Source organism: Sulfitobacter sp. 1A13421, from assembly GCF_043557285.1.
GTDB classification, from domain to species: Bacteria; Pseudomonadota; Alphaproteobacteria; order Rhodobacterales; family Rhodobacteraceae; genus Sulfitobacter; species Sulfitobacter faviae.
Genome location: NZ_JBIFFQ010000006.1, coordinates 56,409 through 112,155, shown reverse-complemented (window position 1 = coordinate 112,155; position 55,747 = coordinate 56,409). Strand labels below are relative to the sequence as shown.

56 protein-coding genes (2 of these 56 only partly in view) are annotated in these 55,747 nt (G+C 64.1%); 31 read left to right on the top strand and 25 right to left on the bottom strand.

What is annotated here, in order from left to right; genetic code table 11:
• The 8 genes from ACGYLI_RS12485 to xylB form a co-directional block, all read left to right on the top strand.
• On the top strand, positions 1-389 hold the end of the coding sequence (locus ACGYLI_RS12485) for a LacI family DNA-binding transcriptional regulator (protein WP_394419433.1). 673 nt of this gene lie to the left of the window's left edge; 389 of the gene's 1,062 nt are visible here — the last part of the coding sequence; its start codon lies beyond the left edge, outside the window; its stop codon occupies positions 387-389.
• Complete coding sequence (gene xylA / locus ACGYLI_RS12480; protein WP_394419432.1) at positions 382-1,677, top strand: xylose isomerase; 1,296 nt, start codon at positions 382-384, stop codon at positions 1,675-1,677. Before ACGYLI_RS12485 ends, xylA begins: the two co-directional genes overlap by 8 nt.
• 22 nt (positions 1,678-1,699) lie before the next feature.
• A complete protein-coding gene (locus ACGYLI_RS12475) occupies positions 1,700-2,755 on the top strand; it encodes a sugar phosphate isomerase/epimerase (protein ID WP_322329830.1) in 1,056 nt (351 codons plus the stop codon).
• Positions 2,755-3,891 (top strand): Gfo/Idh/MocA family protein, encoded by a 1,137-nt coding sequence (locus ACGYLI_RS12470; protein ID WP_394419431.1) that lies wholly within the window; start codon positions 2,755-2,757, stop codon positions 3,889-3,891. Before ACGYLI_RS12475 ends, ACGYLI_RS12470 begins: the two co-directional genes overlap by 1 nt.
• The gene (locus ACGYLI_RS12465; RefSeq protein WP_394419430.1) at positions 3,888-5,405 is read left to right on the top strand and encodes a sugar ABC transporter ATP-binding protein; all 1,518 of its coding nucleotides are present in this window, start codon (positions 3,888-3,890) and stop codon (positions 5,403-5,405) included. The genes ACGYLI_RS12470 and ACGYLI_RS12465 overlap by 4 nt, the downstream gene beginning before the upstream one ends.
• An 11-nt stretch (positions 5,406-5,416) precedes the next feature.
• Positions 5,417-6,415 (top strand): ABC transporter permease, encoded by a 999-nt coding sequence (locus tag ACGYLI_RS12460; protein ID WP_067263827.1) that lies wholly within the window; start codon positions 5,417-5,419, stop codon positions 6,413-6,415.
• Positions 6,416-6,448: 33 nt separating this feature from the next.
• Complete coding sequence (locus tag ACGYLI_RS12455; RefSeq protein WP_209219132.1) at positions 6,449-7,396, top strand: ABC transporter substrate-binding protein; 948 nt, start codon at positions 6,449-6,451, stop codon at positions 7,394-7,396.
• Between the two features lie 62 nt (positions 7,397-7,458).
• Entirely contained in the window at positions 7,459-8,901 is a 1,443-nt protein-coding gene (gene xylB, locus ACGYLI_RS12450; protein WP_394419429.1) for a xylulokinase, read from the top strand.
• A 56-nt stretch (positions 8,902-8,957) separates the two neighbouring features.
• Here xylB and ACGYLI_RS12445 read toward each other — a convergent pair whose 3' ends face one another.
• Genes ACGYLI_RS12445 through ACGYLI_RS12435 form a run of 3 tightly spaced genes read right to left on the bottom strand, consistent with a single transcriptional unit; the run spans position 8,958 to position 12,633 of the window.
• Positions 8,958-11,147, bottom strand: a complete 2,190-nt coding sequence (locus ACGYLI_RS12445) for a molybdopterin cofactor-binding domain-containing protein (protein WP_394419428.1) — start codon at positions 11,145-11,147, stop codon at positions 8,958-8,960.
• On the bottom strand, positions 11,144-12,130 hold the full coding sequence (locus tag ACGYLI_RS12440; protein WP_394419427.1) for an FAD binding domain-containing protein: 987 nt from the start codon (positions 12,128-12,130) through the stop codon (positions 11,144-11,146). Before ACGYLI_RS12440 ends, ACGYLI_RS12445 begins: the two co-directional genes overlap by 4 nt.
• A complete protein-coding gene (locus ACGYLI_RS12435) occupies positions 12,127-12,633 on the bottom strand; it encodes a 2Fe-2S iron-sulfur cluster-binding protein (RefSeq protein WP_394419426.1) in 507 nt (168 codons plus the stop codon). Before ACGYLI_RS12435 ends, ACGYLI_RS12440 begins: the two co-directional genes overlap by 4 nt.
• Positions 12,634-12,878: 245 nt before the next feature.
• Here ACGYLI_RS12435 and ACGYLI_RS12430 point away from each other — a divergent pair, with 245 nt between their 5' ends.
• Complete coding sequence (locus tag ACGYLI_RS12430) at positions 12,879-14,105, top strand: glutathionylspermidine synthase family protein (protein WP_394419425.1); 1,227 nt, start codon at positions 12,879-12,881, stop codon at positions 14,103-14,105.
• Positions 14,106-14,144: 39 nt separating this feature from the next.
• Positions 14,145-14,723, top strand: coding sequence for a DUF1190 domain-containing protein (locus tag ACGYLI_RS12425; RefSeq protein WP_394419424.1), 579 nt, complete (start codon positions 14,145-14,147; stop codon positions 14,721-14,723).
• Positions 14,724-14,737: 14 nt separating this feature from the next.
• On the opposite strand, the gene ACGYLI_RS12420 is transcribed toward ACGYLI_RS12425, so the two are convergent.
• The 3 genes from ACGYLI_RS12420 to ACGYLI_RS12410 are packed head-to-tail and all read right to left on the bottom strand — an operon-like array spanning position 14,738 to position 16,650.
• Positions 14,738-14,896, bottom strand: coding sequence for a peptidase M23 (locus ACGYLI_RS12420; RefSeq protein ID WP_394419423.1), 159 nt, complete (start codon positions 14,894-14,896; stop codon positions 14,738-14,740).
• Positions 14,897-14,934: 38 nt separating this feature from the next.
• Positions 14,935-15,762, bottom strand: a complete 828-nt coding sequence (locus tag ACGYLI_RS12415) for a 3-keto-5-aminohexanoate cleavage protein (RefSeq protein WP_394419422.1) — start codon at positions 15,760-15,762, stop codon at positions 14,935-14,937.
• 24 nt (positions 15,763-15,786) lie between these two features.
• Entirely contained in the window at positions 15,787-16,650 is an 864-nt protein-coding gene (locus ACGYLI_RS12410) for a 3-hydroxyacyl-CoA dehydrogenase NAD-binding domain-containing protein (RefSeq protein WP_394419421.1), read from the bottom strand.
• An 87-nt stretch (positions 16,651-16,737) separates the two neighbouring features.
• On the opposite strand from ACGYLI_RS12410, the gene ACGYLI_RS12405 reads away from it, so the two are divergent.
• Positions 16,738-17,463, top strand: a complete 726-nt coding sequence (locus tag ACGYLI_RS12405) for an SDR family NAD(P)-dependent oxidoreductase (protein WP_394419420.1) — start codon at positions 16,738-16,740, stop codon at positions 17,461-17,463.
• Here ACGYLI_RS12405 and ACGYLI_RS12400 read toward each other — a convergent pair whose 3' ends face one another.
• The 4 genes from ACGYLI_RS12400 to ACGYLI_RS12385 all read right to left on the bottom strand — a co-directional run bounded on the left by ACGYLI_RS12400 (position 17,464) and on the right by ACGYLI_RS12385 (position 22,510).
• Positions 17,464-18,372 (bottom strand): LysR family transcriptional regulator, encoded by a 909-nt coding sequence (locus ACGYLI_RS12400; RefSeq protein ID WP_394419418.1) that lies wholly within the window; start codon positions 18,370-18,372, stop codon positions 17,464-17,466.
• A gap of 71 nt (positions 18,373-18,443) precedes the next feature.
• A complete protein-coding gene (locus ACGYLI_RS12395; protein ID WP_394419416.1) occupies positions 18,444-19,625 on the bottom strand; it encodes a LarC family nickel insertion protein in 1,182 nt (393 codons plus the stop codon).
• Entirely contained in the window at positions 19,625-20,938 is a 1,314-nt protein-coding gene (locus ACGYLI_RS12390) for a lactate racemase domain-containing protein (protein ID WP_394419415.1), read from the bottom strand. The genes ACGYLI_RS12395 and ACGYLI_RS12390 overlap by 1 nt, the downstream gene beginning before the upstream one ends.
• A 24-nt stretch (positions 20,939-20,962) precedes the next feature.
• The gene (locus ACGYLI_RS12385) at positions 20,963-22,510 is read right to left on the bottom strand and encodes a UxaA family hydrolase (RefSeq protein ID WP_394419414.1); all 1,548 of its coding nucleotides are present in this window, start codon (positions 22,508-22,510) and stop codon (positions 20,963-20,965) included.
• A gap of 93 nt (positions 22,511-22,603) precedes the next feature.
• On the opposite strand from ACGYLI_RS12385, the gene ACGYLI_RS12380 reads away from it, so the two are divergent.
• A complete protein-coding gene (locus ACGYLI_RS12380) occupies positions 22,604-23,380 on the top strand; it encodes a GntR family transcriptional regulator (protein WP_084729401.1) in 777 nt (258 codons plus the stop codon).
• Between the two features lies 1 nt (position 23,381).
• On the opposite strand, the gene ACGYLI_RS12375 is transcribed toward ACGYLI_RS12380, so the two are convergent.
• Genes ACGYLI_RS12375 through araD form a run of 3 tightly spaced genes read right to left on the bottom strand, consistent with a single transcriptional unit; the run spans position 23,382 to position 26,755 of the window.
• Complete coding sequence (locus ACGYLI_RS12375; protein WP_394419412.1) at positions 23,382-24,092, bottom strand: ribonuclease activity regulator RraA; 711 nt, start codon at positions 24,090-24,092, stop codon at positions 23,382-23,384.
• Complete coding sequence (locus ACGYLI_RS12370) at positions 24,089-25,000, bottom strand: dihydrodipicolinate synthase family protein (protein ID WP_394419410.1); 912 nt, start codon at positions 24,998-25,000, stop codon at positions 24,089-24,091. Before ACGYLI_RS12370 ends, ACGYLI_RS12375 begins: the two co-directional genes overlap by 4 nt.
• A 12-nt stretch (positions 25,001-25,012) precedes the next feature.
• Positions 25,013-26,755, bottom strand: a complete 1,743-nt coding sequence (gene araD, locus ACGYLI_RS12365) for an L-arabinonate dehydratase (RefSeq protein WP_394419408.1) — start codon at positions 26,753-26,755, stop codon at positions 25,013-25,015.
• A 117-nt stretch (positions 26,756-26,872) separates the two neighbouring features.
• On the opposite strand from araD, the gene ACGYLI_RS12360 reads away from it, so the two are divergent.
• From ACGYLI_RS12360 to ACGYLI_RS12350, 3 genes are read left to right on the top strand one after another with little or no spacing between them, the layout of a single operon-like run.
• Positions 26,873-27,673 (top strand): HpcH/HpaI aldolase/citrate lyase family protein, encoded by an 801-nt coding sequence (locus ACGYLI_RS12360; protein ID WP_394419407.1) that lies wholly within the window; start codon positions 26,873-26,875, stop codon positions 27,671-27,673.
• Positions 27,674-27,675: 2 nt separating this feature from the next.
• Positions 27,676-29,217 carry an aldehyde dehydrogenase (NADP(+)) gene (locus ACGYLI_RS12355; RefSeq protein WP_394419405.1) on the top strand — a complete coding sequence of 514 codons (1,542 nt, stop codon included), beginning with the start codon at positions 27,676-27,678 and terminating at the stop codon, positions 29,215-29,217.
• The gene (locus ACGYLI_RS12350; RefSeq protein ID WP_394419404.1) at positions 29,214-30,176 is read left to right on the top strand and encodes a 2-hydroxyacid dehydrogenase; all 963 of its coding nucleotides are present in this window, start codon (positions 29,214-29,216) and stop codon (positions 30,174-30,176) included. The genes ACGYLI_RS12355 and ACGYLI_RS12350 overlap by 4 nt, the downstream gene beginning before the upstream one ends.
• Positions 30,177-30,215: 39 nt before the next feature.
• Here the strand turns inward: ACGYLI_RS12350 and ACGYLI_RS12345 are convergent, their stop codons facing one another.
• The 5 genes from ACGYLI_RS12345 to ACGYLI_RS12325 are packed head-to-tail and all read right to left on the bottom strand — an operon-like array spanning position 30,216 to position 33,501.
• Positions 30,216-30,530: an NIPSNAP family protein gene (locus tag ACGYLI_RS12345; RefSeq protein WP_394413171.1), complete on the bottom strand. Its 315-nt coding sequence runs from the start codon at positions 30,528-30,530 to the stop codon at positions 30,216-30,218.
• Positions 30,531-30,555: 25 nt separating this feature from the next.
• Positions 30,556-31,272: a FadR/GntR family transcriptional regulator gene (locus ACGYLI_RS12340; protein ID WP_394419403.1), complete on the bottom strand. Its 717-nt coding sequence runs from the start codon at positions 31,270-31,272 to the stop codon at positions 30,556-30,558.
• A gap of 3 nt (positions 31,273-31,275) precedes the next feature.
• Positions 31,276-31,977, bottom strand: coding sequence for a nickel pincer cofactor biosynthesis protein LarB (gene larB, locus ACGYLI_RS12335; RefSeq protein WP_394419402.1), 702 nt, complete (start codon positions 31,975-31,977; stop codon positions 31,276-31,278).
• Complete coding sequence (locus tag ACGYLI_RS12330; RefSeq protein ID WP_394419401.1) at positions 31,964-32,749, bottom strand: adenine nucleotide alpha hydrolase; 786 nt, start codon at positions 32,747-32,749, stop codon at positions 31,964-31,966. Before ACGYLI_RS12330 ends, larB begins: the two co-directional genes overlap by 14 nt.
• Positions 32,746-33,501 (bottom strand): FadR/GntR family transcriptional regulator, encoded by a 756-nt coding sequence (locus ACGYLI_RS12325; RefSeq protein WP_394419399.1) that lies wholly within the window; start codon positions 33,499-33,501, stop codon positions 32,746-32,748. The genes ACGYLI_RS12330 and ACGYLI_RS12325 overlap by 4 nt, the downstream gene beginning before the upstream one ends.
• Before the next feature lie 253 nt (positions 33,502-33,754).
• On the opposite strand from ACGYLI_RS12325, the gene ACGYLI_RS12320 reads away from it, so the two are divergent.
• From ACGYLI_RS12320 to ACGYLI_RS12305, 4 genes are all read left to right on the top strand, one after another.
• Positions 33,755-34,714: a TAXI family TRAP transporter solute-binding subunit gene (locus ACGYLI_RS12320; protein WP_394419397.1), complete on the top strand. Its 960-nt coding sequence runs from the start codon at positions 33,755-33,757 to the stop codon at positions 34,712-34,714.
• Positions 34,715-34,848: 134 nt separating this feature from the next.
• Complete coding sequence (locus tag ACGYLI_RS12315; RefSeq protein WP_394411421.1) at positions 34,849-36,723, top strand: TRAP transporter permease; 1,875 nt, start codon at positions 34,849-34,851, stop codon at positions 36,721-36,723.
• 31 nt (positions 36,724-36,754) lie between these two features.
• A complete protein-coding gene (locus ACGYLI_RS12310) occupies positions 36,755-38,461 on the top strand; it encodes a thiamine pyrophosphate-binding protein (protein ID WP_394419395.1) in 1,707 nt (568 codons plus the stop codon).
• Between the two features lie 12 nt (positions 38,462-38,473).
• Positions 38,474-39,922: an FAD-binding oxidoreductase gene (locus tag ACGYLI_RS12305; RefSeq protein WP_394419392.1), complete on the top strand. Its 1,449-nt coding sequence runs from the start codon at positions 38,474-38,476 to the stop codon at positions 39,920-39,922.
• 4 nt (positions 39,923-39,926) lie between these two features.
• Here ACGYLI_RS12305 and ACGYLI_RS12300 read toward each other — a convergent pair whose 3' ends face one another.
• Positions 39,927-40,673: an SDR family oxidoreductase gene (locus tag ACGYLI_RS12300; protein WP_394419391.1), complete on the bottom strand. Its 747-nt coding sequence runs from the start codon at positions 40,671-40,673 to the stop codon at positions 39,927-39,929.
• A gap of 177 nt (positions 40,674-40,850) precedes the next feature.
• On the opposite strand from ACGYLI_RS12300, the gene ACGYLI_RS12295 reads away from it, so the two are divergent.
• The 10 genes from ACGYLI_RS12295 (at position 40,851) to ureG (ending at position 47,837) form a co-directional block, all read left to right on the top strand.
• A complete protein-coding gene (locus ACGYLI_RS12295; protein ID WP_209219259.1) occupies positions 40,851-41,462 on the top strand; it encodes a TetR/AcrR family transcriptional regulator in 612 nt (203 codons plus the stop codon).
• A gap of 11 nt (positions 41,463-41,473) precedes the next feature.
• On the top strand, positions 41,474-42,454 hold the full coding sequence (locus tag ACGYLI_RS12290) for a zinc-binding dehydrogenase (RefSeq protein WP_394419390.1): 981 nt from the start codon (positions 41,474-41,476) through the stop codon (positions 42,452-42,454).
• A gap of 340 nt (positions 42,455-42,794) precedes the next feature.
• Positions 42,795-43,502, top strand: coding sequence for an urease accessory protein UreD (locus ACGYLI_RS12285; protein ID WP_394419389.1), 708 nt, complete (start codon positions 42,795-42,797; stop codon positions 43,500-43,502).
• A gap of 1 nt (position 43,503) precedes the next feature.
• Complete coding sequence (locus ACGYLI_RS12280) at positions 43,504-43,806, top strand: urease subunit gamma (protein WP_067263701.1); 303 nt, start codon at positions 43,504-43,506, stop codon at positions 43,804-43,806.
• A 9-nt stretch (positions 43,807-43,815) separates the two neighbouring features.
• Positions 43,816-44,013: a hypothetical protein gene (locus tag ACGYLI_RS12275; RefSeq protein WP_394419388.1), complete on the top strand. Its 198-nt coding sequence runs from the start codon at positions 43,816-43,818 to the stop codon at positions 44,011-44,013.
• Positions 44,010-44,315: an urease subunit beta gene (locus ACGYLI_RS12270; RefSeq protein WP_394419387.1), complete on the top strand. Its 306-nt coding sequence runs from the start codon at positions 44,010-44,012 to the stop codon at positions 44,313-44,315. Before ACGYLI_RS12275 ends, ACGYLI_RS12270 begins: the two co-directional genes overlap by 4 nt.
• Entirely contained in the window at positions 44,315-46,039 is a 1,725-nt protein-coding gene (ureC, locus tag ACGYLI_RS12265; RefSeq protein WP_394419386.1) for an urease subunit alpha, read from the top strand. Before ACGYLI_RS12270 ends, ureC begins: the two co-directional genes overlap by 1 nt.
• A 10-nt stretch (positions 46,040-46,049) precedes the next feature.
• Positions 46,050-46,556, top strand: a complete 507-nt coding sequence (gene ureE / locus ACGYLI_RS12260; RefSeq protein ID WP_394419385.1) for an urease accessory protein UreE — start codon at positions 46,050-46,052, stop codon at positions 46,554-46,556.
• Positions 46,549-47,196 (top strand): urease accessory protein UreF, encoded by a 648-nt coding sequence (locus tag ACGYLI_RS12255; RefSeq protein ID WP_394419494.1) that lies wholly within the window; start codon positions 46,549-46,551, stop codon positions 47,194-47,196. The genes ureE and ACGYLI_RS12255 overlap by 8 nt, the downstream gene beginning before the upstream one ends.
• Positions 47,193-47,837: an urease accessory protein UreG gene (gene ureG, locus ACGYLI_RS12250; RefSeq protein ID WP_394419384.1), complete on the top strand. Its 645-nt coding sequence runs from the start codon at positions 47,193-47,195 to the stop codon at positions 47,835-47,837. The genes ACGYLI_RS12255 and ureG overlap by 4 nt, the downstream gene beginning before the upstream one ends.
• Here ureG and ACGYLI_RS12245 read toward each other — a convergent pair.
• Both ACGYLI_RS12245 and ACGYLI_RS12240 read right to left on the bottom strand, forming a co-directional pair.
• On the bottom strand, positions 47,834-48,862 hold the full coding sequence (locus tag ACGYLI_RS12245) for a P1 family peptidase (RefSeq protein ID WP_394419383.1): 1,029 nt from the start codon (positions 48,860-48,862) through the stop codon (positions 47,834-47,836). The two genes, ureG and ACGYLI_RS12245, sit on opposite strands and share 4 nt — an antisense overlap.
• Positions 48,863-48,895: 33 nt before the next feature.
• Entirely contained in the window at positions 48,896-50,071 is a 1,176-nt protein-coding gene (locus ACGYLI_RS12240; RefSeq protein WP_394419382.1) for a nucleotide sugar dehydrogenase, read from the bottom strand.
• A 244-nt stretch (positions 50,072-50,315) separates the two neighbouring features.
• Here ACGYLI_RS12240 and ACGYLI_RS12235 point away from each other — a divergent pair, with 244 nt between their 5' ends.
• Entirely contained in the window at positions 50,316-51,644 is a 1,329-nt protein-coding gene (locus ACGYLI_RS12235; protein ID WP_394419381.1) for a DUF2793 domain-containing protein, read from the top strand.
• A gap of 21 nt (positions 51,645-51,665) precedes the next feature.
• On the opposite strand, the gene ACGYLI_RS12230 is transcribed toward ACGYLI_RS12235, so the two are convergent.
• The 4 genes from ACGYLI_RS12230 to ACGYLI_RS12215 form a co-directional block, all read right to left on the bottom strand.
• Positions 51,666-52,628: a pyridoxal-phosphate dependent enzyme gene (locus ACGYLI_RS12230; protein ID WP_394419380.1), complete on the bottom strand. Its 963-nt coding sequence runs from the start codon at positions 52,626-52,628 to the stop codon at positions 51,666-51,668.
• A 12-nt stretch (positions 52,629-52,640) separates the two neighbouring features.
• Positions 52,641-53,777 carry an aminotransferase gene (locus tag ACGYLI_RS12225; protein WP_394419379.1) on the bottom strand — a complete coding sequence of 379 codons (1,137 nt, stop codon included), beginning with the start codon at positions 53,775-53,777 and terminating at the stop codon, positions 52,641-52,643.
• A 17-nt stretch (positions 53,778-53,794) separates the two neighbouring features.
• The gene (locus ACGYLI_RS12220) at positions 53,795-54,868 is read right to left on the bottom strand and encodes a serine hydrolase domain-containing protein (RefSeq protein ID WP_394419378.1); all 1,074 of its coding nucleotides are present in this window, start codon (positions 54,866-54,868) and stop codon (positions 53,795-53,797) included.
• Between the two features lie 76 nt (positions 54,869-54,944).
• Positions 54,945-55,424, bottom strand: a complete 480-nt coding sequence (locus tag ACGYLI_RS12215; protein WP_394419377.1) for an Lrp/AsnC family transcriptional regulator — start codon at positions 55,422-55,424, stop codon at positions 54,945-54,947.
• Between the two features lie 94 nt (positions 55,425-55,518).
• Here ACGYLI_RS12215 and ACGYLI_RS12210 point away from each other — a divergent pair, with 94 nt between their 5' ends.
• Positions 55,519-55,747 carry the start of a methionine gamma-lyase gene (locus ACGYLI_RS12210; RefSeq protein WP_394419376.1) on the top strand. It continues 974 nt past the right edge of the window, so 229 of the gene's 1,203 nt are visible here — the first part of the coding sequence; the start codon lies at positions 55,519-55,521; the stop codon falls past the right edge of the window.

The window sequence follows — 55,747 nt, the reverse complement described above, 5'->3', positions numbered from 1 at the left end:
ATCCGATCATGACGAAGGACGACGCGCAGGTGCTGAACGCGCAGACGCGTCAGGCGCTCGGCCAGACGGAGCTGACAGCACTTTACAACGTGGGCGCGGGCAACAGCGGGTTGATCGCCGCCCTGCAAGAGGGGCGGGGCACACGGCCTTTCTGCGTGGTGCATGAACTGGTCGCGCATTCGCGTCAGGCGCTGCTTGATCGGCATATCGATCTGGTGATCGACCAACGCCCGGATGTCGAGATCAACCGCGCCTTCACCGTCTTGCGGGCGCTGATCGACCAAAAGGAATTGCCGCCGATGCCGGACCTCGTGCCGACGATTTACGTGCGGGACAATCTGCCCGCCGACACATTGACCGATAAGATGAAGGCCAAGATAGATGACTGATTTCTTTAAAGATATAAAGCCCCTCACCTATGATCCCGAGGGAGCCGATCTGGCCTTTCGCCACTACAACCCTGACGAGATCGTCATGGGCAAACGGATGGAAGATCACCTGCGTTTCGCCGTGGCCTATTGGCATTCCTTCGCATGGCCGGGCGGCGATCCCTTTGGCGGGCAGACCTTCGATCGCCCGTGGTTCGGTGACACGATGGATTTGGCAAAGCTCAAGGCCGATGTGGCCTTCGAGATGTTCGATCTGCTGAACGCGCCCTTCTTCTGCTGGCACGATGCCGACATCCGCCCCGAGGGGGATACATTCGCCGAAAGCCTGCGCAATTTCGAAGAGATCGTTGATTATCTCGGCACCAAGATGGAAGGCTCCAAAACCAAGCTGCTTTGGGGCACGGCGAACCTCTTTGGTCACCGGCGCTTTATGTCGGGCGCGGCCACCAATCCCGACCCTGAGATTTTCGCTTGGTCCGCCGCCACGGTCAAAGCCTGCATGGATGCGACCCATAAGTTGGGCGGTCAGAACTACGTCCTCTGGGGCGGGCGCGAGGGCTATGAGACGCTGCTCAACACCGACCTGAAACGCGAACGCCAGCAGGCCGGGCGCTTCTTGCAGATGGCGGTGGAGTACAAACACAAGATCGGCTTCGAAGGCGCCATTCTGGTGGAACCCAAGCCGCAGGAGCCGACTAAACATCAGTATGATTTCGATGTCGCCACGGTCTATGGTTTCCTCAAGGAATTCGGGCTGGAGAACGAAGTTCAGATGAACATCGAACAGGGCCATGCGATCCTTGCAGGCCATTCGTTCGAACATGAGCTGGCGCTGGCCGCGTCCTTGGGGATATTCGGCTCGATCGACATGAACCGCAACGACTATCAATCGGGCTGGGACACGGATCAATTCCCCAACAACGTGCCCGAAGTGGCGCTGGCCTATTACGAGGTGCTGAAGGCGGGTGGTTTCACCACCGGCGGCACCAATTTCGACGCCAAGCTGCGTCGGCAATCGCTCGATCCGGTCGATCTGGTTGCGGCCCATGCGGGCGCGATGGATGTCTGCGCGCGGGGCTTCAAAGCCGCCGCCGCCATGCTGGAGGATGGCACGATTGAGGCCATGCGCGCCGAGCGCTACGCGGGGTGGGAGACGCCCAAGGCCAAGGCGATGCTGGAGGGGGATCTGGCCTCGATCGCCGCGCAGGTCGTCCAAGACGGCATTAACCCGCAGCCCCGCTCGGGCCGGCAGGAAATTCTGGAGAACATCGTGAACCGGTTCGTTTGAGCCGGGGAAAGGGAGGAACATTATGAAGACGATCAAGGGACCGGCGCTGTTTCTGGCGCAATTCGCGGGCGATGACGCGCCCTTCAACTCTTGGGACAGCATCACCAAATGGGCTGCCGATTGTGGCTACAAAGGTGTGCAAGTGCCCAGTTGGGACGCGCGGCTGATCGATTTGGCCAAGGCGGCGTCGAGCAAGGATTACTGCGATGAGTTCAAGGGCAAGGCGGTCGAAAACGGCGTGGAGGTGACCGAGCTTTCGACCCACCTTCAGGGCCAGTTGGTCGCCGTGCATCCGGCCTATGACACGGCCTTTGACGGATTCGCCGTCGAAGAAGTGCGCGGCAATCCCAAGGCGCGGCAGGAATGGGCGGTCGAGCAGGTCAAACTGGCGCTTTCGGCCTCCAAGAACATGGGGATCGGGGCGCATGCGACCTTCTCGGGCGCTTTGGCTTGGCCCTATGTCTACCCTTGGCCGCAGCGCCCGGCGGGGCTGATTGAGACGGCCTTTGACGAACTCGCCGCGCGTTGGCTGCCGATCTTGAACCATGCCGAGGATTGCGGCGTCGACGTCTGCTATGAGATCCACCCCGGCGAAGACCTGCATGACGGCATCACCTATGAGATGTTTTTGGAGCGTACGGGCAATCACGCGCGGGCCAACATGCTCTATGATCCCAGCCACTACGTCCTGCAATGTCTTGATTACATTGATAACATCGACATCTACAAAGACCGGATCAAGATGTTCCACGTCAAGGATGCGGAGTTCAATCCGACGGGCCGTCAGGGGGTCTATTCGGGCTATCAAAGCTGGACAGACCGCGCCGGGCGGTTCCGGTCGCTGGGTGACGGGCAGGTTGATTTCGGCGCTGTCTTTTCCAAAATGGCGGCGAATGATTTCGATGGCTGGGCCGTGGTGGAATGGGAATGCTGCCTCAAACATCCCGAAGACGGGGCGCGTGAGGGGGCGCAATTCGTTTCCGATCACATCATTCGCGTGACCGACAAAGCCTTTGACGACTTCGCCGATGGCGGCACCGATGAGGCGGCAAACCGCAAGATGCTGGGGATCGACTGATGGCACGTATTCGACTTGGCATGGTGGGCGGCGGCAATGACGCCTTTATCGGCGGGGTGCACCGCATCGCCTCGCGCATTGACGACCGGTTTGATCTGGTGGCAGGCGCGCTGTCTTCGACCCCCGAGAAATCCGCCGCCAGTGCGGAGGCATTGGGCATTCCGCGCTCCTACGGCAGTTTCGAAGAGATGGCCGAGGCAGAAGCCGCCCGCGAGGACGGGATCGAGGCGGTCTCAATCGTCACGCCCAACCACGTCCATGCTGCTGCCGCGAAGGCGTTCTTGGCCAAGGGCATCCATGTGATCTGCGACAAGCCCCTGACCTCCACGCTGGAGGATGCGGAGGCGTTGGCGGCCAGCGTCGCGGAGGCCGAGGCACTTTTCATCCTCACCCATAACTACACCGGCTATCCGATGATCCGCCAAGCCCGCGAAATGGTCGCGGCAGGCGATCTGGGCGAGATCCGCATCGTGCAGGCGGAATATCCGCAGGACTGGCTGACTGCCCCAGCGGAGAACGAAGGCGTCAAACAGGCCGAGTGGCGCACCGATCCCGCACGCTCGGGCGCGGGCGGCTCGGTGGGCGATATCGGCACCCATGCCCATAACCTCGCCTGTTTTGTCAGCGGTCTGGAGGTCGAAAGCCTTGCCGCCGATCTGCAATGCTGGGGCGCGGGGCGCAAGCTGGATGACAACGCCCATATGATGCTGCGGTTCGCCGGTGGCGCGCGCGGCATGCTGTGGTCAAGCCAAGTTGCCCCCGGCAATGAGAACGCGCTGAAGCTGCGTATCTATGGCGACAAGGGCGGTTTGGAATGGTCGCAAGAGGATCCCAATTACCTGTGGTTCACGCCTTTGGGAGAGCCGAAGCGTCTGATCACCCGCAACGGGGCAGGGGCGTCTGAGGCGTCGCAATCGGTAAGCCGCATTCCCGGTGGCCACCCCGAAGGGTACCTCGAAGGGTTTGCCACGATCTATAACGAGGCCGCCGATGCGATCCGCGCGGTGCAGGGCGGGGCGAGCCGCGAAAGCGCCATGGGCGTGCTGCCGGACATCACGGCGGGCATGGCGGGGATGCGTTTCATCAACGCCTGCGTCACCTCCTCGGCCAATGATGCGGCGTGGACCAAGCTATGAGTGCCACCCCCGTTCTTGCCCTGCGCGACGTGAGCAAGAGCTTCGGCTCGATCGAAGTGCTGCACGGCGTGACCCTCGCACTAGAGCCGGGGACCGTTCATGCGCTGATCGGTGAGAACGGGGCGGGCAAATCGACGACGATGAAGATCATGGCGGGCTATCAACTGCCCTCGAAAGGTGCTGTCGAACTTGACGGTGCAGCGGTCCGTTTCGACAGTCTGCACGAGGGCGAGATGGCCGGGATCGTGATGATCCACCAAGAGTTCAACTTGGCGGAGCAGTTGACCGTTGAGCAGAACATCTTTCTGGGCCGCGAGTTGAAACGCGGGCCGCTGCTCGACAAGGCCGAGATGCGGCGGCGCACGCGGGACTATCTTGATCGGGTGGCCTGCAACGTCTCTCCGGATGCGCTGGTCTCGCGCCTGTCGAATTCCGACAAACAGATGGTCGAGATCGCCAAGGCCCTGTCGCGCGATGCGCGGGTGTTGATCATGGATGAGCCGACGGCGGTGTTGACCAAACGCGAGACCGATGTGCTGTTCAAACAGGTCGCGGCCCTGCGCGCGGCGGGAACGGCGGTCTTGTTCACCTCCCATAAATTGGACGAAGTGGCCGAGATCTCGGACCATGTCACCATCATGCGCGATGGCGCGGTGGTGCAATCCAGCCCGACCTCTGAGATCACCGAAGACGAAATGGCCACCGCCATGGTGGGCCGCGATGTCTCTGACCTCTACCCCGCCAAACCCGGTGTGGAGGAGGACGCGCCAGAGATGCTCTCGGTCGAAAACCTCAGCGTGCCGGGCTTTGCCAGCAATGTGTCCTTTTCGCTGCGACAGGGGGAGATCCTTGGGCTGGGTGGGCTGATCGGCTCTGGCCGGACCGAGGTGATGGAAGGCCTGGCCGCGCTGCGCCCGGCAAATGCCGAGCGTGTCACGCTCTTTGGGGAGCCGGTGCAGTTCAAGCGGCCAAGCGACGCGCAACAGGCCGGGCTGTGCTATCTGACCGAAGATCGCAAGCTGCGCGGTCTGCTGCTGGAACGCGGCATGCGTGAGAACCTAACCCTTCAAAACCTGCATAAATTCGGCGGCTTCCTGATCGACCGCAACGCAGAGGAAACCGCCCTGACAGAGGCCATTGGCGATTTCGACATTCGCGCGGGCAGCCGTGATGTGCGGGTCGGCAATATGTCGGGCGGCAACCAGCAGAAACTGCTGCTGGCCAAGATCATGCTCTCCGAGCCGCGCATCCTGATCGTCGATGAACCCACCCGCGGCATCGACATCGGCACCAAGCAGCAAATCTATGCCTTCCTGCGCAAACTAGCCGATCAGGGCCACGCCATTATCGTGATCACCTCCGAGATGCCCGAACTCATCGGCCTTGCCGACCGCGTGATGGTTATGCGTTTGGGCGAGGTCAGCGGCACGCTGAACGCGGGCGAGATCACAGAAGACGCGATTGTCCGCCTCTCCATGGGGCTGAGCGCCGAACAAATGCCGATGACGGCCTAAGGAAACCGAAGATGACAGATGTAACCACACCTCAAACCAAAAGCTTCCGGATGCCGTCGATGTCTGTCCTCGGGCCGATCATCGCGCTGATCGTTCTGCTGCTGATCGGCACGGCACTGAATTCCAACTTCCTGAGTGCGGCGAATATCACCAACGTCCTCGCCCGCTCGGCCTTTATCGGGATCATCGCGGTGGGCATGACCTTTGTCATCACGGCGGGCGGGCTTGACCTGTCGGTGGGGTCGATGGCGGCCTTTATCGCGGGGTTGATGATCTTGGTGATGAACGCCGCTTTACCGAGCCTCGGTGTCGGCGTGCCGATCATCCTCTTGGGCATGTTCACGGCCATCGTCGCGGGGCTGCTGGCGGGGCTGTTGAACGGCTTTTTGATCACCGCCCTCGGCATCGAAGCCTTCATCGTCACGCTCGGTTCAATGGGCATCTACCGCTCGCTGGTGACTTGGCTGGCGGATGGCGGCACCCTGTCGCTCGATTTCGGTCTGCGCAGCTTTTACCGGCCCGTCTATTTCGATGGCATCCTTGGGATCAGCTGGCCGATCATCGTCTTCGCGCTGGTGGTCATCATTGGTGAGATCATCATGTCGCGCAGCGTCTATGGCCGCCACTGCGCCGCCACCGGGTCGAACGAACATGTGGCGCATTATTCCAACGTGAACGTCAATCGCACCCGTCTGATCTCCTATGCCGCATTGGGCATATTGGTGGGCATTGCGACGATCATGTATGTGCCGCGCCTCGGCTCGGCCTCGGCCTCCACCGGGGTGCTGTGGGAGTTGGAGGCGATTGCCGCCGTGATCATCGGCGGCACCGTGCTCAAGGGTGGTTTCGGTCGGGTCTGGGGCACCGTCATCGGCGTGCTGATCCTCAGCCTGATCGGCAATATCCTGAACCTCACCGATTTCGTGTCGCCCTATCTGAACGGTGCGATCCAAGGGATTATCATCATTCTCGCTGTGATCCTACAGCGCGAAAGGAAGACGGCGCTTTAAGCCGTAGTTGAACGCTTCATGGGAGGAGCAAATATGACATTTACCAAGACATTCATTGCCACCGCGCTGGCCACGGCTGTTGGCACCGCCGCCTTTGCCCAAGACACCAAAGTCATCGGCGTGTCGATCCCGGCGGCGACCCACGGTTGGGCGGGGGGCATGAACTTCCACGCCAAGGAAACCGTCGAACGTCTGGAAGAGGTTTATTCCGATCTCGACTTCGTTCTCGCCACCGCGTCGGACCCCGGCAAACAGGTGAACGACATCGAAGACATGGTCGCCACGCGCAACATCGACGCGCTGGTGGTGCTGCCCTTTGAATCCGACCCGCTGACTCCGCCGGTGCAAGCCGTTGCCGACAGCGGTGCATGGGTTACCGTGGTGGACCGTGGCCTTTCCGTTGAGGGAATCCAAGACCTTTACGTTGCGGGCGACAACAGCGGCTTTGGCAAGGTGTCGGGTGAATTCATGGCCCAGCAAATGCCCGATGGCGGCGACATCGTCGTGCTGCGCGGCATCCCCACCACCATCGACAACGAGCGTGTCGAGGGCTTCAACGCGGCGATCGAAGGCTCCGGCATCAATGTGCTCGACATGGAGCATGGCAACTGGAACCGCGACGACAGCTTTACCGTGATGCAGGATTTCCTGTCGAAATACCCCAATATCGACGCGGTTTGGGCCTCAGACGACGATATGGCGATTGGCGTGCTGGCCGCGATCGAAGCGGCGGGGCGTGACGATGTGAAATTCGTGCTCGGCGGGGCCGGTATGAAAGAGATGATCAAGCGCACCGCCGATGGCGATGAGATGATCCCGGCCAATGTGACCTACCCGCCGTCGATGATCGCCACCGCGATTGAACTGACCGCCGTGGGCCTCACCTCCAACGCGCCGGTCTCGGGCACTTTCGTGATCGGCTCGGTGCTGGTGACGCAAGAGAACGCGATGGATTTCTACTATCCCGACAGCCCGTTCTAATGGCCAAGGCCACCGGCAGCCTGCCGGTGGCTCCCTCTCATTTGTGAAGTAACGAGTACCGCATGACCTATCTCGGCTTGGACCTTGGCACCTCCGGCGTCAAAGCGCTTTTGATCGACGAAGGCCAACGGCCCTCGGCCGAGGGTCATGCCCCATTGGAGGTTCAGCGCCCGCACCCGATGTGGAGCGAGCAAGACCCCCATTCATGGATCACCGCCTGCGAGAGCGCCATCGCCGAGGTCCGCGCCGCGGCCCCGGAGGCATTTGCGGCGCTGCGCGGCATTGCCGTCTCGGGCCAGATGCACGGCGCCACGCTGCTGGATGCCAACGATCAGCCCCTGCGCCCGGCGATCCTGTGGAACGATGGCCGCGCCCATGCCGAATGCGCGGAACTGGAAGAACGCGCCGATTTTCGCGTGCTGGGTGGCAATATCGTCATGGCGGGCTTCACCGCGCCCAAGCTGCGGTGGGTGCAGAAACATGAGCCGGAGATTTTCGCGCAGGTCCGCAAGGTCCTGCTGCCCAAGGACTATGTCGGTCTTTGGCTGACGGGGGAGCATGTCTCGGAAATGTCCGACGCGGCGGGGACGCTCTGGCTCGACGTGGAAAAACGCGATTGGTCGGATGAACTGCTCGCCGCCACGGAGCTTAGCCGCGATCACATGCCGCGATTGGTCGAAGGCAGCGCGCGGGCGGGCGGGCTTCGGGCCGAACTTGCCGCTGAGTGGGGTGTCGGCAACGTCACTGTCGCGGGCGGCGCGGGGGACAATGCCGCCACCGCCGTGGGGCTGGGGCTGGTGCAGCCGGGGCAGGGGTTTCTGTCGCTCGGCACCTCTGGCGTGCTTTTCACCGTGACCGACCGTTTCGCCAGCAACACCGCAAGCGCGGTGCATAGTTTCTGCCACGCGGTGCCGAAAACCTGGCACCAGATGGGGGTGATCCTATCGGCCACCGACGCTTTGGCATGGCTTGGCCAGATCACGGGGCAAAGCCCGGCGACCTTGGCGGGCATGGTTCAGGACCTGCAACAGCCTTCCGCGATCACCTTCCTTCCATACCTCTCAGGCGAGCGGACGCCGCATAACGCCCCCGATGCCGCCGGGGCCTTTCACGGGCTGCGCCGCGCGCATGGGTTGCCGGATATGGTGCAGGCGGTGATGGAGGGCGTGGGCTTCGCCTTTGCCGACTGCTGTCGCGCCCTCGACCACTGTGGTTCCTTGCCCGAACGGGTCTGCGTGGCGGGCGGCGGCAGCCAGTCGGAGACATGGTTGCAGATGATCGCCAACATCACCGGGCTGACCCTCGACGTGCCCGAAAGCGGCGCGCAGGGCGCGGCGCTCGGCGCGGCGCGACTGGCGATGTTGGGCTGTGGCGAGGCGGAGGGCAAAGTGATCCGCCCCCCGAAGATACGCAAAAGCATTGCGCCCAACCCCGCGCTTACGGCAGCCTATGCGGAACGCTATGCCGCATACCGCGCGGCTTGGGAAAAGCGGCTGACGCCGTAAGCATCAAGCGCAAGACAGGCATTAAGGGGCGGCCCATCACGCCGCCCCTTTGCCATTCACATCCCAGCAATTACCTTGTCCAAGGTCGCAGGGTAGTCGCGCACCCGCACGCCGGTGGCGTTGTAGATCGCATTGGTGATCGCCGCAGCCGCGCCGCAGATACCCAATTCGCCGATCCCTTTCGCCTGTAGCGGATTGGCCCAATCGTCCCGTTCCTCCAGCAGATCGACGGTCAGTTGCGGCACATCCGCGTTCACCGGAATGTGGTATTCCGCGAGGTTGTGGTTGGCCACATGGCCGTCGCGCGGGTCAAAGGCCAACTCCTCGGTCAGTGCGATGCCGATGCCAAAGGTCATGCCCCCCAGACATTGCGACCGCGCCGTTTTGGCGTTCAGGATCCGACCGGCGGCAAAGGTGCCATGCATCCGCCGCACCCGCGTCTCGCCCGAGGCGGCATGCACCGCGACCTCGGCGAAATAGGCCCCGAAGGTGGCCTGCCGCACCGCCTCAGAAGTATCGCCGGGCTGGACGTGACCCACTTTGGCAATCTCATCCCCGTTCAGGATATCGCTCAGGCTGCGGGTCTGGTTGTCAAAGGTCGCCATGCCGTCCTTGAGCATGAGGTCACCTTCTTCCACCTCCAGCCGCGCGGCGAGCTGTCTGCGGATCGCCTCGCAGGCCAGATAGACCGAGGTGCCGCTCGACGACGCGCCCCATGACCCGCCGGAACCGGAAGCCGGGGGCAGGGAGGTATCGCCCAAGACCACATCGACAGCATCGCGCGGCAGACCCATCATATCGCCCGCGATTTGGCCCAAGATCGCATAGGTGCCGGTGCCGATATCGGTCATATCCGTTTCGACCCGCAGGCGGCCATCGGGCATCAGCGTCACGCGGGCTTGGCTCTCCATCAACACGTTCACCCGCGCGGCAGAGGCCATGCCATAGCCGATCAGCCATTCCCCCTCGCGCCGCTCCTTGACGCCCGGGCGATCGGCCCAGCCGAATGTCTCGGCCCCGCTGTCGAGCGCCTCTCGGAAACGGCGAGAGGAGAATTCCTTGCCGCTTTCGGGGTCTTTCTCGGGGATGTTGCGGCGGCGCAATTCGACCGGGTCCATCCCGATCTTATCGGCCAGCTCATCCATCGCGCCTTCGAAAACGGTGACGCCCACCGCCTCGCCCGGCGCGCGGACGGAGCCTGCGCAAAGCCGGTGCACCCGCGCCAAATCCATCGACATCTTGCGGTTCGCCCCGGCATAGAGGAAATGCGACGCCTGCAAGACCGGCTCGGCAAAGCTCTCTCCGGGCAGGTTGGACACCCGCGCGTCATGGCCCAGCCCGGTCAGCCGACCTTCGGCATCAGCGGCAAGGCGCACCCGCTGCGTGGTCTCGGACCGGCGCATCGTCGCCTCATAGACCTGCTGGCGATGCAGCGCGACAGAGACCGGGCGGCCCACCTCTTTCGCGGCAATCGCCGCCGCGACGGCCTCGGGCGCGATGCCGAGTTTCGACCCGAAGCCGCCGCCGACATAGGGCGACAGGATGCGCAGCCGGTCGGGGTGGATGCCCAAGGCATCGGACAGTTCATTGCGGTTGTATTTCAGCATCTGATAGCTGCCGCGCAGGGTCAGGTCTTCCCCGTCCCATGAGGCGATTGAGGCATGCGGCTCCATTGGCGTGCTGGAATGTGAGGGGGTGGTATAGGTCACATCGACCGAGAAAGCGGCCTGCGCCATAGCACCCTCCAGATCGCCCTGATCCAGCGTCTTCGCCTCCTGCGGCTCGACCGCCGCCGTGGCGGGATCGACCGGCATGACCTCGCCGTTTTCCAATTCCACCTTCAGCGATTGTGCCGCATGGCGGGCTTGTTCGAACTCTTCCGCGACCACCACCGCGATCAATTGCCCGAGGTAGGCGGCCTCTCCCGGCCCTTGAATCGGCGCTTGGTTCGCGGTGCCTTGGGCCGGATTGCGCAGCAGGCGCGCGTCTTGGATCACGGCCAGCACGCCCGGCATATTCGCCACGGCATCGCGGTTGGCCAAGACCACGCGGCCACTATTGCCCGGCGCGCGGACCATGACGCCATGCACCATGCCTTCGACCTGCCATTCGTTGGCATAGGTCGCCGTGCCGGTCACTTTCAGCGGACCCTCGGGGCGGTCTAGCGGCGCACCGACAAGACCCTGCGCCATATCATCGAGCCTGCGGGCGGTGGCGGGGGCGTCCATCTTGAATTGCTCGGTCATTGCTGGGCCTCCGCAGTAAGTTCGTTCAGCACCGACACCAGCGTGCGGCGGGCGAGGGGGATTTTGAAATCATTCGCGCCATAGCCCTTGGCCTCGGCCAGCAGCAGATCGGCGGCTTTGTTGAAAAGGTCTTCGGAAGGCGCGTTGCCGGTCAGCAGATCCTCCACCTCGGCATTGCGCCAAGGTTTCGGCGCCAGCCCGCCAAAGGCCAGATCGGCACGGGTGATCCGCCCGCCTTTCATCTCGACGATCCCGGCGACCGAGACGAGGGCAAAGGCATAAGAAGCCCGGTCCCGCACCTTGCGATAGGTCTGGTTGCCCGTCACCGGCGCAGGCAGCACCACGGCGGTGATCAATTCGCCCGGCTCAAGAACGGTCTCTTGGTCTGGCCGCTCTCCGGGCAGCAGGTAAAGTTCATCCAGCGTCAGCCGGCGCGTGCTGCCGTCTTCTTTCAGCGTCTCCACCTCGGCCCCGAGCGCCCGCATGGCCACGGCCATGTCGCTGGGATGGGTGGCGATGCAATGCTCCGAGGTGCCCAAGACGGCAAGGATGCGGTTGAACCCCTCCTTCGCCGAACAGCCCGTGCCCGGCTCGCGTTTGTTGCAGGGCATGGCGCGGTCGTAAAAATACAGGCACCGCGTGCGTTGCAGCAAATTGCCGCCCGTTGTCGCCTTGTTGCGCAACTGTCCGCTGGCCCCGGCCAGCAACGCACGGCTCAGCACGGGCCAGCCCTTGCGCAGACGGGCGTCATTGGCCAGATCGCTGTTGGTCACCAAGGCCCCGATGCGCAGCCCGCCATCTTCGGTCTTTTCGATCTCGCCAAGGTCGAGCCGGTTGATGTCGATCAGCGCCTCGGGGGTCATGACCTCCAGCTTCATCAGATCGAGAAGGTTGGTGCCCCCGGCGATGAAGGTGCCACCGCTGGCTGCTTGCCGCGCGGCGGCTTCGGTATTTTCGGCGCGGGTATAGTCGAATGGTCTCATGCGCTTTCTCCCGCCGCTTTTCGGATCGCCTCGACGATGTTGGGATAGGCCGAACACCGGCAGAGGTTGCCGCTCATCCGTTCCGAGATCTCTTCCGTCGTCAGCGCAGGCTTGCCGCTCAGGTCATCGGTCACATGGCTAGGCCAGCCCTCTGCGATCTCTTTCAGCATCGCGGTGGCCGAGCAGATTTGCCCCGGCGTGCAATAGCCGCATTGGAACCCGTCTTCGCTGACAAAGGCTTCTTGCAGCGGGCTAAGGTTGCCGGGCGCTCCGATGCCTTCGATGGTGGTCACCTCATCGCCGTCATGCATACAGGCCAATGTCAGACAGGCGTTGATCCGGCGACCGTTCACCATGACCGTGCAGGCGCCGCATTGCCCGTGATCGCAGCCCTTCTTGCTGCCGGTCAGTCCAAGATGGTGGCGCAGCGCATCCAGCAGCGTCGTGCGGGGATCGAGATCCAGCCGCTGCTTCGTGCCATTGATGGTCAGATTCGTTTCCACGGCAATTTCCTTTGGCTAAATGGGGGCGGAGGGGCAGACCCCTCCGGCTATCGGCTTCCTCGGGACGTAGGGCGGCGCGGATGAGCGGCAAGCGGGTGTGGCCGGTGGAGCTGGGGCAGCGTACTTTAGTTACATAACCATGATTACGGGGCTTTAAGCAGCACAGCCGCGTCCATCCGCCGCCCCCTCTGGCCGCTTGGCCCAAAGCCGATTAGAAGCGACGGTGAAACCGGGGGAGCGAACCGTTGCAAAAGATCACATTGCCCGAAAGACCCGACTGGCGCGCCCATGCGCAAGAGGTGGGCTTTACCTTTGCCGATATGCATGGCGAACCCTATTGGGACGAAACCTCGGCCTATGAATTCACCCTCACCCAGATCGAGAATGACATCGAAGACCCCTCGACCGAGCTTCACGCCATGTGCCGCGAGGCCGTGGCCAAGATCATCGCCAGCGAAGAGTTGATGACCCGCCTCGCCATTCCAGATGCCCACCGCGACCTTGTGGCCGACAGCTGGCGCCGGGGCGATCCTGAGATCTATGGCCGTTTCGATCTGGCCTATGACGGCACGCGCCCGGCCAAACTGTTGGAATATAACGCCGACACGCCGACCTCGCTTTACGAAAGCGCGGCCTTTCAGTGGCAGTGGCTTGAGGACCAGTTGAAAGCGGGCGCATTGTCCGAGGGCACGGATCAGTTCAACGGGATCCATGAGGCGCTGGTCGCCCGCTTTGGCGATGTCTTCGCGCCGGACAGCGATCTGCATTTCACCGCCGTGGCCGACAACCCCGAAGACTACGGCACTGTCGAAGCCATGGGCTGGGCCGCACGGGAGGCGGGGCTGGGCGCGCATTACTGCGATCTCGACAAGATCGGGCTGAGCGACGATGGCCACTTCCTTGATGATCAAGACCGCCGCATTGCCGTTCTGTTCAAACTCTACCCTTGGGAAGACCTGCTGCGCGACGACTACGCCGCCCATATCCAAGGGTCGGGCTGTCTGTTTCTGGAGCCTGCGTGGAAAGCGCTTTTGTCCAACAAGGGCCTTCTGCCGGTGCTATGGCAGATGTTCGAAGGCCACCCCAATCTGCTGCCCGCGTTTTTCGAGGCCGATGTGGCCGATGCGCTCGCCGGACGCGGCCCCGCCGCCCCCGCCTGCGCCGACGCCTTTGACCGTGCCGCGGCGGAACTGGCCGAGGCGCATGTGCGCAAGCCGATCCTTTCGCGCGAGGGGGCGTCGGTCACGATCCACCAATCTGGCAAGGTGATCGAACAGTCGCAAAACGCCGACTACGCCGAACATCCGCGCATCGTGCAGGCCTATGCCCCGCTGCCCACCTTCGACGGCTTCCGCCCGGTGATCGGCTCGTGGATCGTGGGCGAGACCTGCGCGGGCATCGGCATCCGCGAAGACCGATCGCGCATCACGCAGGATTTGTCACGCTTCAAACCGCACTACATTCTGGCATAGCCCACCGCTCCGCCGCCCCTTGGCAGAAAGACGACCATCATGACCAAACGCTCGAAACGGGTTTCCATCGCCATCGTCGGCGCCGCCGCCTTCACCCTTGCCGGCTGTGAGGAGGAAAAGGTCGACGCCGCCGCCTTCCCCGACCTGCAAAGCTGTCTTGCCGACGCCGCCCGTGGCGGCATGTACAGCGAACAGGAATGCCAAACCGCCTTTGACGCGGCCCAGACCCTTCATGTGGAATCCGCACCGCGCTACGACAGTCTTGAGGTCTGCGAAGAACAGCATGGCGCAGGCGCCTGCGGCTCGGAAGAGACAGCGACCCAAGGCGGATCGGGCGGCATATTCATGCCCCTGCTGGCGGGCTATCTGATCGGCAATATGATGAGCAACCGCGCCGGCATGGCGGCGGCGCAGCCGCTTTACAAAACCTCCGATGGGCGCTTTACCAATGCCGCGCGCTCCAGCACCTATTCGACAAATCGCGGTGCGGCCAAGCTCAGCACCTCGCAATTTACCCGCCCCAGCACCACCATCGGCAAAACACCGATGACCCGCGCCACCGCCGCATCGCGCGGCGGCTTTGGCCGGGCGGGCGGATCGCGCGGCTTTGGTGGCTGATCGGCGCTGACGCCTTACTTGCGGCGCAGCACCGCCGCCGCAAGGATCAAGATCGCTAGCGACAGCATCGCCACCGCCCAGAAGGGATCGTTGCCATGGGGATGCACATGCGCGCCCTCATGCGCCGCCAACGGTGCGGCAAAGGTGGCGAGGGCGAATGTCAGTTTCTTCATCTCGATCTCCTTGATCTATCACGGTGGACCGGGCGGCCTCAGGCCAGCCCCAGAATCTCACGCGCCTGCTGCGCGGTGGCGACGGGGCGACCGGCCTCTGCGCAGATCTCGGCCGCGCGGGTCACGAGGGCGGCATTGGAGGGGGCGAGGGTCTGTTTGTCCAGCCGGATATTATCCTCCAGCCCCGTGCGCAGATGGCCCCCCGCGGCGGCACACCATGCGTTCAACTCGGCCTGATGCTGCCCGATCCCGGCGGCGCACCACGGGATATCGCCGAAGAGCCGTTTGACGGTTTTGATATAGAAATCAAAAACCTCCCGATCCGCTGGCATGGCGTTTTTTACGCCCATGACGAATTGGATATAGGGCCGGGCCGGGATCTTGCCCGCTTCGGCCATCGCCTTGGCCTGTAGGATGTGGCTGAGATCAAAGACTTCGATCTCGGGCAGCACGCTATAGGTCATCATCTCTTCCGCCAGCCAATCGACAAGCTCGGGCGGGTTCTCATAGACGCGGTTGGGAAAGTTGTTCGACCCCACCGAAAGCGAGGCCATGTCGGGCCGCAGCGGCAGCATCCCGCCCCGGTTCTTGCCCGCGCCCGAACGCCCGCCGGTCGAGAATTGCACGATCATGCCGGGGCAGTGTTCCCGCAGCCCCTCTTGCAGCCGCGCAAAACGGTCGGGGTCCGCCGTGGGGGTGCCATCGGCGGTGCGCACATGGGCATGGCAGATCGTCGCCCCGGCCTCGAACGCGGCATGGGTGCTTTCGATCTGCTCGCTAATGTCGATCGGCACCGCCGGGTTGTCGGCCTTGGTCGGCAGCGATCCGGTGATGGCCACGCAGATGATGGCTGGGTTATCGGTCATGGGTGTCCTCGGCTTTCTGGAAAATCAATCGGCGCTGTCGCGGGCAAGGGCGATGACACGGCGGAGGGCTCCCTCCGTCGGGCCTGAGCTCTCCCCCTCGGGCCAGTCGTAGAACCCCTTGCCGCTGCGCTTGCCAAGATGCCCCCGCTCGACCAATGCGGTGAGACTGGGCGAAGGGTCGTGCCGGTCGCAAAGGTCTGGGTAGAGGTATTCGGCGATGCTCAGATGGGTGCCCAGCCCGTTCAGATCGCGCTGGCGGAACGGGCCGGAAAGCGCCATGCGCACGCCGACGGACCATTGCACGATCTCGTCGATCTCCGCCGGGCTGGCGACCCCTTGGTCCACCAAATGCAGACATTCGCGCATGATGGCATGCTGAATGCGATTGGCCACGAAACCGGGCGGCGCGTGATCCAGCCGCACGGGACGCCGCTCCAACCCGCGCAGCAGGGTCATGACCTCGGCGCAAAGCCCCTCGGGCGCGTCCGGGCTAGCGACGACTTCGACGGCGGGGATCACATCGCCGGGGTTGAAGAAATGCGTGATCACGGCGCGTTCGGGCCGAGCCATATCCGTCGTCATCTCTTCCAACCTCAGGCCAGAGGTGTTGGACAAGATCGGCGCACCCTCCGGCACGGCCCCCTCCAAAGCGGCGAGCACACGGCGTTTCAGCGCGAGGTCTTCCGGCACGCATTCCAATGCAACATCGGCCTGCCCTGCCTCCTCCAACGCGGTGCAGGCGGTCGACCCCGGGACCGTGGCCAAAAATGCCTCACGGGCGGCCTCGGTCGGGTCGACCGCTTGGACCGTCCAGCCGTGCTGGCCAAAGAGCCTGCCGATGGATTGGCCCATCGTGCCCGCCCCCACGATGATGATGCCTTTGGCCATGTGATCCCCCTCCCGGATATCAGTTGTTTACTTATCACCAGAGCGTAGTGATAAGTAAACAGCGAATAGGAAAAAGGATGCCGCCCCGTGACCCAAGACCCCTCTCCGCGCCATGCGCTCGTCACCGGCGGGGCGCGCAACATCGGCCTTGGCATCGCGCGCAGGCTGCGTGAGGACGGCTGGCGTGTCTTCGTGCTGGATATCGAAGAACCGGAAGAGCCCGCGCTTCGGGCGGATGCGCAGCGGGTGGATCTGACGGACATCGGGGCGACCACGGCTGCCCTCCAACGCATCCTCGCGCAGGGGCCGGTCACCTGTCTGGTCAATAACGTCGGCATCGTGAAACCTGCATCTTTCGACGCTGTCGCCCTCGACGATTTCGACCCCATCATGCATCTGAACCTGCGCCCCAGCATTCTGGCCGCGAAACTGGTCGTGCCGGGGATGCGCGCGGCGGGGGCTGGGCGGATCGTGATGAACACCAGCCGCGTGACCAAGGGCAAGATCGACCGCACGCTCTATTCCGCGAGCAAGGGCGCGATCCAGTCAATGGCGCGGACTTGGGCGCTGGAACTGGCGCGCGACGGGATCACCGTGAACTGCGTCGCCCCCGGCCCCATCGCCACCACCGCCTTTTGGGAGAACAACCCGGAAGACGCGCCGGAAACCCGCGCCATTGTCGATGCGGTGCCGATGGGCCGGATGGGAACACCTGAAGACGTGGCGCAGGCGGTGTCCTTCTTTGCCGATCCGCGCAGTGGCTTTATCACTGGGCAGACGGTCTTTGTCTGTGGTGGCACGGCGGTCGGGTAATCAGCCCTCGGGCTCTAGGGCCTCAAGCAGCCGGCGCAGAACCGGATTGCGCGCATTGCGCAGATAGGCCAGCCCGATCCGGCTTTGCACTTTGGCGTCGCGGATCGGCAGGAAGGACACGCCCGCATCCTTCATCCGCGCGGCGGAGGCGGGGACGAAAGCCACCCCGAGACCCGCCGAGACGAAATTCACGATGGCGGTGAACTGCGGCGCGCGATGGGCCACGCGGGGGGCGAAACCGGCATCGGCGCAGAGTTGATAGGCGCAGGCGGCAAAGCCCATGTCGGGGCCAAGGTGGCTGAAGATAAAACTCTCCTCGCGCAGCGCCGCCATGGCAACGGAGGGCACCTCGGCAAGGCGGTGATCGGGCGGCACGGCCAGCAGGATATCCTCGGTATGAACCGCGCGGGTGGCCAAATCCTCTGGCACGCCGGAAAGCGGCAGGCGCACGAAACCCGCGTCGAGCCTGCCCGCCACGATCTCGGCGATTTGCAGGTCCATATCCAACTCCCGCAGGATCAGATCCACCTCTGCCGCGCCCGCGCGCAATTCGCGCAGGAGCCGCCCGAGGATCCCCGCGTAGGAGGCCGAGCCGACATAGGCCAATTCGATCCGCCCGCGCTGACCGTTGCGCGCCGCTTCGGCCAATGCCTCGACCCGCCGGGCCTGTTGCAGCAGCGCGCGGGCCTCGGGCAGCAGCGACTTGCCGAAGTCGGTCAGCATCACCCGGCGGCGGTTGCGGTCAAAGAGAAGCTCACCGCCAAAGGCGGTTTCGAGATGTTTGAGCTGCTGTGTCAGCGCCGGCTGCGCCACGCCGAGCGCGGCCGCCGCTTGACCGAAATGCAGCGTTTCCGCGATGGCGACGAAGACCTCATACTGGCGCAACGTGGCGGTGAGTGGCGTTTCCATGCGGCCCCCTGAACTGACGTCAGAGGGTTTTCACACGCGCGCCGGTGATAAGCAAGTTAGATCACCGGCCCCTACACCTCCGCCGCGCGCGCGCGGCTGCGGCGGGCGTGCAGGGTCTCGGCCTCAGCCAGATCGTCGCTTTCGACCTTTACCGTCTCATGCCCACCGGGGCGCTGCGCACGCTTGCGCCGAAGCGGGCCGCTGTCATCGCTTTCCCGCGGAAGGATCAGCCGGTCGACAAGACTGCGGCGGAGGCCGAGGGTCGAGGTCAGATCGAAGACCCGGGCCGCGACCGCCTCAGCCTCTTGCGGCTGGACCAGCAACTCAAGCCGCGTGACGGGGCGGGATTTCTTGCCCTGCCCGCTGAACATCATGAGATCGACCACGCCCTCCATCTCGCGCAACCGATCCACCGCCGCGCCCAGTTCTTCGCCCGTCATGTCGTCGATATCGCAGGCGAATTGCACAAGACTGTCCTGCGCGATCCCCGCCGTGGCGGTGTCAAAAACGCTGACCCGCAGGATATTCGGCAGGCCTTTCATCACCCGCATCCCCGCGCCCGATCCGGTACAGCGCAGCCGCCCCGGTGGACGGCTGGCGATGGGGCTACCGCCGGTGAGATGGGCAAGGATCGCGGCCCCCGTGGGCGTCACCCGCTCGCCCGGCACGCCGTCGTCATGCCAGTCATAGCCTTGCAAGATCAGCGCCGTGGCGGGCGCGGGCACCGGCAGTTTGCCATGCGCCGTCTCGACCAACCCACCGCCGAGGGGCAGTGCTGCTAGCGAGACGGTCGCTCCCGCCAGCGCGGCGCAGATGCTGCCCGCGGCGGTGACATCCATCAGCGCGTCCCAATCCGCGATCTCGTGAAAATGCACCCGGTCGATGGGGATATCATGCACCTGCGCTTCGGCCTCGGCAATCCGGTGAAGGATCGCGCAGGCGGCCTCCGCCGTGCCCTCGGACAGCGGTGCGTTTTCCAGCAAGTTGCGCATGACGCGATAGGTCGTCTCGGCCCCGTGCCGCCTGCCCGCGTCGGGTGCTGTCAGCACCAGTTCAAACCGCCGCGACGTGATGCCCGAGGCGACATGTTCACTCAGTTCCGCATGGCCCACCTCGGCGGGGAGCACGGCGGCGACATCGGCCAAGGCGCGCTCGGCCAGATCGGGGAAGGCATGGAGCATCGCTGCGATGAACATATCCCCCGCCGCTCCGCCAACGGGGTCGAGGTGTAGGTGAAGCCCCTGCCCCTGCATCAATGCCCCTCCGGCCAAGGGTTGCGCAGCAGGCCGCCGTCGAACTGCATCTCTTGCAGATCGCCAATCACCTCCAGCCCCGGACGGTCGCGCAGTTCCGGCAGCATCGCCTCGGAGGCATAGAGATACTCAAGCTTCAACGTGTTGGGGATGCGCAGCAGCCGGACCTTGGTGATATCCTCGGCCCCGCAGGTCTTGACCGCCGTCTGAATCGCGGTGCGGTCGCAGGGCATGACCATCGGGATTTTCGACTGTTTTAGCACCTGCGAGGTGATGGCATTGGCGTAGACCGCCTCGCGGTCAAAATCCTGCTCCAACCGCTGCGTGATCACATCCGCCCGCGCCGCGCCATTGCCGTTGCCATTGCTGCGCGGCGACAGGCCAAGCGCCACCAGCCGCGAGATATGCAGATGGACCTGCATCTTCTCGCTCGAAAACCGATGGGTGATATTGGGGTCCATCCCGGTGCCTGAGAACTCCTTGCCGATCTCATCCACCACCAGCACATCCAGATCGCCCGAGGCCGAAGGCGCATCCAGCGGCCCCAGCGGCAGACGGGGCATGTTGCGCATCGCCTCTTGCAGATAGGGCGCTTCCGCCTCCAACATCCCGTCGCTGTCAAGCGCCACGACCTGCGCCAGCCCGTCATAGGCATTCTCAATCGTGCCGATCCCGAAAAGCACCTTGCAACGTTCCAGCTTCATGCGCGCCATTTTGGCCACGAAGATGCCGACGTTGTCGATCCCGCGCGAATGGCAGGTTTCGGCCCCCGATTGCTTGCCCAACCCGATTGAGAGCATCTTGGCCAGCCCGCTTTCGTTCGGCGCGCGGAAGGAGGTATGCGGCTTGATCCGGTTGAACAGGATGATCCCATCGGCGGCATTGGCGTGGCGGTCCATCCGCACCGACATGCCGTTGTCGAGCACGCCGATCTCATCGGTTTCCATCGACGAGCGGATTTCGCAACCGAGGCTCTCTTCGGTCACGCCCAGTTTCGCCAGCAGCGCGGTTTGCCCCTCTGCGGTGGCGCCGCCGTGGCTGCCCATGGCGGGCACGACGAAGGGATGCGCCCCGCGCGCGCGGACCTCGGCCACGATGGCTGCCAGCAGTTCCGGCAGGTTCGCCAGCCCGCGGCTGCCTGCGGTGATGGCGATGGACATGCCCGGCTTGATCTTGCCCGCGCAATCGGCCTGCATCGCCTCTGCCACGGCGGCGCGCGGGTCGTCGATTTGGGTCGCGGCAAAGGTCTGACGGCAAAGCGCCATGCGCGGCAGCGGCGTATCCTCGACCAGTTTCACATAGTTCGGTTTCATCTGCGTTGTCCCCTTCGACATCTGTTACCCCGTGACCCCAATCGGCCAAGGCGCGAATTCCTCTTCGCCCACGCCAAGCGCTTCGGATTTGCTTTGCTCCCCCGAGGCGATGGCCAGGATACGCTTGAAGATCGTTTGCCCCAATTCCTCTAGGCTCTGCGCGCCGTCGATCACGGTGCCACAGTTGATGTCCATATCGTCCTGCATCTTGGTGAACATCGGCGTATTGGAGGCGAGCTTGATCGTCGGTGAGGGGTAAGAGCCAAAGCAAGACCCGCGCCCGGTGGTAAAGCAGATCAGGTTCGCGCCCCCCGCGATCTGCCCGGTGGCCGAGACGGGATCGAAGCCGGGCGTATCCATGAAGACCAGCCCCCTTTGCGTCACGGGTTCGGCATAGCGGTAGACCTCCATCAGCCCCGTGCTGCCGCTTTTCTTGGCCCCGCCGAGCGATTTTTCCAGCACATTTGCCAGCCCGCCTGCCTGATTGCCGGGGCTGACCACGCCGTTGATCTGCGTGTCGCGGCCCTTGGTATAGTCCAGCCACCAATCCATGCGTTCGACCAGCTTGCGCCCCACCGCTTCACTGCAGGCGCGCCGGGTCAGCAGGTGTTCGACGCCAAAAATCTCGGGCGTTTCCGAAAGGATCGCCGTGCCGCCGTTGCGCACGAGGATATCCGCCGCCGCCCCCAGACCGGGGTTGGCCGAAAGCCCCGAAAGCCCGTCCGACCCGCCGCATTGCATCCCGATGGTGATATGTTCCGCCGAACAGGGCACACGCCGGACGGCATTGGCCTGATCCAGCATCTCGCGCACCGCTTCTTTGCCTTCGGCAATCGCGCGGGCCGTGCCGCCGACATGTTGCATGGTGACGCAGCGCAGCATCTTGCCCTCGGCCAACCCCTCCTCTTGAAAGAACTGGGCGAGGTTGTTGCGCTCACAACCCAGCGACAGGACCACGGCCCCGGCCAGATTGGGGTGGCGGATATAGCCCGAGAGCGTGCGGCGCAGCAGGTCCATCGGCTCGCCCGTAAGCTCCATCCCGCAGCCGGATTCGTGGATGAAGGGGATCACCCCGTCGACGTTCTCCCATGCCTCCATCCGCTCTTCGTCGAAGTAATTGGCGATCTTGCGCGCCACGGTGGCCGAGCAATTCACGGTGACGAAAAGCCCGATGTAGTTGCGCGTGCCCACCCGGCCATTCGCGCGGCGGATGCCCATGAACTGCGCGCGCTCTTGCGGTGGCAGCAGCTTGGTCGGGGTATAATCGCGGGCAAAGGCATAGTCTTTGTCGACCGCGTCGAACTTGATGTTATGGCTGTGCAGCCAATCGCCTGCGGCGATCTCATCTGCCGCATAGCCGATCACCGTGTCGAATTTTAGGATCGGCGCGCCGCGTTGGATCGGGCGGATCGCGATCTTGTGACCTTGGGGCGTATCATGGTTGGCACGCAGCCCGTCTTGCGGCAATACCGCGCCACGGGGAACCGCCGCGGTTGCCACGACCACGTTATCCGTCGGTGACAGCAGCATCACCTTTGCGCGTCTGTCCTCTTGCATGGTCTGGCTGTCCATCGGATGCTCCCCCTCCCTCGGGTGTCGAAAAAACCGCTTCGGTAAGATGTCATTAACTGATATATTAGATTTAACAGCTATGGAAGAGCCCGCATGACCGCATCGAAGAAACCCGCCGCGCAGAGCGCACAGACCCTTGCCAAAAGCATCCTTGGCGGTGGGGCCGACTTGGGACTGTTCGAGGGCGGGCCGACGGGGCGCGGGGTTTACGCCACGCTGCGCGATCAGATCGTAAGGCTCGACCTGCCGCCCGGCACGCCGCTGTTGCGTGCCGAACTGGCCGAAACCCATGGCGTCAGCCTGACGCCGCTGCGCGACGCGTTACAACAGCTTGCGAAAGAGGGGCTGGTCAAAATCTACCCCCAGTCGCGCACATTGGTCACGCCGATCGACATGTCGGCGATCCGCGAGGCGCAGTTCATGCGCATCGCGCTGGAAACCGAAGTCGTGCGCCGTTTGGCCGATGAGATCGCGCCCGAAGCCCTAACCCGTCTGCGCAGCATCGTCGCCTTGCAAAGCAGCATTTCGGACCAGCCCGGCGATGTGCCGACCTTTCAAGAGCTGGACGAAGTATTTCACCAGACCCTTTTCGTGGCGGCGGGTCATGTGCAGAGCCAGCGCATCATGCGCAGCCATGCGGGCCATTTGGAACGCCTGCGCCGCCTGCATCTGGACGACATTGATGAGGCGGGACGCATTCTGAACAACAAGGACGTGATCGGCGGCCACAGCCGCATCCTCGACGGGATCGAAGCGGGCGATGCGCCTGCGGCGATGGAGGCACTGCGCCAGCACCTACAACGCACCGTCGACCGGATGACCGAAAAACGGGCGGCTTTCCCGGAGTATTTCACCCCGGAAAAGCCCTAACTCAGCGGTTGTTGGCCTTGCGCCACGCGGCGAACTTATCAAGGTTCTCTTGCTTGGTGCCGGGGTAAAGCCCGATGATCCCGGCGCCATCCTTGACCTGCTCCACCACGAAATCCTCATAGGCGGTCATCTCGACGGCCTCTTCAGCCACCTCTTCGGCGATATCCGCGGGGATGATGATCACGCAGTCGTCGTCGCCCACCACGATATCACCGGGAAAGACCGGGGCATCGCCGCAGCCCACGGGGCAGTTGATCTCAATCGCCTCATGCAGCGTCAGGTTCGTGGGGCTGGAGGGCCGCGCGTGATAGGCGGGGATCTCAAGCGCGCCGATGGTCGCCGCATCGCGCAGGCCCCCGTCGGTCACCACACCCGCCGCGCCGCGCATCATCAGCCGGGTGATCAGGATGTCACCGGCGCTGGCGGCGCGGGCATCCTTGCGGCTGTCCATCACCAACACATGGCCCTCCGGGCAGGTCTCGATCGCGACGCGCTGCGGATGTTCGGGATTGCGGAATTCGACCAGTTGGTTGCGGTCTTCGCGGGCGGGCATATAGCGCAGGGTGAAGGCCGGTCCGACCATGTTGCGCCCCTTGGCGGCAACCGGACCGACCCCCTGCACCACCTGATTGCGCAGCCCGCGCTTATACAGCGCCGTCGCCAATGTCGCGACCGAGACCGCTTGGAGTTTCTCGCTTAGTTCGGGGCTCATGCCGCCTCTCCCTTCAGTTGATTGTCTTTCACGAATTGATCCAACACCGCCTGCTGCTGTTCCGTCAGCGGCCATGCGGAAGGCGGGCGCGTGGGGCCGCAATCCTGTCCGATGGCCATAAGGGCGGCTTTGACGCCGGTGACATTGGTGCCGTTATGCTCTTCCGCGCGGATGTCCTCAAAGGCGCGCATCCCGGCGATGAGGCGGTTCGCTTCGCCGTAGTCGCCTGCGTCGAGTGCCGCGTGGATGGCGACCGAGCGCTCGGGCCAGACGTTGATGAGGCCCGAGGTGAAGCCCCGCGCCCCCACGGCATAGAGCGGCGGCGCCCAGACCTCGGCCAAACCGCCGACCCAGACGATGTCTTTCGGCGCGGCTTCGATCGCGCGGGCAAGTTTCAACGGGTTCGGCGTGGCCCATTTGACGCCCTTCACCCCGTCGACCTCGCACAGCCGCGCAATGCCCTCGGGCCCCATCGCATCGTTGCGCAGGTACAGCATCACCGGCAGCCCGCCCGAGGCATCCCGCACCGCGCGCACATAATCGACCGTGCCACGGGGGGAGACGAAGGGATCCGGCGGTTGGTGGATCATCAGCGCATCCGCCCCCGCCTCGGCGCTTGCTTTGGCCAGCGCACAGGCATCGCGAATGCCGCGCCCGACCCCCGCGAGCAGCGGCGCGCGGCCATCGACCATCTGCGCCACCTCGCGCACCATGGTGCAGGCCTCGTCATTGGTCAGCGCGTAGTATTCGCCGGTATTGCCGTTCACCACCGGGATATGCACCCCGGCGGCAAGCGCGCGGTCAATGATCGGCGCCAGCTTGCGCGGCGCGATCTCTCCGCCCGCGTCATAGGGGGTCACGAGGATGCCCGAGATGCCGGTAAGCGCTTTCGAAAGATCATGTGTCATTGCCAGCCCCTCTCAGAAGATATCCGGCTCGCCCGCCGCTTGGCCGAAGCCCGCGGTAAGGTAGTCGAAGTCGCAGCCCTGATCGGCCTGCCCCACATGGCGCTGGAACATATAGCCCCACCCCCGCTCGAACCGTGGCTCGGGCGCTTTCCACGCGGCGCGGCGGGCGGCGAGTTCGTCCTCCTCCACCAGCATGTCGAGGGTGCGGGCCTCAAGATCCATGCGCACGATGTCCCCCGTCTTCAGCAGCGCCAGCGGCCCGCCCACGAAAGACTCCGGCGCGACATGCAGGATGCAAGCGCCGTAAGAGGTGCCCGACATCCGCGCATCCGAGATCCGCAGCATGTCGCGGTGCCCCTGTTTCAGCAGCGCCTTGGGCATCGGAAGCATCCCCCATTCCGGCATCCCCGGCCCGCCCTGCGGCCCTGCGTTGCGCAGCACCAGCACATGGTCGGGCGTCACATCGAGGTTTTCGTCGTCGATGGCGGCCTTCATCTCGGGGTAGCTGTCAAAGACCAACGCCGGGCCTTCGTGGTGGTGGAACTTCGGATCGCAGGCCGCCGGTTTGATCACCGCGCCATTGGGGCAGAGGTTGCCCTTGAGCACGGCAAGCGAGCCTTCTTTATAGACCGGGTTCGACAGGGGCCGGATCACGTCGTCATTATAGACAGGCGCATTCGCGATCCCCTCCTCCAGCGGTTTGCCGGTGCAGGTGATGGCCGACCGGTCAAGCTTGTCGCCCAACTGGTCCATCAGCGCCCGCAGACCGCCCGCAAAATAGAAATCCTCCATCAGGTATTCGCTGCTGCCCAAGGGGCGGATATTGGCGATCAGGGGTGTGGTGCGGCCCAGAGCGTCCAGATCGCTCAGCTCTAGCGCCACACCGGCGCGGCGCGCCATCGCTAGTAGATGCACCACCGCATTGGTCGAACAGCCCGTTGCCATGGCCACCGTCGCCGCGTTTTGCACGGCGGCGGGGGTGATGATCTTGTCCGGCGTCAGGTCCTCCCAAACCATATCGACAATGCGCCGCCCGCAAGAGGCGCTCATCCGTTTGTGGCCCGCATCGGCAGCGGGGATCGAGGTCGCCCCCGGCAGGGTCAGCCCCATCGCCTCGGCAATCGCGGTCATGGTGGAGGCGGTGCCCATCGTCATGCAATGCCCGTAGGACCGCGCAATGCCGCCTTCGACGCCGACCCATTCCTCGGCCGAGATCGTGCCCGCGCGGCGTTCGTCCCAGAACTTCCAGGCGTCCGAGCCAGAGCCAAGCGCCCGGCCCGCGTAATTGCCCCGCAGCATCGGCCCCGCGGGCAAGAAGATGAACGGCACGCCTGCGCTGATCGCCCCCATGGTCAGACCGGGCGTGGATTTGTCACAGCCGCCCATAAGCACCACACCATCGAGCGGGTGCGAGCGGATCGTCTCCTCGGTCTCCATCGCGATCATATTGCGGTAGAGCATCGAAGTCGGCTTGGTGAAGCTCTCGTCGATCGAGATCGTCGGAATCTCAAGCCCCAGCCCCCCGGCCTGCGCGATTCCCTTCTTCACGTCCTCCGCACGGTCACGAAAATGAAGGTGGCAGGGGTTCATCTCGGACCAAGTGTTCAGGATGCCGATCACCGGGCGGCCTTCCCAATCCTCGGGGCCCAGACCCATCTGCATCATGCGCGACCGATGGCCAAAGCTGCGCAGATCGTCGGGGGCGAACCAGCGCGCGCTGCGCAGCTGATCGGCGGTTTTCTTGGTCTCGGTCATGGATTCCTCGCCAGCTAAAACATCATCACAAAAAGGTTGGAAAACACATCTTGCTCGAACTGATATATTACCGTATCACCCCAATTGTCGATACCATTTGAGGGAGGAGCCGCGAAAATGTCGGGAAAACCACTGAAACAAACGCTCCGCCCCGGCAGCCGCCTGCCGGGCTTTTGGCTCTCGCTTTGCTCTCCTACGGTGACCGAGATCGCGGCGGGCAGCGGGGTCGACTGGCTGCTGCTCGATATGGAACATGCGCCGAACGACCTGAGCCAAATCACCGACCATCTGCGCGCGGCAGGCAGTGCCAATCCCGATGCGCAGATGATCGTGCGCATGCCATCCTCGGACCAGACGATGACCAAACGGCTGCTGGATATCGGCGTGCGCAACCTGATGTTCCCGATGATCCAGACTGCCGAGGCCGCCCGCCAAGCCGTATCATGGACCCGCTACCCGCCCGAAGGGCTGCGCGGCATCTCGGCCACGATCCGCGCCAATGATTACGCGCGGCAAACCGATTACCTCAGCACCTATGCAGAGGCGCAATGCGTGATCGTGCAGGTCGAAACCCCCGAAGCGGTGGCCGAAATCCCCACCATCGCCGCCGTGCCGGGGGTCGATGCGATCTTTATCGGGCCGGGGGATCTCTCCTCCGCGATGGGTCATACCGGCAACCCGATGCACCCCGATGTCCAAGAGAAGATCCGTGAGGCGGTCGAGGCCATTCATGCCGCCGGGCTGCCTGCGGGCATCCTCGGCTATGGTGCCGATCTTGCGCAACGGTACTTTGATGAGGGTATCGAATTCGTCGCCATCGCTGGCGACGCTTGGCTGCTCACGCGGCAGATGGATGCGCTGGTGCAGACCATGGCGCAGCCCTCCCCCACTTTGACACAGCAAACCCATAAGGATTGATCATGACCGCGGACAACAAGAGATTTCACCCCCACGGCAAGCATCTGATCGCCGGCGAATGGGTCGGCGGCGGAGAGACCTTCGCCAATTCCCCCGCCACCGGCGAAAGCGACCAATTCCAAAGCGGCACCCCGGCCCATGTCGACCGGGCCTGCCAAGCGGCGGAGGAGGCCTTTTGGTCCTACGCCTATGCCAGCCGCGAGACCCGCGCCGCCTTCCTCGACACCATCGCGGATGAGATGGAGGCCCGTGCCGAGACCATTACCGAGATCGGCACCCGCGAATCCGGCCTGCCCGAAGCCCGCCTTCAGGGCGAGCGTGGGCGGACAACCGGGCAGCTGCGCCTCTTTGCAGATCACATCCGCAAAGGCGCGCATCTGGACCGGCGCGTCGACGGCGCCCTGCCCGAACGCCAGCCGATGCCGCGCCCGGATATCCGCATGATCCAGCGCCCCATCGGCCCGGTCGCGGTCTTCGGCGCGTCGAACTTCCCGCTGGCCTTCTCCACCGCGGGCGGCGACACCGCCGCGGCGCTGGCGGCGGGCTGTCCGGTCGTGGTCAAGGGCCACTCCGCCCACCCCGGCACGGGGGAGATTGTGGCCGAAGCGATCCACGCGGCGATCCAGAAATGCGACATCCACCCCGGCGTCTTCTCCCTGATCCACGCCAATAGCCGCGAGGTGGGGCAGACGCTGGTGCAGCATCCATTGATCAAGGCCGTGGGCTTTACCGGATCGCTCGGCGGGGGGCGCGCGCTCTTTGATCTCTGCGCCCAACGCCCCGAGCCGATCCCCTTCTTTGGCGAGTTGGGATCGGTGAACCCGATGTTCGTTTTGGCCGATGCCGCCCGCAATCGGGGCGCTGAGATCGGCGCGGGCTGGGCCGGGTCGCTGACCATGGGCGCGGGGCAGTTCTGCACCAACCCCGGCATCGCGGTCGTGGCCAAAGGGGCCGAAGGCGACGCATTCGTCGCCGCCGCGAAAGAGGCGCTTGAGCAGGTCGGCCCGCAGGTCATGCTGACCGACGGCATTGCCAAAGCCTACCGCGATGGCAAGGAACGTTTCACCGGGCGCAACGCCGTCCGCGCGCTGGTCAGCAACGACAGCGAAGGCCGCGCCGCCCAGCCGAACCTGTTTGAAACCGACGCCGATACCTACCTGCAAGACCACGCGCTTGGGGAGGAGGTCTTTGGCCCCTTGGGTCTGGTGCTGCGGGTGTCCTCGGGCGATGAGATGCAAGAGCTTGCCAAACGGTTCGAGGGGCAATTGACCACGACGCTCCAGATGGACGAAGGCGACACCGACGCCGCCAAGGCGCTGATGCCCATTCTTGAGCGCAAGGCGGGCCGGGTGCTGGTGAACGGTTTCCCCACCGGGGTCGAGGTTTGTGACGCCATGGTGCATGGCGGCCCCTACCCGGCCTCTACCAACTTCGGCGCGACTTCCGTCGGCACCATGGCGATCCGGCGCTTCCTGCGGCCCGTATCCTACCAGAACCTGCCCGAGGCGCTATTGCCCGAAGACCTGCGCGGGGCTTCGGCATGAGCGGCGGGTTGATCGGCCCCGTCGCCGTGCTCGACGCGATGCCGCAGGACATGCAAGACAAGGTGCGCGGCTATGCCGAAGGGCTCGACCTGCGCTTTGCGGCCTCCTTCTCGGAAGCGGACTTTGCCGAAGCGGCAAAGGGGGCGGCCTATATCGTCCCACGCGGGCGGGGGCTTCCGGCTGAGGTCTTGCGGGGGGCCGATAGCGTGCGCCTCGTGCATCAATGGGGCACCGGGTATGACAAAATCCCCTTGGATGTCGCGCGCGAGATGGGTGTTCCGGTCGCGCGCAGCCCCGGGGTCAACGCGCCTACCATCGCGGATCTGACCATCGGCATGATGATCGCCGCGCTGCGCCGCATCCCGCTGCATTACAACAACACCCGCGCGGGCAAATGGATCGTGCCCGAGATCGTCCCCGGGGCGCGGGATCTCAGCAGTCAGAAGGTCGGGCTGATCGGCTTTGGCGCCATCGGGCAACTGGTCGCGAAACGGCTGACGGGCTTTGACTGCGAGGTGCTCTACTACCGCCGGTCGGGGCCCGCCGAAGGCACCAGCGCGCGCTATGCCGAACGTGATGAAATCCTTGAAACCTGCGATATCGTCAGCCTGCACATGCCGCTGACCGATGCGTCACACCACACCATTGACGCGGCGGCACTGGCGCGGATGAAATCGGATGCGCTTTTGGTGAACACCGGGCGCGGCGGGCTGATCGACGAAGCGGCCCTGATCGACACGTTGACCCACAAGCGTATCGCCGGGGCGGCATTGGATGTCTTTACCCAAGAACCGGTGGAGCCGGACAACCCGCTGCTGCGTCTCGATAATGTCCTGCCGCTGCCGCATATCGGCGGCCATAGTGAGGACAACCTCAAACGCATGGTCGGCCATTGGGCGGGCAACATCCGCGCCTTCCACGAAGGGCGCGGCATCGACGAGGCCTGCCTCGTGACCTGAAGGCACCCCCCGGCCTGACCCCTCAGGCCGGGGCGCGGCTTAACCCTCAAGCGGCACGGGCATCAGGATCTTGTTGGTCTGGCTCACCAAATACCCCGCCTCGGCGCTTTTCTTGAGATAGGCCTGCCACTCAGGATCCGCCGCCATCTGCGCCCGACGGGTGGCACGGTCGGCGGCGTCCTTATAGGCCCAGATATGCACGAAGGAATTCACGTCGCCCGTCTCGACCTGCGCATAGATCACCGGCTCGCCCAAGATGCGGCGCTGCGCCGGGAAGCCGAATTCGGCATAGAGCGCGAGGTGTTTCTTGATCGTGCCGGGGCGGCAACAATAGGTCCGGTGGTCGTAGATCATGGGGTGGTCTTTCTGCTTGCTTGGGTCATGCGATACCGGCGTGGTCGGTGATCCGGGCCCGCGCCTGCAAAAGGTGATAGGCCATCGACACGCCCGCGACTTCGCTGTCGCCCGCGCGGATCGCTTCGAGAATTTCCCGATGTTCGCTGATCACCACGTCGATCCGGGCTTGGGAGCCTTGACGGGTCAGTTTTTGCGCCACGTCGATCCCCTGTTCGATCGAACCGCGGGCGCAATCGAGCATCTGCACGAAGACCTCATTGCCCGAAGCCGCCGCGATGGCGCGGTGGAATTGGTAATCGGCGTCAAAGGACGGATCGCGCGCCTGCATCGATGTCTCCAGCGTCTGCAAGGCTGCCTCGATCCGGGCGATATCCTTGGGGCTGGCACGCTGCGCGGCCATGCGGGCGGTGGCCTTTTCGATCGTGATCCGCGCTTCCATCGCGCGCATCAGCCCGGCGACGGAACCCGCCGTGGCATATTCGATCAGCTTTTCCGAAGGCCGCCGCCGCACGAAGGTGCCCACGCCGCGCCGCGCTTCGACAAGCCCATCCTCTTGCAGCTTGCGCAGCGCCTCACGCACGACGGGCCGCGACACGCCAAAGGCGGTGGCGATCTGGTTTTCCGAAGGCAGCTTTTCCCCCTGCACCAGCTTGTTCGACACGATCTGCTCAAGAACCTGCCCGTAGAGCTGGTCGGCCAAGGTCTGGCGTTTCTTGATCTTCAGTTTCGGTGCTGTCACCGGCTACCCTCCCGCCGCGGCGCGGCGCATCATATTGGCCAGCCGCAGCGCCGATGTTGCAGCCCCATAGCCGTTGTCGATGTTCACCACCGTCACCCCCGGCGCGCAGCTGGCGAGTACCGAATCAAGCGCGACCCTCCCGCCGCGGGCGACACCATAGCCCACGGAGGTCGGCACACCAATGACCACCCCCGGCACCAGCCCGGCCACGACCGAGGGCAGCGCCGCGTCCATCCCGGCAAAGACGATCACCACATCCATATCGCGCAGCAACTCTTCCCGCGCGAGCAGACGCCACAGCCCGGCGACGCCCACGTCCGAAACCTCGGTCGCCGCCATTCCGCCATAGGCCAGCGTGCGCCGCGCCTCGGCCATGGGGGCATAATCAGAGGTGCCCGCACTGACGAGAGCGATGCGCGGGGTGCTGGCCAAAGGCCCGATCTCTCCCAAAATGGCGGTGCGCGAGGCGGTGCAGTAATCGACCCGTTGCGCCGCGTCGGCGGGCAGCGCGGCGAACTGCTCTGCCGTCAGCCGGGTCAGCAACAGCCGCCGCTCCTCTGCCGCCGCATCGCCGATGATCGCGGCGATCTGCGCCACGGATTTATGCTCGCAAAGCACGGCCTCTTCGATGCCGATACGCCCCCCGCGGCCCCGATCAAAGGTCACGTCTGGATGCCCGTCGGGGCCGGTCTTAGTGATGGACAAATGCACTTCCTTTTGAATAGGCCCGCAGATCAACCGCGCGCCCGTCATCCGTGGCCCGCCGAACCTGCGTCAATATCGCTGCACGTTTCTGGGCGGAGAGGTCTTCATAGACAAGCGCATCAAGCTCGACCACCCAGCCCCCGCGCAGGCGTCGGCAGCGCAGGGTGATATTGCCCATGACCTCACGCAGCAGGGTCTCTACCCGGTCGATCACCGCCAGATCCGCAGGCTCCACCCGCAGACCGGTCTCGATCCGGCTGGCCAAACAGGGGGCGGCTGGCAGTTCAGCCAGATCTCCCAACCCGAGCGCGCGGGCCAAGGCGCGCACATCCGACTTGGACATCTGCGCCTCGACGAAAGGGTGCAGCACGCCGTGTTCCGCCGCGGCTTGCAGGCCGGGACGGTAGTCCGACAGATCATCGGTATTGGTGCCCGCCGCCACCAGCGGCCCCATGCGCGCCAAAGTGCCATAGAGGTTCGACTTGCAGAAATAACAGCGATTGACCGGGTTGGCGCGATAGGCGGGATCGGCGAACTCCCCCGCGTCAACCAGCTTCAGCGGCAGGCCCCAAGTGGTGGCGAAATCCTTCGCCCGCGCGGTCGCCGCCGCCGGAACGGCGGGTGAGACCGCATGGCAAAGCGTCACGCCCGCCGCGCCGCGCACCTTGGCCGCAGCAGCCGAGAGCGTCAGGCTGTCGATCCCCCCGCTGAGCGCGATGGTCAGTGAGCTGGGCCGCGCGAGGGCGGCATGGAGGGCGGCAGGAATGGTCACTCTGCCAGCCCGTCCTCAGTCTTGAGCTGTGCCAAAAGCCGCCCGCTCGACATCTGGAGGTGGTCGCGCATCCGCCGGCGGGCGCGTTCCGCGTCACCTTCAGCGATAGAGGCGGCGATGTCGTAGTGCTCCTGTATCGCATCGCGGCTTTCGCCCCCGCGTTTCAACGCCTGCAACCGTCCGGCCAGCATCGTCTCGCGCAGGCTGGCAACAAGATAGTTAAACAGGCTAAGGTAGTAGCTGTTGCCCGTCGCCTCGCAGACCGCGCGGTGAAAGCCGAGGTCGGCACTGACCCCCGCCGCGACCGCAGGACCGCCGATCTGGTTGCTTTCATCATAGGCCGCAGCGGCACGCTCGATCTCCGCGCGGGCCTCGGGCGTGGCGCGGGCGGCGGCGATGGCGGCGGCTTCGATTTCAAGCCCCATGCGCAGCTCTAGGATCTGCTCAAGCTTGCGCTGGCTTTCCATATCGCGCTCAGGAATGGCAAAGCCCTGACGGGGCCGATCGCTGGCGACGAAGGCCCCCCGACCCTGACGGCTCGACAACATGCCTTCGGCCTTGAGGCGCGAGACCGCTTCGCGGATCACTGTGCGGCTCACGTCGAAATCGCTCGCTAGTGTGGTTTCGGAGGGCAGCACATCGCCCACGTTCCACACGCCATTCACCACGTTGTGGCGCAGTACCTCGGTCACCTGATCGCTTAGCGTGGCACCATCGACGAGGGGCGCGGTCGCCTGAAGATTTGCAGCCATAATAACAACTTCCTTTCGCCGATTGGACCACCTGTATGACAAGCTGTCAATAATCAGAAGGTAGGGTCATTCCGAGCATTACAACCAGAATACAACATTACAAGTAAGATGAAATCCCCGTAAATTTGTATTTTTAATTGACAGGCTAAAGATTCCCCCGCAGTCTGCGGATCACGGCAAGAGGATGTCAGGGGGGAGCCCGGAACCCATCCAGTAGCTGCCGACACACAGTCAAAACTCGGGAGGAGTTTCTATGTCACCGTTCTTCAAATCGATCCGCCGCACCACAGCGGCCACCATCCTTTTCGCCGTCGCAGGCGCCGCCGCCCATGCGCAGAGCTTTGTCATGGCGACCGGCCAGCAGGGCGGGTCGTGGTATCCCGTGGGCGGCGCGATCAAGGCGATTGTGGAGCGTGAGAACCCCGATATGGACATTACTGTCACGCCGGGCGCGGGCGTGTCGAATGTGGTCGGCGTGGATGCGGGCCGCTTCGGCATCGCCTTCGCCAACTCGATCTCGACCGTGGACAGCCTTTCGGGCAAAAAGCCGTTCCGCAAGGCCACGACCAATGTCTGTAACCTTGGCATTCTTTATCCGCAGTATTTCCAGATCGTCGCGCTTGAAGATTCCGGCATCAAGACCATTGCCGACATGAAGGGCAAACGCCTGACCACACAGCAGCTTGGCAACACTGGCGAATTCCTGACGCGCGAGCTTTTGTCGACTGCGGACATGACCTTTGACGACCTCGACAGCGTCGCCAACACGTCCTATTCCGACTCTGCTTCGCAGATGAAAGACGGTCAGGCCGATTTCTTCACACTGGGGTCGTCCCTGCCAACCGGCTCGGTCATGGATCTGGCCTCCTCGCGCAAAATCCGCCTGATCGACGTGGATGAAGAGACCTTTGCCCACTTCAAAGACAAAAACGCCGCCTTCCAGCGCCGCGAAGTCAAGGCGGGCGCCTACCCCGGTTTCGATGAAACCGTGCACGCGATCAGCTATGACACCCATATGGTCGCGCCCTGCGACTATGACGGTGAGATCGTCAAATCCGTGCTCGCCGCGATTGCCGACAACAACGACAGCTTCGCCGCAATCAGCAAATCTATGGCGAACCTGACGGTTGAGGAAATGGCCACCGACATCGGCGTGCCCTTCCACCCCGCCGCGAAAGAGTTCTACGCAGAGCGTGGCGTCTCGGGGATGTAATCCACCCCTGACGAGAAACGGGTCGGCCGGAGCCCTGCGCTCCGCCCGGCCCACATCCCCATAGGCCCCGCCGCCCGCGCATCACCCGCGCCGCCGCGCGAGGGCTGCCTTCCACTCTAGACGCGAGAACCCCCATGCAACTGTCGATCCTTCTGGATAAGATGCCCCTGATTACCCGCATAGCAAGGCTGATCCTGGTCGGCATGGCTGTGTGGCATCTCTACGTCGCCTTCGTCGGCCCGCCCAACCCCTATATCATGCGCGGCGTGCACGTCGCTTTGGCGCTTTTGCTGATCTTCCTGACCGTCAACCGCAAGGGGCTGCGCAATGATGTGCCGCGCTGGTATGACGTGGTGCTCGGGTTGGTCGCCTTGGGCGCGGCGCTCTATCCGTCCTTCAACCTCAATTACATCACGCAACGCTTCCTCTATGTCGACCCGCTGATGCCGATGGACATCGTGGTGGGGATCACGCTGGTCGTCCTGTTGCTTGAGGCCACGCGCCGGATGCTGGGGCCGATGCTGCCGATCACGGCGCTGCTGTTTCTCGGCTACGGCCTCGCCTTCACCTCGACCCTGCCCTCGGTGATCCTTGAACAGTTGTTCATGACGCCCGAAGGCATCTTCGGCATCCCGATCGCGGTTTCCGCGACCTATATGGTGCTTTTCATCCTCTTCGGTTCCTTGGTCGAGCGGATGGGCGTGGGCCAGCTCTTCATGGATTTCGCGGTGGCGCTTACCGGGCGTCAGGTCGGCGGTCCGGCCAAGGTGGCCTGTGTGACCTCGGGCCTCTTCGGGTCGGTGTCCGGCTCTGCCGTGGCCAATGTGATGACGACCGGCACCTTCTCTATCCCGCTGATGAAACGCATGGGGTTTAAACCCGCCTTCTCCGGCGCAGTCGAAGCCGTGGCCTCGACCGGGGGGCAGATCATGCCGCCCGTCATGGGGGCTGCGGCCTTTGTCATGGCCGAATACCTCGGCGTGGGATACCTCACGGTTGCGAAATACGCGCTGGCGCCCGCGATCCTGTTCTATGTGGCCCTTTTCGCCGCGGTCCATTTCGAGGCCAAGCGCAAGGGCATCGGTTCGGTCCCGAAAGAGGATCAAGTGCCGCTGAAAACCGTTCTTGTCGAGCGGGGCCATCTGTTCTTGCCGCTGGCGATCATCGTGGGCGTGCTGATGCTGGGCTATTCGGCCCCCTATGCGGCGCTTTGCGGTATCGTCTCGGTCGTGCCCGTCGCGGCGCTGCGCAAGACGACACGGCACTACGTCACCGTCGACAACATCCTCGAAGCACTAGAAGGTGGCGCGCGTAACGTGCTGGCGATTGCCGCGGCCTGTGCCTGTGCGGGCATCGTCGTCGGCGTGATCGACATCACCGGCCTTGGCCTGACCTTCTCGAACTTCGTGATCGAAGCGGCCCAAGACACGCTGGTCATCGCGCTCTTCCTGTCGATGATTGCGGGCATCATCCTTGGCATGGGGATGCCGACCACTCCGGCCTATATCGTGCAGGTCGCCCTGCTGGTGCCGGCACTGGTGAAACTGGGCGTGCAGGTCGAAGCGGCGCATCTCTTCGTGTTCTACTTCGCGATCCTGTCGGCCATCACACCCCCCGTCGCCATGGCGGTCTATGCGGCCAACACCCTATCGCACGCCAAGATCGTCGAGGCGAGCTGGGCTGCGGTGAAACTCGGCGCCACCGGCTTTATCGTGCCCTTCATGTTCGTCTATGAACCGGCGATCCTGATGCAGGGCTCCGTCACGCAGATCACGCTGGTTCTGTTGCAAGCAACCACCGGGGTGATCTTGCTGGCCGCCGCCTTGCAGCGCTACTACTTCGGTAGACTGTCCAACCCGCTGTCGGTGGTGCTGTTCGGGGCGTCGCTCTTGCTGATCTATCCCGATCTGCGGCTCACCGCTTCGGGGCTGGTCATCGCGGGCGTGATCCTGGCCTTCCAAAAGGCCAGGAACCCCAGCCCCGAGAGCCAAGCGGCCACACATACTTAACTCTTTGAACGAACGAAACGGAGCCTTCTCCATGCTGCAAAAAACTTCCCTCAAGGCGCGGACCGGCGGACAGGTCCTTGTGGATCAACTGCTGATCCACGGTGCCGACACCGCCTATTGCGTGCCCGGCGAAAGCTACCTTGAGGTGCTGGATGCGCTGCATGACGTGCAGGACCGTTTCAACCTGATCAACGCGCGGCACGAAGCCGGGGCCGCGAATATGGCCGAGACCTATGGCAAGCTCACCGGCAAGCCCGGCATCTGCATGGTCACCCGCGGCCCCGGTGCCTGCCACGCGGCCATCGGGGTGCATATCGCGCAGCAAGACAGCACGCCGATGATCCTGCTCGTGGGCCAGATCGCCCGCGACACCACCGACCGCGAAGCCTTTCAGGAAGTCGACTACCGCGCCATGTTCGGCCCCATCGCCAAATGGGCCACCCAGATCGACGACCCGGCACGCGTGCCGGAATATATGGCCCGCGCCTTCCGCGTGGCAACCTCGGGGCGCCCCGGCCCGGTGGTGATCTCCCTGCCCGAAGACATGCTGACCGAGGTGGTTTCCGTGGCCGATGCCCGGCCCTATACGGCCACCCATGCGGGGCTATCGCCAGATAGCCTCGATATGCTCAAGACCGAGATCGCGCAGGCCGAACGGCCCCTGCTGCTGCTCGGCGGCTCTGGCTGGTCGGATAAGAGTGCGGCGGCCATCACCCGCTTTGCCGAGGCCAACAAGATCCCCGTCACCACCTCTTTCCGGCGGCAGGACATCGTCAACAACCTCTCGCCGGTCTATGCAGGCGATTTCGGCACCTCCACCGCGCCCAGCCTCTACGCGCATCAACGCGAGGCGGATTTGCTCATCGTGATCGGCGCGCGTTTGGGCGAGATGACGACCAAGACCTACACCACCATGCAATCGCCCAACCCCGAGACCCGTCTGGTGCATCTCTACCCCGAAGCGGATGAGATCGGCCGCGTCTATTCGCCGGATTTGGGCATCGCCGCGGCGCCCGTCGCTGTGGCCGCTGCCTTGGACGGCGTCGATCTGGGCCGGGCAGAGGCATGGGGTGATTGGTGCGACAAGCTGCATGCCGATTACCTCACCGATACCGAAGCGCCCAATGGCGGGGAATGGGACCTCGACATGGGGGTGGCCCTTGCTCAACTGCGCGATGAGCTGCCCGACGACGTGGTGGTCACGCTCGACGCGGGCAACCATACTGGCTGGGCGCAGCGGTTCCTGCGCTTTGGCCGTCCGGGCCGGATCGTCGGCTCCACCTGTGGCGCGATGGGCTATTCCGTGCCTGCCGCCGTGGCCGCGTCGATTGCAGACCCCAAGCGGCTGACGCTCTCCTTCGTCGGCGATGGCGGCTTTATGATGAGCGGCAACGAACTCGCCACCGCCGCGCAATATGGCGGGCGGCCCATCGTGCTGCTGTTCAACAACGGCATCTACGGCACCATCCGCATGCACCAAGAACGCGACCACCCCGAACGGATCTCGGGCACCACCTTGCAGAACCAAGACTTCGTGAAGATGGCCGAAGGTCTGGGCGCCCACGCCGAGCGGGTGACCAAAACCGAGGATTTCGCCGCCGCCTTCACCCGCGCCCGCGGGAGTGGCCGTCCGGCGCTGATCGAACTGGTGACCGACCCCGAGCAGATCTCGACCCGCACCACGATCAGCAAACTGCGCGCCGCGGCTCAGAAAAAAGTCGACGCCGACCAGCGCTGAAGGATGACCCAGATGACGACCCTGACCGCGCCGCGCCGCGCAGATGATACGGACGCGCAAGACCACGCCGCCTTGCTCGACGCGCTGCGCGATGCCATCGGCCCTGCCCATGTGGTGACCGACGCCAAGGATTTCGACGCGCGGCTGATCGAAGACCGCGGGCTGCGGCGCGGCACGGCGCTGGCGCTGATCCGCCCCGGCTCAACCGAAGAAGTCGCCGCCTGCATGCGTCTGTGCCACGCAGCGCAGGTGCCGGTCACACCGCAGGGCGGCAACACCGGCCTTGCGGGGGGCGGTGTGCCGGATGGCGGCATTATCCTCACGACCGACCGGCTGAACCGTATCCGCACGGTTGACCCGACCAATGCCACAATGACGGTCGAGGCGGGTTGCATCCTCGCCAATATCCAAGCGGCGGCGGATGAGGTCGACGCGCTCTTCCCGCTCTCGCTTGCCTCCGAAGGTTCCTGCCAGATCGGCGGTAATCTTTCGACCAACGCAGGCGGGACGGCGGTGCTGCGCTATGGCAATACCCGCGACCTCGTGCTGGGGATCGAAGCGGTGCTGCCAGATGGCCGGGTGCTGAATGACCTGAACGGCCTGCGGAAAAACAACACCGGCTTTGACCTCAAACACCTGTTCATCGGGGCCGAAGGCACGCTTGGCATCATCACGGCGGCGGTGATCAAACTCTTTCCCAAACCCACCGCCCGGGCCACCGCGCTGGTGGCCTGCACCGGCCCCGATCCGGCGCTCGCGCTCTATGCGCGGATGCGCGGCCAGACTGCCGACACGCTTTCGACATTCGAGTATATCGACCGGCTGGGGCTGCAAATGGTGATCGACCACGCGCCCGGCTGTAGCGATCCGATGGCCGAGGCGCATCCCGCCTATTGCCTGATCGAACTTACCGGCAATGGCGGGCAGACAGACCTCGACGCCCGGCTGGAAGCCGCATTGGAAGCGGCTTTCGAGGCGGAGGAAATCATCGACGCCGTGATCGGCGCCTCGGAGGCGCAGAAAGACGCGCTTTGGGCGCTGCGCGAAAACCTGTCAGAGGCGCAGAAACCCGAAGGCGCGTCGATCAAACATGACGTTTCGGTCCCGGTGTCCCGCGTGGCCGATTTCATCCGCGAGGCGACCCAAGCCTGTATGGATCACATGCCCGGCCTGCGCCCCTGCCCCTTTGGCCATTTCGGCGACGGCAACCTGCATTTCAATCTCTCGCGCCCGGTGGATATGGCGGATGCGGCGTTCCTTGCCGAATACGGGGCCTTCAACCGGATCGTGCATGATATCGTGCACCAGATGGGCGGCTCTTTCTCGGCGGAACATGGCATCGGCACCTTCAAGCGCGCCGAGCTGCGCCGGTACAAGGATCCGGTCGCGCTGGAGTTGATGGCGCAGATCAAGGCCACCCTCGACCCGGGCCATTTGATGAACCCGGGCAAGGTGCTTTGACTGCTTAACCGCGCCCCGCGAAGGGCATTTTGGTGGCCATCACGGTGACGAACATGGCGTTGGAGTCGAGCGACAGCTTCGCCATGTAAGACAGCGTCTCGGCCACATCGTTCACATCCATGCGCGGCTCGGACATGCGGCTGCCGTTGGGTTGCAGAATGCCATCCGCCATCCGCTCGGTCATCTCACTCGCCGCATTGCCGATGTCGATCTGCCCGCAGGCGATGTCATGCGCCCGCCCGTCGAGCGACAGCGCGCGGGTCAACCCGGTGATCGCGTGTTTCGTCGCCGTATAGGGCACCGACAGCGGGCGCGGCACATGGGCGCTGATCGAGCCGTTGTTGATGATCCGCCCGCCCTTGGGGCTCTGCCGTTTCATCAGGGCAAAAGCCGCGCGGGCGCAGAGGAATGACCCGGTCAGATTGGTCGCGACGATGTCGTTCCACTCCGCCACGCTGAGCGCGTCCACCTCGACCGCCGAGCCATTGCGCCCGGCATTGTTGAACAGCAGATCCAGCCGCCCAAAGGTCGTCTCCACCCGCTCGAAAAGCGCGTCGACCTCCGCCTCGACGCCCACATCGGCGGCCACGGCGATATGCCCCTGCCCGTCGAGCCTCGCGCAGGCTGCGTCGAGCTTATCCTGCTGCCGCCCCGTCAGCACGAGGGTGAAACCGTCCTTCGCCAAACGCTGCGCACAGGCAAGGCCCACCCCGCTTCCGGCCCCTGTTATCAGAGCAATCTTTTGATCCATCTTCTCATTCCATCCCTGTCATCGCCCTCCGGGCAGTTGTGTGGAATCTAATATATATGATCGCGCAAGAATAGGTTTTTTCGATATTTTCTGGTTTGGCGCCTCGTTCAACTTGGCTGTCTCACATTCGCGCGAGCGCACTAGACGACCGGTCTATTATTCCTTAGATGCCCCGGTATGACAGAGGCAAAGAAATCAGATCAGACGCGGCAACGCATTTTGGACATAGGGCGCAGCCTCGTGCTGCGGCACGGGTTCTCTGGCGTTGGCCTGTCGCGCATTCTAAGCGAAAGCGGCGTGCCCAAGGGCTCTTTCTACTATTACTTCGCGTCGAAAGAGGCTTTTGGCACCGCGATGCTGGCCGATTACGTCGAGGCCTATCTCGACCGTGTCGATGCGCTGATCGCGGCTCCGGGAACCGCGGGCGACAAGCTCGACAGTTTCTGGGATGCATGGCTCAGCCAATCCAGCGCCCCGGGGATCGCCAGCGCTTGTTTGGTGGTGAAACTCGGATCCGAAGTCGCCGACCTGTCGGAGACGATGCGCGAAACGCTGGATCAGGGTGTCGATGCTCTGGTCGCCCGGATTGCCCAATTGCTGCGCCAAGGCGCAGAGGATGGGACCGTTCGGGTGCTCGAAGACCCCGAGACCACAGCCCGCATGCTCTATGCGAAATGGCTCGGCGCTGCGGTGCTGGCCAAACTGGCGCGCAGCGATGCGCCCCTGCGCATGGCGCGCGCTGAAACCTCTGCCCAACTCTCCCCCACTGGGGGCCAATTCCCAACCTGAAAGGAAACAGCATGTTCGCTGCCATCCACGACACATTCGGCGAGCCCGCCGAGGTTCTGACCACCCGCGAAACCGACAAGCCCGCGCCCGCCGCAGGCGAAGCGCTGCTGCGCATGGTGCTCTCGCCCATCCACAACCACGACCTTTGGACCGTGCGCGGCAACTATGGCTACAAGCCCGAACTGCCCGGCGCCATCGGCGGCTCCGAAGCGCTTGGCATCGTAGAGGCCGTGGGCGAAGGCGTTGATGAGGCGCTGATCGGCAAACGCGTCACAGCTGCCGGGTTCCACGGCGCTTGGGCCGAGTATTTCACCGCCCCCGCCGCGGGCCTGCTGCCCCTGCCCGAGGCGATCTCGGACGAAGCGGGTGCGCAGTTGATCGCCATGCCCTTCAGCGCTTTGTCTCTGCTCGAAAGCCTGAAAGTCGGCGAAGGCGATTGGCTGATCCAAACCGCCGCCAATGGCGCGGTCGGCAAGATCATGGTCGGTCTGGCCAAGGCGCGCGGCGTCAACCTGCTGAACCTCGTCCGCCGCGAAGGCGCCGCCGAAGAGATGCGCGACACCGGCGCGGAACATGTCCTCTCCACCGAAGATGCGGATTGGCAGAGCAAAGCGCGTGAGTTGATCGGCAAAGAGGGCGCGGTCTCGGCCATCGATTCCGTCGGTGGCGAGTTGGGCGGCCAACTGGTCGAACTGCTTGGCAAGGACGGTGAGTTGATCGTCTTCGGCACGGCGACGGGCCAGCCGCTCTCCATGTCTTCGGGCGAATTGATCATGAAGCACATCACCGTCAAAGGCTTCTGGGGCTCGCGCGTCAGCGGCGAGATGGCGGCTGAGACGCGGGGCCGCCTGATTGGCGAATTGGTGCAACTGGCCGCGAAGGGCCAACTGCCACTCGACACCGGCGGCATCTACCCGCTGGCCGAGGTGACCGAGGCGATGAAAGCCGCGCTGACCACGGGCCGTGGCGGCAAGGTCATGCTGCGCCCGTGATCGGGATTTGACGACAGCGGCGGCCCTCCCTCCCCGGGGCCGCCGCCCCATGCGCGGATTGCCCAAGTTTCGGACAGCACCGCGATTTGTCGCCCATTTTTCAAGCAAACCCGCCGCGCAGGCGGCTCCGAACCGCCTCGGCGATGACTCTCCCCCGTCTCTATGGTGATTAAAAAATCATCAGACTTTACCGGGCGGAGCGTTCCTCATTCTCATCGACAGCAGCATAAACAGCCCCCAAGCGACACCGGTACAGCCGCGCGCTATTGGTGCTGCGATGGTCTCGGCCAAGGCTGCGCGGGGCGGGTCGACAATCGGCGAATTGCGCCAGTCCGGCGCAATGAAACTGCTCTTCCCCCGCCCCGACCCCGCGCTGTTGCAAGCGATCGTCATCAATTCCGCAGGCGGCATCACCGGCGGCGATAGTTTTGCCCTGACCGCCCGCGCCGAGGCGCAAGCGGCGCTCAGCCTCACCACGCAGGCCGCCGAACGCGCCTATCGCGCGCAACCGGGGCAAGTGGCTGCGCTGCGCAACACCCTTACCGTCGACTCCGGCGCGACGCTGCATTGGCTGCCGCAAGAGACCATTCTCTACGACGGATGCGCCCTGCGGCGGCATCTGACCGTCGATCTGGCGCAAGACGCCTCTCTCCTGCTGGTGGAGCCGCTGGTCTTTGGCCGCGCCGCTATGGGCGAAACCCTGCGTCATGCGTATTTCTGCGACCGGATCGAGGTCAACCGCGCGGGCCAGCCGCTTTTTCACGACGCGATGACGCTCAGCGGCGATGTCACCGCCCATCTGGCGGCCCCTCATATCGCGGCGGGCGCGGGTGCCCTTGCCACGCTGATCTATGTGGCCCCCGATGCCGAAGCGCGGCTGCCCCGGCTCCGCGCCCAATTGCCCGACAGCGCCGGGGCCAGCCTGATCGGCCCTGACCTGCTGGTGGCCCGGATCCTCGCCGCAGATAGTTTCGACCTTCGCCAATCGCTCGTCCCGATCTTGGGCGCGTTGAGCGGTGACACCCTTCCCCGATCATGGATGACCTGACGTGCAACTGACCCCGCGAGAAAAAGACAAACTGCTGATCTCCATGGCTGCCGAGGTCGCCCGCAAGCGCCTTGCGCGGGGGGTCAAGCTGAACCACCCCGAGGCCATTGCCCTCATCACCGACACCGTCGTGGAAGGCGCGCGGGATGGCCGCAGCGTGGCCGATATGATGCAGGCTGGTGCCCATGTCATCACCCGCGACGACTGTATGGAGGGGGTGGCCGAAATGATCCCCGAGGTGCAGGTCGAAGCCACTTTCCCCGACGGGACCAAACTGGTCACCGTGCACAACCCCATCAGATAAGGACATTTCATGCCGCGTTTTGCCCCCCTTCTTGCCCTGCCGCTCAGCTCGCTTGCCATGGCGGCCTTTGCCCATAGCGCCCCGCTCCCTCACAGCCATGGCGGAGAGAGCGACGGATCGCTTGCGGTCTATGCCGTGGCGGGACTGGCCTTTGCGGTGTCCGGTGTGATCCTCGTCATGCGCCATCTGAAGACTGCCAAAGCATGATCCCCGGTGAGATCATTCCGGCGGAGGGCATGTTGACCCTTAACGCCGACAGCGAAGCGATCACGCTGATGGTCGCCAATACCGGCGACCGCCCGGTGCAGGTCGGCAGCCACTACCATTTTGCCGAGAGCAACCCGGCGCTTGAGTTCGACCGCGCCGCCGCGCGGGGCTTGCGCCTCGACATCGCGGCGGGGACTGCGGTGCGTTTCGAGCCCGGTCAACGGCGCGAGGTCGCGCTCATCCCGATCGGCGGGGCGCGGCGGGTCTTTGGCTTTAACAGCTCGGTGATGGGAGACCTCTGATGCCTGCACAGATCAAACGCGGTGACTATGCCGCCATGTTCGGCCCCACGGTGGGCGACCGGGTGCGGCTGGCCGATACGGACCTTATTATCGAAGTCGAGCGTGACCTGACCACCGGCGAGGGCCGGGCCTACGGCGAAGAGGTCAAATTCGGCGGCGGCAAGGTGATCCGCGACGGCATGGGCCAGTCGCAGGTCACCCGCGCGGGCGGCGCCGTGGACACGGTCATCACCAATGCGCTGATCGTCGATCATACCGGCATCTACAAGGCCGATGTCGGCCTGAAAGACGGGCGCATTGCCAAGATTGGCAAGGCAGGCAACCCCGACACGCAGCCGGGGGTCGATATCATCATCGGGCCGGGGACCGAGGTGATCGCGGGCGAGGGGCGCATCCTTACCGCCGGGGGCTTTGACAGCCATATCCATTTCATCTGCCCGCAACAGATCGAAGACGCGCTGCATTCGGGGCTGACCACCATGCTCGGCGGCGGCACTGGCCCCGCACATGGCACATTGGCCACCACCTGCACGCCGGGCGGCTGGCATATCGGGCGCATGATGCAGGCCGCCGATGCCTTTCCGATGAACCTTGCCTTCGCGGGGAAAGGCAACGCCTCGCAACCCGCCGCGCTGGAAGAGCAGATCAACGCAGGCGCCTGCGCGCTGAAACTGCATGAGGATTGGGGCACCACCCCGGCGGCCATCGACTGCTGCCTTGGCGTGGCCGATGCGATGGACGTGCAGGTGATGATCCACACCGACACGCTGAACGAAAGCGGCTTTGTCGAACATACCGTAAAAGCCATGAAAGGCCGCACGATCCATGCCTTCCACACCGAAGGCGCGGGCGGGGGCCATGCGCCGGATATCATCAAGATCTGCGGCGAAGAGCATGTGCTGCCCTCTTCGACCAACCCCACGCGGCCCTTCACGGTCAACACGTTGGAAGAGCATCTGGATATGCTCATGGTCTGTCACCACCTCGACAAATCGATCCCCGAGGATGTGGCCTTTGCCGAAAGCCGCATCCGGCGAGAGACCATCGCCGCCGAAGACATCCTGCATGACATGGGGGCTTTTTCGATCATCGCCTCCGACAGTCAGGCCATGGGCCGGGTCGGAGAGGTCTTGATCCGCACATGGCAGACCGCTGACAAGATGAAAAAGCAGCGCGGACGGCTGCCCGAAGAGACGGGCGACAACGACAATTTCCGCGTCCGCCGCTACATCGCGAAATACACCATCAACCCCGCCATCACTCATGGCATCTCGACCCATATCGGCAGCATCGAAGAGGGCAAGCGCGCCGATCTGGTGCTCTGGACCCCCGCCTTTTTCGGGGTGAAGCCCGAGATGGTCTTGCTCGGCGGCAGCATCGTCTGCGCGCAGATGGGCGATCCCAACGCCTCGATCCCCACGCCGCAGCCGGTCTATTCGCGGCCCATGTTCGGCGCCTATGGCCGGGCGGTCGAGAATTCCGCCGTGGTCTTTGTCAGCGAAGCGGCGGAGGCGGCGGGCGTTGGCGACAAGCTTGGGCTCGCCAAACAGACTCTCGCCGTGCGCAACACCCGCGAGATCGGCAAGCGCGACCTGAAGTTGAACGACGCGCTGCCCGAGGTCGAGGTGAACCCCGAAACCTATGAGGTCCGCGCGGATGGTGAATTGCTGACCTGTGAACCTGCCTCCGTGCTGCCGATGGCGCAGCGCTATTTCCTGTTTTGAAGAGACCGAGATGACCCCAATCCTTTGCCAAGAGATGCGCCGCGTCGGAGCGTGGTCCGATGCCAGTGACCGGGTCGAGCTGACCTATGACGGGCGCTTTCTGCGCCGCAAGGTGCTGACCACGGCGGACGGGCTGGCGTTTCTGGTCGATCTGGCGCAGACCACCTCGCTCGACCATGGCGATGCCTTCGTGCTGGCCGACGGGCGTCTCATCGAAGTGGTGGCTGCCGACGAAGCTCTGCTGGAGGTGACCGGCCCCGACCTGCCCCGCATCGCGTGGCACATCGGCAATCGCCATACCCCCTGCCAGATCGACGCCGACCGGCTGGTGATTCAGCGCGACCATGTGATCGCCAAAATGCTCGGCCAGATCGGTGCCACCACGCGAGAGATCACCGGCCCCTTCCGCCCCGAAGGCGGTGCCTATGGCCATGGGCGCACCCATGGGCATGACCACGGCCATGTTCACCACGCCGTTCACGATCACGACCACCCGCATGACCATGCGCATGGCTGACACCCTACAGGCCGACGCGCTTCTGACCTTGGTGCAGATGCTGTCGCCCTCCTACCCGGTCGGGGCCTTCGCCTATAGCCATGGGCTGGAATGGGCGGTGCAGAACGGGGATGTGACGGGGCAAGACAGTTTGGCCGACTGGCTGGGCGGCGTGTTGCGGCATGGGGCGGGACAGACGGATGCGCTTTTCCTTGCGGCGGCTTATCGCGTGGATGACCCATCGGAGATCGACGCACAGGCCCGCGCCTTTGCCGCCTCTGCCGAGCGGTTGAAAGAGACCGTGCTACAGGGCGAAGCCTTTGCCCGCGCCAGCGCCGCGATCTGGCAGCACGACATGCCGCCGCTTTGCTATCCCGTGGCCGTCGGACGCGCCGCGCGGCTGCAAGGGCTGCCACTGCGCCAAACGCTTGAGATGTTCTTGCACGCCTTCACCGCCAACCTCGCCACCGCGGGCATGCGCCTGATCCCCTTGGGGCAAACCGAGGGGCAGATCGTCATCCGCGACCTTGCGCCACTCTGTCTTGAGGTCGCCGCGGCGGCAGAGGAAGGCACGCTCGACGATCTCTCCTCCACCGCCTTTCTCAGCGACATCGCCGCGATGAAACACGAAACCCAATATTCAAGGATTTTCCGCACATGAAACGCAACAATGGCCCTTTGCGCGTCGGCATCGGCGGCCCGGTGGGCGCGGGCAAGACCACTCTGACCGCCGCGCTCAGCCGCGCGCTGCGTGATCGGCTGTCGATCGGCGTGATCACCAATGACATCTACACCCAAGAGGATGCCGAGGCGCTGATGCGCATGCAGGTGCTGCCGCAAGACCGGATCATCGGGGTTGAGACCGGCGGCTGCCCGCATACGGCAATTCGCGAGGATGCCTCGATCAACCTTGCTGCCGTGGCGGAGATGGTTTCGCGGCACCCGGATGTGGAAGTGGTCTTGATCGAAAGCGGCGGCGACAACCTGTCGGCCACCTTCAGCCCTGAACTGGCGGATGTGACGCTCTATGTGATCGACGTGGCGGCGGGGGAGGAGATCCCCCGCAAGGGCGGCCCGGCGATCACCAAATCCGACATTTTGGTCATCAACAAGACCGACCTCGCCCCTCATGTCGGCGCCTCGCTCGAGGTCATGCAACGCGACAGCGCGCGTATGCGCCCGGACCTGCCGACGGTCTTCTGCGCGTTAAAATCCGGCGAGGGGATCGACGCGCTGCTGGCGCATCTGGCGCAGGTAGGGGGGCTCGACCTCGCCCCCATGGACCCGGTGAGCGCGGCTTAACCGCGATAGACCTCGGCCATCCGGTCGCGGAAGGCGGGCAGAAGGCTGCCATCATAGCCCCGGTGCGGCACCCCATGCCAAAGCGCGTTGAGGATCGCCTCCTCAACCGCTTCGACCGCGGCGATAAAGAAGGCATCCATCCGGTCTTCGTTCAACCGCTCGACGCTCTGCGTATCGGCCCCGCCGCGCGTGATGCGGTTGGCGGTCGAAAAGGCCAGCGCGATGTCGCCGCTTTGATGGCCGATGTGGCTGCCCAACCGGCCAAGGGCCGCGGCGCTGCGCCGGGCCATGCGGGTCAACTGCCGCGAGCCCATCGGCGCGTCGGTCGCCAGTATGATGATGATCGAGCCCTTGTCGGGCGCATCCCCCTGCCCCGGCGGCGACAGCTGTTGGCCAAAGACCCGCAGCGCGCTTTGCTGGCCGAAGTTCGACAGCACCAGCGCGCCAAGGTCGAACCCCGCGCCGCCCGGCAGGGTGACCCGCCGCGAAGCGGAGCCGAGACCACCAGCATAGCCGAAGGTCTTCATCCCGCTGCCGGCCCCGACCGTGCCCTGCGCAAACGCTGGCCCGCAAGCCGCCATCGCCGCCTGCGCGTGATCCTCGGTCACCGCCAGCGCCTGAATGTCGTTCACCGTGCCGTCGTTGCATTCCAAAACCAGCGGGTTGACCGTGCAAAGGCCCCGCCCGATCTCAGGGTTTTCTGCAACCGCCCGCCGGATCAGCGCCGTGCTACAGGGGCCGACGCCAAAGGTGTTGGTGAGCAGGATCGGCGTCTCGATCTGACCCAGTTCGGCCAGTTGCATCAGGCCCGCGCTTTTGCCGAAACCGTTCAACACGGCGACGCCCGCAGGCACCGGATTGCGAAAGAGATCACCTTCATGCGGCAGAACCGCCGTCACCCCGGAGCAAAGCCCCTCCCCGCGTAGGTCTTGGCTGCCCACACGAACCCCCGCGACATCGCAGATGGTATTTCGTGGCCCCGTGGGCAGGGTCCACCAGTTCTTGCTGTCGATCGTATTGCGCATTTTGCCTTTAAGAGTTTGGATTACGTTGGTGCGTCAATCCGCTCCGAAAAGATCGCGGGTGAAGACCTTGTCGGGGACATCCGCCAGATCGGGGTGATTGCGGTTGGCCACGATCACATCCGCGCGCGTCTTGAACGCTTCCAAATCGCGGGTGACTTCGGAGCCGAAGAAGCGCTCCTCTTGCAATACGGGCTCATAAACGATCACCTCGATGCCCTTGGCCTTGAGCCGCTTCATGATGCCTTGGACCGAGCTTTGCCGGAAATTGTCCGACCCGGCCTTCATCACCAACCGGTAGATGCCCACCCGCTGAGGGCCAAGCGCCAGTATCTGCTCTGAGACGAAATCCTTGCGGGTGCGGTTCGCCTCGACCACGGCGTTGATCAGGTTTTGTGGCACGTCAGAGTAATTGGCCAGTAACTGTTTGGAATCCTTTGGCAAACAATAGCCCCCATAACCAAACGACGGGTTGTTGTAATGCCCACCGATGCGCGGGTCGAGGCAGACACCGTCAATGATCTGCCGCGTGTCCAGCCCATTGGTCAGCGCATAGCTGTCCAACTCATTGAAATAGGCCACCCGCATGGCAAGGAAGGTATTGGCAAAGAGCTTGACCGCCTCCGCCTCGGACGCACCGGTAAAGAGCATGGGAATGTCGTCGTCGATTGCCCCCTCGGCCAGCAATTCCGCAAAGCGCCGGGCGCGCGGGCTGTCTTCGCCGACGACGATGCGCGAGGGGTGGAGGTTGTCGTAGAGCGCGCGGCCCTCGCGCAGGAATTCCGGGCTGAAGATGACTTGGTCGCTGTTCAACTCGGCGGAGAGGCCCGCGGTATAGCCCACTGGGACGGTGGATTTGATGACGATGGTGGCCGTTCTCGTGACCGCCAAGACGTCCCGCACCACCGCCTCAACACTGGAGGTGTCGAAGACATTGGTGCGTGGGTCATAGTTGGTCGGCGTGGCGATGAGCACGTATTCAGCCTCGCTATATGCCGCCTCCGCGTCGGTCGTGGCCCGGAGGGTGAGGGGCTTTCCTGCGAGATATCGCTCGATCTCAGGATCGACGATTGGCGCGCGGCGGGCATTCACTTGCGCCACCCGTTCTGCGTTCAAATCGACCGCTGTTACCTCATTGTGCTGCGCCAGCAGCACCGCATTCGAAAGCCCGACGTAGCCGATACCGACAACGGCGATCTTGGTCTTGGACATAAGCGTGGGCCTTTCTTGCGCGGCGTGGCGTGATGTTAAACTGCGGCTCTCGTTTTGAAAAGGCACCGCCTGACAGGGAGTTAGGGCGGTTGGGCGAAAGTGAAAGCCGCATCGTGAACCTTTCGCCCGTGCCGTGCGATGTGGCAGAACCGCCGCTTGTTGCGCGTGGCCCGAACGGTGGGTTGTCAGGCTGGCAAGACTTCCTTCTCACAGTCTCAGGCGACCCATAACGCGGAGAGCCCCGATGCCCGACACCTCTGAGCGCCTATCCCTGCCCTATTTGATGCCCGCACAGGCGCAAAAACATGTGACCCATAACGAAGCGCTGCAACGGCTCGATCTTCTCGTGCAGCTTGCGATCGAAGGCTTTGAGGCCAACACGCCGCCCGCCCTGCCGCAGGCGGGGGAGGTTCATGCGCTTGGTGATGCACCGACAGAGGCTTGGGCAGGTCATCCCGGTGAACTGGCCGCCTGGGTCGAAGAGACCTGGCAGTTCACCGCCCCGCAAGACGGCTGGGTCGCCTTGGATAAATCGACCGGGATTCTGCACCGTTGGGGGGCTGGGGCGTGGACCGAAGTCTCGCCCCCCGATCTGGCGAACCTCTCCGGGCTGGGGGTTAATACGGATCATGACAGTGGCAATCGCTTGTCGGTCTCCTCCCCGGCGAGCCTGTTTACCCACGAAGGGGCGGGGCATCAGCTAAAGCTCAACAAGGCCAGCGCCGCCGATACCGCGAGCCTGCTGTTCCAAACCGATTGGTCTGGCCGTGCCGAGATGGGCACGGCGGGGCAGGATGATTTCGCCATCAAGGTCAGCGCCGATGGCAGCAGTTGGACCACCGCGCTGGCCTTTGACGCAGCGAGCGGCATCGCCTCAGGCGCGGCGCTGACGCAGGACGTGGGTGATGCGACCGTGGGTCGGCTGCTGCGGGTCGGGGATTTTGGCATCGGCGCGGACGCGGGGCCGCTGGTGACCGATCTCGACGCGCATGATCTTTCGGGCAGTTTTTCAAGCCATGGCGGCGCCCATGCGCAGGCGACTGTCGGGGCCAACCCTTTCCCGGCGCTGAATGGTGTCTTCGGCCTGCTCTGCGGCAATAGCACCTTAGGCGGGCAGAGCGCCTATCTGTGGCAGATCGCACTGGGCATCGACACGCCGGGTCTGGCCTTTCGTGTCCGGGCGACGGGGGCATGGGGCGCGTGGCAGCGCATTTGGTCCGGCGCGAATACGACCGTTGATGCCAATGGGTTCATCAAGGAAGCCAGCCCGATCGTGCGCCTGTTCCGCGATGGCAGTGAAGAGCCTGCGGTGCCTTTGGGTGCAGGGTTCGAACGGGTCGGGCTTGGCCATTACCGATTGTCGAATGTGCCGCCGCTCGCCAGCCGCGGCTGGCAGATCGAAGCGCCGCAGGATGCGAATGGCAATCGGCTGGTTCATGTCGCGTGCAGCTATGATGCGGGCACGCTCGATATCCGCACCCGCGAGGTGATCTGGCAGGACGGCTGGGCCGGCGGTGCGCCTCGTGACATTCCTGATGGCCGTTGGGTCGACCTGCGGTTCGACATGCGCTGAGGGGAAATGGCCGGGTGGCCGTTAAATGATGCCGCGCAACTGCTCGACCTCATAATTGCCACCGCATAGCAGAACGACAGAGGTTTGACCCGCGTAGTTCTGCGGCCCTGCCAGATAGGCCGCCAGCGCCAAAGCGGCGGCCCCTTCGACCAGCATGTTCTCTTCCCAAGCCAACACTTTTAACGCTTCGGCGATCTGATCCTCGTCGCAATGGACGATCTCATCGATCACCGCGCTTGCGAGCGGCAGGGTCATCGAGTCCGCATCGACCCCGCCCGCCACGCCATCGGCCAGCGTGTCGAGATGTTCCGTTTCGACGATCTTGCCTGCTCTGATCGACGCGGCCAGCGCGCAGCTATTCGCGGCACTCACACCGATCACGCGGGTCCGCGGCGAAAATTCCTTGATTACCGATCCCATGCCCGAGATCAGCCCACCGCCGCCCATCGAGACGAAGACATTGTCGATGCCTTCGATCTGGTCGAGCAGTTCCAGCGCGGCGGTGCCCTGCCCCGCGATTACCTCGGCATCGTTGTAGGGTGAGATATAGGTGTAGCCCTCAGCCTCAGCCAAACTCTGCGCGTGTAGCTCAGAAAGCGAGGCATCGGCCCCATGGATCACGACCCTAGTGCCGTAGCTTTCAATGATCTTGCGTTTCTTGGCGACGACGGTTTCGGGCAGCACCACGATCAACTCATGCCCCGTGGTCTGGGCCGCAAGCGAACAGGCGATGCCGTGGTTGCCGGAAGATGCGGTGATGACAGGCCGGTCGAGCGGCACGGTGGTCAGTTTCGCGCTGGCGCCGCGCAGCTTGAACGACCCGGTATGTTGGAAGTTCTCGGCCTTGTAGAACAGCCGCGAGCCCTCTGCCATTGGCAAGCGGGAGGTGATCACCGGAGTGCGGCAAACCGCGCCCGCGATTTTGCGATGAACCACGCAGGAACGGGCGGCGCTTTGGGCGATCAGGTCTGAGGCTGACGGCATGACGGGCTCCATCTAGCTTGACTGTGCCGCGCCGTGACGCGCGAGGAAAGCGGAGACACGCGCCAATCCGTCGCGCAAGTCCGCCGTCGAATTGGCGAAACCGATGCGCAGCCAGCCCTCCATGTCCATGGCGCTGCCGGGGGTGAAGAGGACGCCCTCTTCCTCCAGTAGCTGCGTGCAGAAATCGCGGGAGGGCAGCGGCAGGTCATATTTCAGCAGCGCCGTGGTGCCCGCTTGCGGCTTTACCCATGAGATCAGCGGCTCGGCCTCGACCCAATCCGACAGGATCGCGAGGTTCTCGCGGGTGATCTGATGCGCGCGGTCGAGAATTTGGGCGCGGTTTTCGAGGGCGAGGGCCGCGAAATACTCGTCAATCCGCCCGACAGAGATCGTATTGTAATCGCGGTGGATCATGATGTCTTCGAGCAGGGCCTTCGGCCCCGCGACCCACCCCACGCGCAACCCGGCCAGCGAATAGGCCTTGGACATCCCCGCCGTGCTGATGCCACGCTCGTAAAGATCACAGATCGAGGCGGTATAGCCGTTCCCTACCTGATCAGTGCCGCGATAGACCTCATCGCAGAGCACCCATGCGCCGCTGCCCTGCGCGATCTCGGCAATCTCAGCCAGCATCGCGCGGTCCATCAGCGCGCCGGTCGGGTTGTTGGGGTTGTTGGTGGCGATCATCCGCGTGTCGGGCCGCATCATCGCGCGCAGCTCGTCGAGGTCGGGCAGGAAGCCGTTCTCAGCGCGCAGGTGCAGCAGTTCGACCTCGGCACCGATGCTTTCGGGGATCGAGTAATGCTGCTGGTAGGTCGGCACGATGGCGATGACATGATCGCCGCGGCTGACCAGCGTCTGATGAACCAGCGCATTGGCCCCGATGGTGCCGTGGGTGGTCAGCACGTTCTCGCGGGACTGGTTCTCGTAGAGCCCCGCCACCGCGTCGCGCAGACGGTCCGAGCCTTCGATCGCGCCATAGCCCATGCGCATCTCGCGCAATTCGCCCAGCACGGAATTGTCGACGCCAGCCATGTCAATCAACTCGCCTAGGGTGATCGAGTCTACACAGGTTTCGGCGAGGTTGTAGCGGCAGTGGTTCTCGAATTCGTTCATCCACATTTCGACGCCGAAGGTCTTGATATGCATGGGGGTTTCCTTTCGTGTCAGCTCTCAGTCAGCGCGGCAAAGAGCCGGCGGAGGAATTGCGGCGTGGCGGTCGGGGCGAGCCAGCGCATGACGGCGACGATTTCCTGCTCGGGTGCGATCCAGATCGTATGGCCGCCCGCGCCCTGCGCGCTGAAGGCGCTCTCGGGCAGTTTCGGATCGGCCTCGGCCCCGCGGTTCAGCCACCACAGAAAGCCGTATTTGTCGAGTGTCGGCGTGGGCGTCAGGGACCGCTGCATCCAGTCCTCGGGCAGAATTTGTTCGCCGTTCCACGCGCCGTTCTGGCAGATGAACTGGCCGAATTTTGCGTGATCCTCGGCAGAGATGAAGAGGCCCCCACCCCAGTGCCCGCCGCCGGTGACCGATTGAACGCGCTCCCCATTCAGTTCGATCCAAGAGGTCGAATAGCCCTCCCACCGCCAGTCGGGTGAGGCACCGATCGGGTCCATGACCCGCGCGCGCAGCACGTCGGGCAAGGGCTGGCCAAAACGCATCATCAGCGCATAGGCCAGCGCGTTGACCCGCACATCGTTGTACTCATAGTGGCTGCCCGGTTCGCCGACCGCGCGCAGCTGCCCCTTGCGGCTGTTGTCCGCCCCCGGGCCGATCTGGCGGTAATGGTCGACCTGATCGTCCTTGCCGAAAATCTCGCCGCGCCATTCGCTGTTCATCTGCAGCATATGCCGCCAAGTGATGCGCCCGTTCTGCTCACCCGAGAAATGCGGCCCCGGCACGCTGTCGCCCACTGGTGCGTCGAGGTCGGCGATCAGCCCGTCTTTCACCGCCAGCCCCGCCAGCACCGACAGGTAGCTCTTGGCGATGGAGAAGGTCATGTCGGCCCGTGTCGTATCGCCCCAGTCGGCCACGCGCTGGCCGCGATGCAGGATCACACCGGCAGGGCCGCCGCGCGGTTTGACGGGGCCCACGATCTCGGTCCAAGGGCCGCTTTCGTTCCACTCGCGGTTGCCGACATAGGCGCCATCGGCATGGTACATCGAGCGGGGCCAGTCGGTCTCATGCGCTTGCGCATGATCGACGACGGCTTGCAGGGCGGGGGTGGCGGCGAATGTCATGGGGGCTCCTCGGGGCTTCGGGCGAACATTTCCCAAGGGGGGCGGAATTGTAAACCGGTTAAATGTCTCCGACCGCTCAATCGCCGATATCGGGGTAGACTTGAGAGCGTTTGACCACGCCGTAGACAAAACTGGTGTCGATAGAGCCGATGCCGCCGATGGGATGCAGCCGCGCCCGCACAAAGCGTTCGTAATCCTCGAGATCGCCCACCACGACGCGCAGCAGGTAGTCCGACAGCCCGCTCATCACGAAACATTCCAGCACCTCGGGGATCGCCTTGATCTGGTTCTCGAAGCGTTTCACCGTGCCCTCGTCGTGCCCGTCCAGCGTCACCCGCACCATGACCGTGACCGGCAGGCCGTAGGCCTTGGCATCGACCTCCACGCTGTAGCCCCGGATCGCGCCGTTTTTCTCCAGCGCCCGCAAGCGGCGCAGGCAGGGCGAGGGCGAGAGGCCGACCTCCTCCGCCAGATCGAGGTTGGTCATCCGGCCGTTGCGTTGCAGCGCGCGGATGATGCGGCGGTCTGTGGCGTCCAATCGGGGCGTTTGGAGCATGATATGCCAAATCTCCTGCAATTCGCGCATATATTAGCAACCAAATGCCCCTTGCGCCATCGGATCATGCTGCAAAATCAGACAGGGGCCAGCCATGACCGAGAACCAGAAATCCTTTGCCACCCGCGCCATCCACCACGGCTATGACGCACAGAGCGAACAGGGCGCGCTGAACCCGCCGATCTACATGAGCTCGACCTTCACCTTCGAGACCGCGGAGGCGGGCGGCGACATGTTCGCAGGCGAGCGTGCAGGGCATTTCTACACCCGTATCAGCAACCCCACGCTGGACCATCTGGAAAAGCGCATCGCCAACCTCGAAG

Excerpts from the sequence above, each read along its gene's own strand:
- xylA (WP_394419432.1), top strand. The coding sequence starts at position 382 with ATGACTGATTTCTTTAAAGATATAAAGCCCCTCACCTATGATCCCGAG.
- ACGYLI_RS12475 (WP_322329830.1), top strand. The coding sequence starts at position 1,700 with ATGAAGACGATCAAGGGACCGGCGCTGTTTCTGGCGCAATTCGCGGGC.
- ACGYLI_RS12470 (WP_394419431.1), top strand. The coding sequence starts at position 2,755 with ATGGCACGTATTCGACTTGGCATGGTGGGCGGCGGCAATGACGCCTTT.
- ACGYLI_RS12465 (WP_394419430.1), top strand. The coding sequence starts at position 3,888 with ATGAGTGCCACCCCCGTTCTTGCCCTGCGCGACGTGAGCAAGAGCTTC.
- ACGYLI_RS12460 (WP_067263827.1), top strand. The coding sequence starts at position 5,417 with ATGACAGATGTAACCACACCTCAAACCAAAAGCTTCCGGATGCCGTCG.
- ACGYLI_RS12455 (WP_209219132.1), top strand. The coding sequence starts at position 6,449 with ATGACATTTACCAAGACATTCATTGCCACCGCGCTGGCCACGGCTGTT.
- xylB (WP_394419429.1), top strand. The coding sequence starts at position 7,459 with ATGACCTATCTCGGCTTGGACCTTGGCACCTCCGGCGTCAAAGCGCTT.
- ACGYLI_RS12445 (WP_394419428.1), bottom strand. The coding sequence starts at position 11,147 with ATGACCGAGCAATTCAAGATGGACGCCCCCGCCACCGCCCGCAGGCTC.
- ACGYLI_RS12440 (WP_394419427.1), bottom strand. The coding sequence starts at position 12,130 with ATGAGACCATTCGACTATACCCGCGCCGAAAATACCGAAGCCGCCGCG.
- ACGYLI_RS12425 (WP_394419424.1), top strand. The coding sequence starts at position 14,145 with ATGACCAAACGCTCGAAACGGGTTTCCATCGCCATCGTCGGCGCCGCC.
- ACGYLI_RS12420 (WP_394419423.1), bottom strand. The coding sequence starts at position 14,896 with ATGAAGAAACTGACATTCGCCCTCGCCACCTTTGCCGCACCGTTGGCG.
- ACGYLI_RS12415 (WP_394419422.1), bottom strand. The coding sequence starts at position 15,762 with ATGACCGATAACCCAGCCATCATCTGCGTGGCCATCACCGGATCGCTG.
- ACGYLI_RS12410 (WP_394419421.1), bottom strand. The coding sequence starts at position 16,650 with ATGGCCAAAGGCATCATCATCGTGGGGGCGGGCACGATGGGCCAATCC.
- ACGYLI_RS12400 (WP_394419418.1), bottom strand. The coding sequence starts at position 18,372 with ATGGAAACGCCACTCACCGCCACGTTGCGCCAGTATGAGGTCTTCGTC.
- ACGYLI_RS12395 (WP_394419416.1), bottom strand. The coding sequence starts at position 19,625 with ATGCAGGGGCAGGGGCTTCACCTACACCTCGACCCCGTTGGCGGAGCG.
- ACGYLI_RS12390 (WP_394419415.1), bottom strand. The coding sequence starts at position 20,938 with ATGAAACCGAACTATGTGAAACTGGTCGAGGATACGCCGCTGCCGCGC.
- ACGYLI_RS12385 (WP_394419414.1), bottom strand. The coding sequence starts at position 22,510 with ATGGACAGCCAGACCATGCAAGAGGACAGACGCGCAAAGGTGATGCTG.
- ACGYLI_RS12380 (WP_084729401.1), top strand. The coding sequence starts at position 22,604 with ATGACCGCATCGAAGAAACCCGCCGCGCAGAGCGCACAGACCCTTGCC.
- ACGYLI_RS12375 (WP_394419412.1), bottom strand. The coding sequence starts at position 24,092 with ATGAGCCCCGAACTAAGCGAGAAACTCCAAGCGGTCTCGGTCGCGACA.
- ACGYLI_RS12370 (WP_394419410.1), bottom strand. The coding sequence starts at position 25,000 with ATGACACATGATCTTTCGAAAGCGCTTACCGGCATCTCGGGCATCCTC.
- araD (WP_394419408.1), bottom strand. The coding sequence starts at position 26,755 with ATGACCGAGACCAAGAAAACCGCCGATCAGCTGCGCAGCGCGCGCTGG.
- ACGYLI_RS12360 (WP_394419407.1), top strand. The coding sequence starts at position 26,873 with ATGTCGGGAAAACCACTGAAACAAACGCTCCGCCCCGGCAGCCGCCTG.
- ACGYLI_RS12355 (WP_394419405.1), top strand. The coding sequence starts at position 27,676 with ATGACCGCGGACAACAAGAGATTTCACCCCCACGGCAAGCATCTGATC.
- ACGYLI_RS12350 (WP_394419404.1), top strand. The coding sequence starts at position 29,214 with ATGAGCGGCGGGTTGATCGGCCCCGTCGCCGTGCTCGACGCGATGCCG.
- ACGYLI_RS12345 (WP_394413171.1), bottom strand. The coding sequence starts at position 30,530 with ATGATCTACGACCACCGGACCTATTGTTGCCGCCCCGGCACGATCAAG.
- ACGYLI_RS12325 (WP_394419399.1), bottom strand. The coding sequence starts at position 33,501 with ATGGCTGCAAATCTTCAGGCGACCGCGCCCCTCGTCGATGGTGCCACG.
- ACGYLI_RS12320 (WP_394419397.1), top strand. The coding sequence starts at position 33,755 with ATGTCACCGTTCTTCAAATCGATCCGCCGCACCACAGCGGCCACCATC.
- ACGYLI_RS12315 (WP_394411421.1), top strand. The coding sequence starts at position 34,849 with ATGCAACTGTCGATCCTTCTGGATAAGATGCCCCTGATTACCCGCATA.
- ACGYLI_RS12310 (WP_394419395.1), top strand. The coding sequence starts at position 36,755 with ATGCTGCAAAAAACTTCCCTCAAGGCGCGGACCGGCGGACAGGTCCTT.
- ACGYLI_RS12305 (WP_394419392.1), top strand. The coding sequence starts at position 38,474 with ATGACGACCCTGACCGCGCCGCGCCGCGCAGATGATACGGACGCGCAA.
- ACGYLI_RS12300 (WP_394419391.1), bottom strand. The coding sequence starts at position 40,673 with ATGGATCAAAAGATTGCTCTGATAACAGGGGCCGGAAGCGGGGTGGGC.
- ACGYLI_RS12295 (WP_209219259.1), top strand. The coding sequence starts at position 40,851 with ATGACAGAGGCAAAGAAATCAGATCAGACGCGGCAACGCATTTTGGAC.
- ACGYLI_RS12290 (WP_394419390.1), top strand. The coding sequence starts at position 41,474 with ATGTTCGCTGCCATCCACGACACATTCGGCGAGCCCGCCGAGGTTCTG.
- ACGYLI_RS12285 (WP_394419389.1), top strand. The coding sequence starts at position 42,795 with ATGAAACTGCTCTTCCCCCGCCCCGACCCCGCGCTGTTGCAAGCGATC.
- ACGYLI_RS12275 (WP_394419388.1), top strand. The coding sequence starts at position 43,816 with ATGCCGCGTTTTGCCCCCCTTCTTGCCCTGCCGCTCAGCTCGCTTGCC.
- ACGYLI_RS12270 (WP_394419387.1), top strand. The coding sequence starts at position 44,010 with ATGATCCCCGGTGAGATCATTCCGGCGGAGGGCATGTTGACCCTTAAC.
- ureC (WP_394419386.1), top strand. The coding sequence starts at position 44,315 with ATGCCTGCACAGATCAAACGCGGTGACTATGCCGCCATGTTCGGCCCC.
- ureE (WP_394419385.1), top strand. The coding sequence starts at position 46,050 with ATGACCCCAATCCTTTGCCAAGAGATGCGCCGCGTCGGAGCGTGGTCC.
- ACGYLI_RS12255 (WP_394419494.1), top strand. The coding sequence starts at position 46,549 with ATGGCTGACACCCTACAGGCCGACGCGCTTCTGACCTTGGTGCAGATG.
- ureG (WP_394419384.1), top strand. The coding sequence starts at position 47,193 with ATGAAACGCAACAATGGCCCTTTGCGCGTCGGCATCGGCGGCCCGGTG.
- ACGYLI_RS12245 (WP_394419383.1), bottom strand. The coding sequence starts at position 48,862 with ATGCGCAATACGATCGACAGCAAGAACTGGTGGACCCTGCCCACGGGG.
- ACGYLI_RS12240 (WP_394419382.1), bottom strand. The coding sequence starts at position 50,071 with ATGTCCAAGACCAAGATCGCCGTTGTCGGTATCGGCTACGTCGGGCTT.
- ACGYLI_RS12235 (WP_394419381.1), top strand. The coding sequence starts at position 50,316 with ATGCCCGACACCTCTGAGCGCCTATCCCTGCCCTATTTGATGCCCGCA.
- ACGYLI_RS12230 (WP_394419380.1), bottom strand. The coding sequence starts at position 52,628 with ATGCCGTCAGCCTCAGACCTGATCGCCCAAAGCGCCGCCCGTTCCTGC.
- ACGYLI_RS12225 (WP_394419379.1), bottom strand. The coding sequence starts at position 53,777 with ATGCATATCAAGACCTTCGGCGTCGAAATGTGGATGAACGAATTCGAG.
- ACGYLI_RS12220 (WP_394419378.1), bottom strand. The coding sequence starts at position 54,868 with ATGACATTCGCCGCCACCCCCGCCCTGCAAGCCGTCGTCGATCATGCG.
- ACGYLI_RS12215 (WP_394419377.1), bottom strand. The coding sequence starts at position 55,424 with ATGCTCCAAACGCCCCGATTGGACGCCACAGACCGCCGCATCATCCGC.